A 57671-nucleotide genomic window follows, 5' to 3' on the forward strand; every position below is an offset into this window, starting at 1 on the left:
GGTTGTGAGTCGTCCGGTAAGCCATCCATAATGTGGACGGCTCGGGGTGAGTTTCGTCGAACCTTGAGTAGATGACCAATTTCGGGTCGAGAGTGGGCATCTACTCAAGGTTCGGTCTGAGAGTCGGTCATCGCCAACCTCAGTAAGACCGTGGAAACTCCAGGGTGTTATAGCACCCCGGAAGCTCCACGATCTGAGCTGGCCAGGCTCCCAGAATGAGGCAATGCGTACAGCAACGAATAGGCCTCGGTCGGGCTCGGGGATCGCTCACTATGCGAGCCGCTCGTCGAGGTCGTCGTCACTTGTTGGAGGAACGTCGGCAAAGAAGGCGACAATCCTCCAACAAGTCCCCAAGCCCGTGGCGCCAGCCGCAGAGGCCGCGCGGACAGCCCTGTCCGCGCGGCCGCCTATTCCCAGCGGAAGACCTTCGCGGCGATGCCGCTGGCGAGGACGGTACAGATGGCTAGGGCGGCGAGGTGGGCAAGGTTTGGTGCGTTCCCTTGCCAGCCAGCGCTCAATGCCTCGACGGCCGAGCCGTAGGGCACGTACTCGCCGATCGTCGCGAGCACACCCGGCAGGTTGTCCCGCCCGCCGAGGCCACCCCCGAGCGCCATGGTGGCGAAGAACGTCACCAGACCGATGGCCACCGAGGAGTTCGCGGTGGGTGCGACGGCCGCGATCAGCATGCCGAGGGCGTACATCGCGGCCACCGTGAGCACCATCGCGAGGGCGGTGCCGGCCAGGTTGCCGGGCGCCACCACGCCGAGGGCACTGGCACCGATCACGAGCGCAAGGGCGGTGCCGACGATCGTCTGGATCAGGCTCACGACCACCTGCGCGACGAGCACCATCGACGGCGCGGCCGGCGTGACGGCCAGCCGGCGCAGAACCCCCGTCGTGCGGTAGCTGGCAAGGAACGACGGCATGTTCACGATGCCGATCAGGGCGACCATCATCGTCAGCGTCGACGGGATGACGAACGCGTTCATGGCGGAGACGCCGCCGAGTTCCGGGATGCGTTCGGTGCCGCCGGCCAGGCCACTCATCACCATGAGCAGCGTCGGCAGACCGAGCGGGATCACCAACCCGCCGGTGTCGCGTACGACCATCCGCAGCTCGTGCAGGATCAGCTGACCCCAGGCGGCCAGGCCGGGCCGGTCGCTCGCGATCGGGACGGACGTGGTGCTGGTCATCGGGAGGCCTCCAGGTCGGTCCGAGAGTCTTCGTACGGGTCGCCGGGGAAATGGCCGCCTGGAGCTTCGTCGAGCGATCGCCCGGTCAGTGTGAGGAACGCGTCGTCCAGCGTCACCTGGCGTACCCGCGCGTCCGTCACCACGACGTCCTGACTGAGCAGGGCACGCGTCACGGTGTGGAGCAGGTTGCCCCTTCCCCTGATCACGACATGCTCGCCGTCGATCCGTAGGCCGGTGACTTCCGGTAGGCCATTCAGCGCGGCCTGGTCGACAGCGCCCTGCGTACGAACCCGGACCTCCTGCTCGCCCTGCGCCCTCGCGATCAGCCCCTCCGGCGTGTCGAGGGCGACGATCTGGCCGCGATCGAGGACGGCGATGCGGTCACACAGGCGCTCGGCCTCCTCCATGACGTGGGTGACGAGCACGATCGTCACGCCGCCGCGACGGATGCGGTCGATCAACTGCCAGGTCTCCCGCCGGGCCGCGGGGTCGAGACCGGTCGTGAGCTCGTCCAGGATCGCGATCCGTGGCCGGCCGACAAGAGCCAGCGCGATCGACAGGCGCTGCTGTTGGCCTCCGGACAGATCGTCGTAGAACGCCCGCCGCTTGTCGTGCAGGCCCAGATCGGCGAGCAGGCGGTCGGGATCGGCGCCCGTACGGTAAAAGCTGCGGTAGAGCTTGACGGCCTCACCGACCCGCACCTTTCCGGGCAGGGCGCCTTCCTGGAGCTGGCTGCCGAGCACCTGCCGGACCTTCACGCGGTCGCGCCACGGATCCAGGCCCATAACCCGCACCTGCCCGCTGTCGGGGCGGCGAAGGCCGGCGAGACATTCGACGGTGGTGGTCTTTCCGGCGCCGTTGCGGCCGAGAATGCCGAGGATCTCGCCCTTTTCCACGGCGAAGCTGACGCCGTCCACGGCCACGTGTTCGCCGTACCGCTTGCGGAGGTTCTCCACGGAGATGACGGGCATGCGGTCCCTTTCCGTGCGCGAGCACAGGTATTCGCTCGCCAACTAATGCGCTTCTTCTACCGTGCGGACTGCTCAACGGTATGAAGGGACGTCGCCGCGCGTCGCGTGCCAGAGGTCACGGTTTACGACCATGACTTCCGGCATATCCACCGTTGTTTAGGCGATCTCTTAGACTCCTGCGATGACGACGAAGTCGCGGCTGGAGAATTGGGCCGCAGTCGCCGGCCTGGGTGTATGCCTACTCGTCGGGGTTCCCGTCTGGGTTGGACACCTGAACTCCGTGAGAGTCACGAGCGGACCGTTCTGGCTGTGGAACGCACTCCACGTCGTCACCCTCGCCGCCATGATCGGGGTGTGGTGGGCCCTCGACAACAATCGGCGGGTCCTCCAACGCGTTTTCCTCGCGGTGCAGTTCGTCGCGGCGGCGACACTCGTCCTTCTCGACCGACAGCAGAGCCTCACCCCGACGCTGATGATCTTCACGGTCGCCAACGCGGCGATGTTCCTGGCCCACAGGACCACTGTCGCCCTGACCGCCGCCAACGTCGCGATCATTGCCGTCGCGGCACTCCTGCGGGAAGCCAACCTGACCAGCTTCCTCCTCGTCCCCTCTCTCTACGGCATGCTGCAGGTGATGATCGTGCTGTCGACGTGGAGCGAACAGCGGGAAAAACACGCCACCGCGCAGTTGGCGCTCGCCCACACCAGGTTGCGCAGCGCGAGTGTCCTGCTGGCCGAATCCAGTCAGGCTCGGGAACGGCTCCGGATCGCCCGGGAGCTGCACGACCTGCTCGGCCACAAGCTGACCGCGCTCGCCCTGGAACTGGAGACCGCCACGCACCAGAGCACACCGCCGGCCACCGAACACGTCACCAGGGCGCGACAACTCGCCAAGGAACTCCTCACCGACGTCCGCGCGACGGTGAGCGAACTCCGGTCGAGACCACCCGAGCTTCGGGCGGCCCTCGACACGCTCGTGGCCGACATTCCCCGCCCTCGGGTGCACGTCCGCGTCCACGATGCCGTCGAACTCGATGAGCAAGCGATCACGACCCTGATCCGCTGCGCACAGGAGGTCATCACCAACGCGATCCGGCATTCGGAGGCGGAGAACCTCTGGATCGACATCGACGAGTCGCCCGACCACCAGATCGTCCTGAACGCCCGAGACGACGGGTGCGGTGCGTCGCTCTTGAAGCTCGGCAACGGGCTGACCGGACTCCGTGAGCGGATCGAGCAGCTTGGCGGCACCGTGGCGTTCGACACCCGGGAGGGGTTCGCCGTCCGCGCACAGATCCCGTCCGCTCGGGTGGTCGCCTCATGATCCGCGTGTGTGTCACCGACGACCAGACGTTGGTACGCCAGGGGATCCTCAGCCTGCTGCGACTCGCCGACGACGTGATGGTCGTGGCCGAGGCCAGCGACGGAGACGAGTCGCTGGCGGCGATCGGCCGCCACCAGGTGGACGTGCTGCTCCTCGACCTGCGAATGCCGGGCCGGGACGGGATCGCGACGCTGGAGGCGCTCCAGGAACGCGGCATCGAGGTGCCGACGCTGGTGCTGACGACGTTCGACGACGACGAGCTGGTCCTTCGGGCGCTGCGGGCCGGGGCACGGGGCTACCTACTGAAGGACGTCACCCTCGGCCAACTTGTCGGGGCAATCCGGACGCTGGCGGGCGGCGGCACGCTCGTCCAGCCCGCGCTGACCGAACGCCTGCTTCGGGCGGTGAACGCGCTCCCCGGTGGTTACCCGGCATGGGCTACCCCGACGGGGACCGACCCGGCCATCGCCCACCCGATCGACGACCTCCCGCCTCCGGTACCACTGACCAGCCGGGAGCTGGAGATCCTGCGCCTGCTCGCCGGCGGCTTCAACAACCGCGAGATCGCCGACGCGATGTACCTCGCCGAAGGGACGGTGAAGAACCACGTCTCCAGCGTGCTGGCGAAGCTGCACGTCCGCGATCGCACCCGCGCGGTGCTGCGCGCCCTCCACCTCGGGCTGCTGACGGAGCGACCACCGGGCAGGTAGCCTCCCTCGCGTCTGAGCTAGCGTCTTCCGGACAACAGAAGCGATGCTTGACGCCAGCGCGGTGGAAACGTTGCCACGCAGCCCGGCGCCAGGTGACTGCTACCGGTTCCTCGGAGGATCGATCTATGCACGACGACCACCGCCTGGTAGAGGCACGGTTGGAACGCGCTCTCCGGCAGCGCCTCCGCCCCGCCGTCTACGGCGACACCGTCCCGCTCGACATCGAGGTGTGGCACGCGCCGGGTGAGCCGGTGCCGGTCAGCGAGGCACTCGCTGCCGACTACAAGCCGGCATCCCTGGGTGACAAGTGGGGTCCGCCGTGGGGCACCAGCTGGTTCCGCCTGACCGGGCAGGTCCCGCAGGAGTGGGACGGCAAGCGGGTGGAGGCCGTCCTCGACCTGGGCTTCGGCGGTGGGCCCGGCTTCTCTGCCGAGGGCCTCGCCTACACCCCCGACGGTGAGCCCATCAAGGGCCTCAACCCCGACAACATCTACGTACCCCTCGCGGGGCTCGTGTCCGGTGGTGCCTCCCAGTCGGATGGCGCGAAGGCCACGGGCGGCTCGGCGTTCCAGATCTACCTCGAGGCGGCGGCCAACCCGACGGTGATCGAGTGGCCGTCGTTCGAGCCTTCCGACCTCGGCGACAAGGACACCGCCGGCACCGACCCGATCTACGAGATCAGGCGGGCCGAGCTCGCGGTCTTCCACCTCGACGTCTGGAACCTCCTCCTCGACATCGAGGTCATCGGCGGCCTGATGAAGGAGCTGCCCGAGGACCTGCCGCGGCGTTCGGAGATTCTGCGCGCGCTGGAGCGGTCCCTCGACGCGCTCGACTACGACGACATCCCTGGCACCGCCGCCGCTGCCCGCGCGCAGCTCGCGACGGTGCTCGCCAAGCCGGCGTACGCCAGCGCACACCAGATCTCGGCGGTTGGTCACGCGCACATCGACTCGGCCTGGCTGTGGCCGCTGCGCGAAACCGTCCGCAAGGTGGCCCGTACCATCTCCAACGTCACGACGCTGGCGGCCGACCACCCCGACTTCCGGTTCGCGTTCTCGCAGGCCCAGCAGCACGCGTGGATGAAGGAACACCACCCGAAGGTCTGGACGCGCCTTAAGGACGCGGTGGCCACGGGGCAGATCATCCCGATCGGCGGCATGTGGGTCGAGTCCGACAGCAACATGCCGGGCGGTGAGGCGATGGCCCGGCAGTTCATCCACGGCAAGCGGTTCTTCCTCGACGAGTACGGCATCGAGACCGAGGTCGTCTGGCTGCCCGACTCCTTCGGGTATTCCGCCGCGATGCCGCAGCTGGTGAAGCTGTCGGGGTCGAAGTGGTTCCTCACCCAGAAGATCTCCTGGAACCAGACGAACAAGTTCCCCCACCACACCTTCTGGTGGGAGGGCATCGACGGGACCCGGGTCTTCACCCACTTCCCGCCGGCCGACACCTACAACGGCCAGCTGGTCGCGCCGGAGCTCTCCCGGGCCGAGCGCAACTACCAGGACAAGGGCGGCGGCACGATCTCGCTGCTGCCGTTCGGTCACGGCGACGGTGGTGGCGGCCCCACCCGCGAGATGCTCGCACGCGCGGAGCGGTTGGCCGACCTCGAGTCCTCCCCGCAGGTGCGGATCGAGCACCCGGTGAAGTTCTTCGAGGACGCGCACGCCGAGTACACCAACGCGCCGGTGTGGGTCGGTGAGCTGTACCTCGAGCTGCACCGTGCGACGTTCACCTCGCAGGCCAAGACCAAGCAGGGCAACCGCCGCAGCGAGCATCTGCTGCGCGAGGCCGAGCTGTGGTCGGCGGCGGCCGCACTGGCGGGCACGCTGGAGTACCCATACGCCGACCTTGACCGGATCTGGAAGGCCGTCCTGCTCAACCAGTTCCACGACATCCTGCCGGGCAGCTCGATCCGGTGGGTGCACCGTGAGGCGGAGGAGACGTACGCCCGACTCGCGGTCGAACTCGAGGCGATCATCGGCCGGGCGCAGGCGGCGCTGGCCGGTGAGGGCAGCGAGACCGTGGTCTTCAACGCGGCCCCGCACGACCGGGCCGGCGTACCCGCTCTTGGTGCGGCGGTCCAGGGCCGCTCGCACGCGCCGGAGGTCAAGGTCAGCCAGGACGGCTCGAACGTCGTCCTCGACAACGGCCTGCTCCGCGTCACGATCGACGAGCGCGGCCTGCTCACCTCGGTCTACGAGGTCGAGTCGGAGCGGGAGGCGATCGCGCCGGGCGCCGCGGGCAACCTGCTGCAACTCCACGTTGACACCCCGAACGTCTGGGACGCCTGGGACGTCGACCCCTTCTACCGCAACAAGGTCAAGGACCTGACGGACGTCGACAGCATCGACGTGGTCAGCGCGACGCCGGAGGAGGTCGTGGTCGCGATCACGCGGTCGTTCGGCTCGTCGCGGATCGTGCAGACCATCCGGGTACGCGCCGGCGAGTGCCAAGTCAACATTGACAACGAGATCGACTGGCACGAGAAGGAGAAGTTCCTCAAGGCCGCGTTCCCGCTCGACGTCCGTGCCGACCAGTCGGCGTCTGAGACGCAGTTCGGGCACCTCTTCCGGGCAACCCACACCAACACCTCGTGGGAGAACGCGAAGTTCGAGATCTGCGCGCACCGGTGGATCCACGTCGGTGAGCCGGGGTACGGGCACGCGGTCGTCAACAACTCCACGTACGGCCACGACGTGACCCGTACCGTCCGCGAGGACGGCGGCACCACGACGACCGTGCGGCTGTCGCTGCTGCGGGCGCCGCGGGTGCCCGACCCGGTGACCGACCAGGGCATCCACCACCTGTCGTACGCCCTGGTGCCGGGTGCTGGCATTCCCGAGGCGGTCGAGGAGGGCTACCGGATCAACCTGCCGGCACGGACCGTGACCGGTGCGGCCGGAGTCGCCCCGCTCGTCGAGGTCGACAACCCCGCCGTCGTGGTCGAGGCCGTCAAGCTGGCCGACGACCAGTCCGGCGATGTCGTCGTACGCCTGTACGAAGCGCACGGCGGCCGGGCGAAGGCGCGGCTCACCACGTCGTTCGAGCTTGCCTCCGCGCAGGAGACCGACCTGCTCGAGCGGGCCCTGGCAGACCGCGAGGTCTCTGACGGTGGGGTCGCCCTGGCCCTGCGGCCGTTCCAGGTCCTCACCCTGAGGTTGAAGCGCGCCTGACGGGCCTTGCTTCGGGCCGCGCGGGCAGCAACGAGAGTTTGCCCGCGCGGCCCTCGGGGTTTGAAGGGCTGCGCGCGCCCTGGGCGTAATGATCACGTTTACGTGGTCATTACCCGCTTCACATGGCACTGGTGCCGCGCGAGGTGGGTAATGACCACGTAAACGTGATCATTCCGGGCCCCTTTCCGACAGCGGACGCGAAGGACTGAGTCCGCCCAAGGTTGTGACACAATCCCGCCATGCATGCGGCGAACCAGGCGATCTCTGAGCAGGTGGCGGAGGCGCTGCGTGCCGAGCTGCTCGACGGCGCGCTGGCGCCGGGTTCGCACCTTTCGGAGGAGCAGCTGGCCGAGCGGTTCGGTGTCGGGCGCTACACCGTCCGGTCCGCGCTGCGCAGCCTGGTGACCGCCGGCCTGCTCGTCCACGAACGCCATCGCGGCGCGTTCGTCCCCGAGCTCTCCCGAGCGCGCATTGATGAGCTGTTCACCTACCGTTCCGTCGTCGAGCTGGGTAGTCTCCGCCTCGCGCTCGAACGCGGACATGATCTCCGCCCAGTCGAGCGGGCCGTCATCGAGCTCGAACGCGTCGACCCGGCGGGCGAGGCTCACCGCCACGTCGCCTGGCACGAGGTGACGGCGGCTCACCGGGCAGTTCACCACGCGATCGTGGCAGCGGCCGGTAACCCTCGCCTGGTCGCCGCGTACGCCGCGTGTGAGGACGAGCTGCAGTTCCTGCTGGCGTTCATCCGTCCGGAGTTCAGGGCGGGGCGGCTCGCCCGGCTGCACCGTGACCTGCTGAACCGCCTTGGTTCGGGCATCGCGGGGGCACAGGCCGCGCTCGCCGCCGACCTGGAGGTGGGCCGGCAGGGTTTGGTACGCGCACTCGACCGTTCGACGCTCGTACGCCCGACTCCGCACCCGCGGCCGGTGGACGGACACAGCCGCCCGCCGCTTGGCACCAAGAAGCTGGAACATCCTTCTGTACAAGGGAGATCCGTCAGATGACCGAACGCCCTGCCGTCCAGCGCAGGATGCCTCGCTGGTCAGAGCTGAAGCCGTTGCTCCGCACCCGGCGGATCGAGTTGGACGCCACCAAACGGCGTCTCGACCGCGCCCTCACGATCGCCGACCTGCGGGCCATCGCCAAACGGCGTACGCCACGCGCGCCGTTCGACTACACCGACGGCGCGGCTGAGCAGGAGGTCAGCCTGCGCCGGGCCCGGGCGTTGTTCCGGCGCCTGCAGTTCAACCCGAGCGTCCTGCGCGACGTGTCGAAGGTCGACCCGAGCACCACGATCCTGGGCCGGCCCTCGGCGTACCCCTTCGCGCTCGCGCCCACCGGCTTCACCCGGATGATGCAGCACGAGGGCGAGCCCGCGGTGGTGCGCGTCGCCGAGCGGGCCGGTATCCCGTACGCGCTCTCGACGATGGGCACCACCTCGATCGAGGACGTCGCGGCCGCCGCGCCCAACGCCGACAAGTGGTTCCAGCTCTACATCTGGACCGACCGTGCGGCCGGCAAGGACCTCGTCGACCGCGCGCACGCCGCCGGCTACACCACGCTGGTGCTCACGGTGGACGTGCCCGTGGCCGGTGCGCGCCTGCGCGACGTCCGCAACGGCATGACCATCCCGCCGTCGTTGACGCCGAAGACGATCCTCGACATGGGGCTGCACCCGGCCTGGTGGATCAACATGCTCACCACCAAGCCGCTGTCGTTCGCCTCCCTGTCCGACTGGCCGGGCACGGTCGCCGAGCTCATCAACCACATGTTCGACCCGTCCGTGACCTTCGACGACCTCGCCTGGATGCGGGAGATCTGGCCGGGATCGCTGGTGGTCAAGGGCATCCAGAACGTCGAGGACGCCCGGAAGGTGGTCGACCTCGGCGCCGACGGTCTGGTGATCTCCAACCACGGTGGCCGGCAGCTCGACCGCGCGCCGATCCCGCTCCAGCTGGTGCCGAAGGTCGCCGACGCGGTGGGCGACCGGGCCGAGGTGTACGTCGACACGGGCGTGATGACGGGCGCGGACATCGTTGCCGCGGTGGCGCTCGGCGCCCGGGCCGTCCTGGTGGGGCGGGCGTACCTCTACGGGCTGATGGCCGGGGGAGAGCGCGGGGTGCAGCGGGCGGTCGACATCCTCGGGAACGAGGTACGCCGTACCCTGCAGCTGCTCGGCGTCCAGAATCCCGGCGAGCTGAACCGCTCCCACGTGACCCTGCCGGAGGTGGCGTTCTAGGCTGCGGTTCGACGTGGGGTTCTGGACGGGCCTGGCAGGACCACCCTCGTCCGCCGGACTGCTCGCAAGCTCCCTTGACGTCTCGCCGGACGAGGGTGGTCCTGCCAGGCCCGATCTGGCGGCGTTCCTCGCCCGGTGATCTTGGACTGCGCGACGATCTCAGGCCCGACTCAGGGGTCGCCCGGGTCGACCCAAGGGATCACCCTCGTGCATCCGCGCGGGTGGCGAGGCAGGATGGACGACGTACGCGGCAAGAGCGACGGAGGGGCATGCCTTATGTACGACAACGCCACCTGGTTTCCGATCTGTGCCGGGCTGTCTGCCGTCGGTGTGGTGGCGGCATTCTTCGCCTTCCGCCGGAAGGGGGTCGCCTCCGGGCTCCGGCTGCTCGGCTGGGCCGTGTTGCCGATGGCGATCTACCTGACCGGCATGGTGCGCCTGTTGTGGACGATCGGCCAGGCCCTGGTGCAGTGGGTGTCCGGATTCGTCTTCAGCCCGTTCGTCTGGACCGGCCTCGCGTTGTTCGCGTTCGCGGCGCTCGTGTTCCCGGTGGCTGCCCGGCTCCGGCGGCGGCAGGCGGGTGCGGCCGGAGCGTCGGCGTCCGGTGACGGCGCGACGACGCCGCTGCCCAAACAGGGGGAGACGGCGACCGCGGCGGGCAAGACACGCGGCGGAGACAAGGCAAAGGCCAACCCGAAGGCGGTTGGAAAGGGTACGCAGCAGGCCGCCAACCCCATGGAGGGCATGGAAGACATCGAGGAGATCCTCAAGCGGCGCGGGATCTCCTGAGGACGCCGGCCGAGCCACGACAATCCGCCATCGTGTTCGTCGCCGCTGCGATCTGTCCTCATCCGCCCGTCCTGGTGCCCGCGCTCGCGTCCGGGGCCGCAGTTGGGTTGGATGCCGTCCGCTCGGCATGTGACGACGCCGTGGGAAGGCTGCTCGCGGCCCGGCCCGACGCGATCGTCTGTGTGGGGGATGCCCCCACCGAAGCAACCTGGGATGGCTCGGCTGTTGGTTCCTTCGCGGCGTACGGCGTCGATGCTCGGGCCGGGGGTCGGCACGCCGGGACGGCTGCCGGCGTACGGAATGCCGTCGACGCGGGCGCAGGGGAGGCGGGCGTACGAGATGCGGGTCGGCCGGTGCTCCCGCTCGCGTTGACGATGGGTGCTTGGTTGCTCGACCGTGCGGGATATGCCGGCGATCGGGAGTACACCGGCGTTCCCCGCTCATGGTCTCCCACCCGCTGCGAGGAACTCGGCCGCCGGCTCGCGGCGCGCCCCCGCCGGATGGGGTTCCTTGTCCTCGGCGACGGCTCGGCCCGGCGGTCAAAGTGGGCCCCCGGAGACTTCGACCCCCGCGCCCAAGGCTTGGACGCGGGTTTGGGCGCTTCGCTGGGGTCAGGCGACCTGGACGGTCTCCGGGGGCTCCAGCCCGACCGTGCGAACGAGTTGCTCGTCGCGGGTCGGGCGGCCTGGCAGGTACTCACGGGAGCCGCGGCCGGCTCCACTGTCGAGGCGGTTCTCCTCGCTGACGAGGCGCCCTACGGTGTGGGCTACTTCGTCGCGTCCTGGCGGGCGAGACTGGACTAACCGGCCGGCAACGACCGCGCCGGGCTACCCAGGGACCTACCCCGATCCTCCATGCTCACACCTGCGCGGATGGAAAGGTCAGGTTGACAGGAAGAAAGGAATGGCGTGGCAGTCGACGAGGTGCTGGCGGTGGTCGGCCCGACAGCGGCGGGAAAGTCTGACCTCGCGGTCGAACTCGCGCGCCGCGTCGGCGGTGAGGTGGTCAACGCCGACTCGATGCAGCTGTACCGCGGCATGGACATCGGTACGGCGAAACTCCCGCCCGAGGAGTGGCGCGGCGTGCCGCACCACGTCATTGATGTGCTGGACATTCACGAAACCTCAACGGTGGCGGAGTTCCAGGACCAGGCCCGGGCGGCCATCGCGGACTGCCAGGCACGCGGCGTCCTGCCGATCGTCGTCGGCGGCTCGGCGCTCTATATCCGTGCGGTGCTTGACCGATTCGAGTTCCCGGGCACGGATCCGGTCGTACGCCGGCGCCTCGAGGTGGAGGCGGAACGGCTGGGTTCCGAACGGCTGCACCAGCGGCTCGCCGAGGTCGACCCGTCCGCGGCCAACCAGATCCTGCCGACGAACACCCGGCGGGTGGTGCGGGCGCTGGAGGTCATCGAGATCACCGGCCGCCCGTTCGCGGCGAACCTTCCCAGCCACACGTACGCCTATCCTGACGTGTGTCAAGTTGGCCTTGACGTACCCCGGGAGCTCCTTGACGAGCGGATCCGGTTGCGGGTGGACCGGATGTGGGATGCCGGGTTCGTCGACGAGGTACGCCGGCTCGAAGCGGCCGGATTGCGGGACGGCGTGACCGCGAGCCGGGCGCTGGGCTACGCGCAGGTCCTGTCGCACCTCTCGGGCGAGTGCTCCGAGGACGAGGCGAAGGACGCGACCGTACGCGCGACCCGGCGGTTCGCCCGCCGCCAGGACTCGTGGTTCCGGCGTGACCCGAGGATTCTGTGGCTGCCGTACGCCGCGCCGGACCTGGCCGAGCAGGCGCTGGCCATCGTGGAGCGGTTTCGTTCGGCCAGTCATCACGGCCCCTGAGGAGCGGAGCCGCCGCGGACGGGTGCGTCGCAGGCCGTGTTGGCTCGGGCGCGGTGTTGGGTCAGGGCACGGTATTGAGTCGGGGGCGGCCTCGTCCAATAAAGCTGAACAAGGGTGCCCCCGACCAGGGAGCCGTACAGGGATCCGCAGGCGCTCTTTCGGCTCACGGCTTGTACGCGCAGGCGTCCTCGAGCGGGTCGGTAAAGTCCGAGCCCGTCGAGTCAGGTTTGGCGATCAGCGCGTTCTGGACCATCGAATGGATGAGCGGGTAGTCGGGGTTCGAGGTCTTGATGACCTTCCGCGTGAACACGATGCTGGTGAGGCTGCCCGTATCCTTGATCTTGAGTGCCAAGTCCACGAACGCCGGCAGCACGGACGCCGGAATGTCGGTGTAGAGAATGTCCTTGGAGCTTCGGGCCAGAGCTTCGTATCGGGTGAGGACGGTGAATGGATCGGCCTGGTAGATGATCGCCTTGATCACGCATCGTTGGCGTTCCATCCGATCCCAGTCGCTGGCACCATAGCGGCCGCGGGCGAACCACAGGGCGTTGAACCCGTCGAGGTGCTGGTCGGGACCCTTCTTGAGCCAGCCGTGAGGTTTGAGGCCCGCGTCAGCCTCGCCGCCAATCGCGACCGGGTAGTTGATGTTGACGATGATGCCGCCGAGGGCGTCGATGAGTTGTTCGAATCCTCGAAGATTGACCAGCATGTAATAGTCGATGGGAATGCCGAGCGCTCCGGCGGCGGCCATCTTCATCGCTTCGGCACCGGGGTTGTCGGTGGTGAAGAGCCTCGGATGTTGGGCAGGGACGTTCTCATAGATCGCGGTGAGCATCCATTCCAGTTGGTCGCCGCGGCCGGCGAACACCCCGTCGGGGTACGCGTTCGCGAGGACGGAGCCGGGCTGGAAAGGCACCTTCTGCAAGTTTCGAGGAAGGCTGAACAACACCGTGTTTCCCGTACGCGTATCGATGCTCGCGACAATGACCGTATCGGTGCGTACTCCCACCCGGTCGGGTCCGCCGTCACCGCCGAGCAACAAGATGTTGACGCGATCCCGTCCAGCCCACGCGTCTGGTTGGCTCGCGTGAGCGACGGCGTTCGCGCCTGGTGATGCCGACGGGGAGGTTCCTGGCGGCGTGGACGGGGATGCCGTGGACGAAGATGCCGCGGCGGCCGCACGCTCTGGTGACACGTGTTGGTTATCTGCTCTGGCAAAGACCTGTTCGATCACGCTTCGCTGCACAAGCGCGTACTTGCTGCCGATGCCGAGGGGTGTCGTCACGGCCAGGACCAGTGCGGCGACCACGACAACACCCGTGAGCCGCGAATACCATCGGGCCGAGCGCGGGCGTAGTGATCGGTAGGTCGTCACAATGACGACGAACCACCCTAACGCGAGAAGCGCGAAGAACACCGCGATCAGGAGGAGAGCGTCGGGTTGAACGGCCCACCGAAGTGCCATCCGGCGACCGGCGATGGCGAGATACGCGGTCCCGGCAAGGAGTAACAAGAACGCGAGAAGCGCCGCGGCGCCCAGTCGTCGGCGACGGGCGACCAACAGGCCGAGGCCGGGAATGATCGTACCGACAATCGTGAGAGCGATCGTCTTCGGGAAAGATCGCGTCGGTGGGGATACCCGACTCAGGGACTCCTGAACTGTCGTGCCTATTTCAGTGTCGGCTCGCATCTCAAAAATCACCTTCCGCTGGGAATGTGTACGGTCAATCCTTCCCAAGTGAATTCGAATTCTTTGAGGGTTCGAGGAATCTTTACGTAGGAGTTGGATTCGCTTGGTGACGGCGATTTCGAGCAACACAAAGCCTCGCTGGGCCTCCTCCACGCCAGTCCGGCACAGAGGACGGTTATCCACAGGCGTCACCGGCTGCGTGGTTGCGATTCCGCTAGCCTTTCCGCCCTACACGGGTCGACGACAGGTCGCCTTGTGTCGTACCCAGCGCCACCCGGACGGGGAGGAAGTGTGTGTGGCCAAAGGTTCGAGGCCTCCGACGCGACGGGATGCGTTCGGGTGGCGATGGATGGCAACGGCGAGGTCGTCGATGTCGGCATCTCCTCTCTCTGGCGGGAGCGGGTGGGCGGCGAGTGCCTGGCCGCTGCCCTGTTCGAGGCCACCACCCGGGCCGCCTTCCAGGTGCGAACGTCTTCAGCGGCGGCGCAGGCGTCAGCGCTGCCGCCAAGCCTTTCTGAGCAAGTGGCGGCCGCCTATGCCGCGATGCCGCCGGAGCAAGGTCGCGAGGCGATGTACCGCACCGCAGACCTCGTGCGCAAGGTCATGACGGAGACCACGGAGCGCCTGGAACGCCTCCGTGCGATGAATGAAAGCCAGTACGCGGGCACTGATGAGCGCCGCCGCGTCACGGTGGTGGTCCTACCTTCCCGTGTCGTTCGCTCCATCACTGTCGACGAGACGTGGCAGGTGTCGGTGACAACGGAACGGCTGGTGAATGCGGTGCGCGAGGCGTTCCGGTCGGCCTACTCCAAGCTCGAGGCGGCACGTGCCGACGTCGCCGGCGAGGGAGCGGCAACGGTCCAACTTCGCACGATCATCTCGGGATCTGATGGTCTGCGCCGATGGCTTCGAGAGGAGCGGTAATGACTACTGAGTCAGAGGTGACGATCTCCCTCGACCAGATGCTGAAGGACGCCGAGTGGTGGCGGCTCGCTGCTGGCGGTCTTGGTGAGGTGCAGGTCCTCGTGGAGAGGCTCGAACTCACCGCGCACAGCTTCTCGAAGCTCGCGGACGAGCAAGGGGCAACGGAGGTGTACGGCAAGGTCAGGGAGAAGGTGGCGCGCCTCCTCGGAGAGGGCAGTGCCTGCTTTGACGACGTCGCCGAGCGGCTCGAACTCGTCGTCCGCCGCTATGAGCGCTCGGAGGCCGAGCACCGTGAACGCATCGCCTGGGTCCAGCGACTGGTCGACGAGGAGGAGTGAACGCGTGAACATTGAAGAACAGGCGGGGACCCGATCTCCCGAGTTCGAGGCCGCCAGGCAGATCTCGGCGACCTATCAGCGGATCTGCGATCTCTTCCGGGACATGATCGAACGTGCCGTCGACTGGTTGATGCCCTCGTGGTTGGAGGCGCTCTGGAAAGATCGCGATGCGATCATCAAGGAGTTCCGCGAGGGAATGGAAGCTGCCCAGCGCAAGCTGAAAGAAGTGTGGGCGAAGATCGAGCCGTGGTTGACCGAAGCGGGTAACTCCAGCGTGCTGGACATCGTCGCTGATCGTTGGACGACTGGGGTTGGCGGAGGCCTTGGTGGATTCGCCGTGTGGTTCACCGAAGACAAGATGAGTATTGATAACTACTGGTCGGGGCCGGCCGGAAAGGCATATGTCGATTCCCTGTCGAACCAGAAGGAAGCGATCATCGCTGTCACGACGATTGCGGCAGGCATCAGTCCGGCGTTGCGCGATTTCGCCAAGGCTCTGCGAAGCTTCTGGTCCAGTGTGAACATCGCGCTCACTGGCATGTGGATCGATATTGTGAGTATCGGCATCGGATGGTACGCCGTCAATACCGGTGAAAGAATAGGTGCGATCGTCATCGCCCTCAAGGATGCGGTGATGGACATAATTAAGAGCTTTACGGAAGCGCGCAACACCTTCTCCAAGGCTGTCGATGACCTCTTCGGTCAGGTCGAGTCGAACACATACTTCATGCGGAAACGAAATTCGGGTGAGGTGGGCTGGCCTCTGGTAGGGCAACTCTCTACGAGCCCGGATGACTGGGTGCCAGGCAAGGTGGGCTGATGTCTTCTTCGGGTATCCCTGACTTTCAAGCGGGGCGTCGAGGCCTCGGCGGTCGGCGTCCCTTGACCAAGCGTGGCGTCCTGGCTTCGTGCTGCGGTGCCGCTGTTGTCCTGGCTGGCCTTGCGGTGTGGATCGGCGGTATTCGTGGTGGATCGCCGGCGGTAGAGCCATCTGCTTCGCAGGGCGCGCAGGAAACTCCTCCGCCCTTGGCGAAGAACGCTTGTGTATTGATAGGTAGAGAAATCTTCCAGAAGTTCGTTCCTTATCCAGACATCGAGATAGAGCCCACAACGCAACTCTTTGACAGCTCGAGCGTCGCCTGCCTTGCTAAGACGCAAGGTGGCAGCGGCGTTTATGTGCGCGCAAGTGTTCAGCTCACCCGCCATCTGCCGGCGGATGGATCGTCGGCACGGGAGAAGGCGCGGTATTCCTTCGACACTCAGTGCAAGCGCATTACTGAGGCGGAGCCAAAACGCAGCGAGGTGAGATCTCCTCTTCCAGGCGTCGGTGAGCTCGGTGGTGGAAGCTGTGGGGTCCTGAGTAAAGATAAGAACATGCCCTTCGTCAGCGTTCGGATGACAGTTCTCCAGGGCTTCGATGTCGTCGATATCTGGTACACGCAGCGAGATGGAGACTTCACGAAGACTCCGAATGACGCGGCCGGGCTGGCGCGTGAGGTGCTCGCCAAGCTGTGATCAGGTGATTGAGCCGCCGCGGGTGACTGGGTGCGGACTTCACGGTTCTCCTCGACCCGCTCGCGCCTATATGGTCGGTGCCTTGCTGTAGATCGTCGTGAACCACGCAGAGGGAGGGAGCGGGTCGATGCGTCGTACGTACGTTGTCACGGCGGTGGTAGCTGTCGCGGCCACGGCGTTGATCGGGCCATCCGCGCAGGCGAAGGAACGTGGCGGGCCCCAGACGACCGGGAAGGTCCCCGTCGCGCAGGGGTACGGCGGTGCGGTGTCGACCGTCGATCTCGACGCGACCCGGGTGGGAATTGACGTGCTTCGGCGGGGCGGCAACGCCGTCGACGCGGCGGTGGCGGCGGCCGCGACCCTCGGGATCACCGAGCCCTTCTCGGCCGGCATCGGCGGTGGGGGCTTCTTCGTCTACTACAACGCACGCACTCGCAAGGTCCACACGATCGACGGCCGGGAGACCGCGCCCGCAACGGCGACCGACCAGCTGTTCATCGACCCCGCGACCAAGGCTCCTCTGGCATTCGAGGAGGCAAGGGTCAGTGGCCTGTCGGTCGGCGTTCCCGGCACTCCCGCCACCTGGCAGCGGGCCCTGGACACGTGGGGGACCTGGCCGCTCGCGCGGGCACTCGCGCCGGCGACGAAGGTGGCCGAGCGTGGTTTCACGGTCGACGAGACGTTCCGTTCCCAGATCAACGAGAACGCCCACATCTTCGACGACTTCACCTCCACCCGCGACCTCTACCTACCAGGCGGTGAGCTGCCCAAGGCGGGTTCGACGTTCCGCAACCCCGATCTCGCGGACACCTACGACCTGCTTGCCCGCAAGGGCGTCGACGCGCTCTATACGGGAGCGCTGGGTGGAGAGATCGCGGCCGCCGTGCAGAGCCCACCGGCCGCGCCCGACACCGACCGGGTGGTGCGGCCGGGTGCGTTGACGCCCAAGGATCTGGCCAACTATCAGACGGTGTCCCGCGCGCCCACGCACGTTGAGTACAGAGGGCTCGACGTCTTCGGCATGGGCCCGCCGTCCTCGGGTGGGTCGACTGTCGGTGAGGCGCTCAACATCCTCGAAACCGCGCTTCCCTCGCAGCCAGAGTCGTCGGGCGAGTTCTCCGTTGACGACCGGGTCGGCGTGCTGCACACCTACCTCGAAGCGTCCGCGCTGTCGTTCGCTGACCGCAACCGCTATGTGGGTGACCCCGACCAGGTCGACGTCCCGCTCGACGAACTTCTGTCGCAGGGCTTCGCCGACGAGCGCGCCTGCCAGATCAAGCCCGATGCCGCCCTGCCGAAGCCGGTGGCGCCCGGCGTTCCGGACGGCGACTACGCGGCCTGCGGCGACCTCGCCCAGGTCGCACCGGAAGACCCGGCCGAGGGACTGTCGACGACCCACCTCACCGTGTCTGACCGGTGGGGCAACGTGGTCGCCTACACCCTCACGATCGAGGCCACCGGTGGCAGCGGCATCGTCGTACCCGGTCGGGGGTTCCTGCTCAACAACGAACTCACCGACTTCAACTTCGTCCCCACCCAGGGCGACGCCTTCGACCCGAACCTCCCGGGCCCTGGCAAGCGCCCCCGCTCGTCCATGGCGCCGACGATCGTGCTCAAGGACGGCAGACCGTTCCTCGCTCTCGGAAGCCCTGGTGGAGCGACGATCATCACGACCGTCCTGCAGACCCTGGTCAACCGCCTCGAACTCGGCATGAGCCTGCCCGAGGCGCTCGCGGCGCCACGCGCATCCTCGCGCAACACCGCATTGCAGGCGGAGCCGGCATTCGTGACGTCTCCGGAAGGCAAGGCGTTGGCGGAGATGAAGCACAAGTTCGCCGAAGTCGCCGAGATCGGTGCGGAGACAGCGCTGGAGTTCGGCCGGCACGGCTACGTCCAGGCAGCGGCGGAGCCCACCCGCCGAGGGGGCGGTTCGGCCATGGTGATGCTGCCGGTACCCCGACGTTGAGACGGGGTACCGGGTGCCGGGCCAGTCCCGACCGGCCCGGCACCTCGGTCCATGCGGTCTCCTGATGCAATAGGTTCGTCCAAGGGACCCGGGGACGGCGGCACCGGGCCGCAGTTACCGCAGGGTCCCGTCACCTGGCGCGACAGAAGGTGGAGTACCCCCGTGGGCACGGTGCACTGGGTCAAGGGCCACGGCACGGAGAACGACTTCGTGCTGCTGTACGACCCCGACGGCACCGCCTACCCCGACCTCGACGCCGCCACGGTGCGGTTCCTGTGCGACCGCCGTCGCGGCGTGGGCGCTGACGGCGTGCTTCGAGTCGTTCGTACGCACGCGATCGAGGACGGTCGGGCCTACGCCGGCGTGGCCGAGTGGTTCATGGACTTCCGCAACGCAGACGGGTCCACCGGCGAGATGTGCGGCAACGGCGTCCGCGTCTTCGCCCACTTCCTTCGCGACCGCGGCCTGGCCGACCCCGGCGTGGACCTGCCGGTCGTGACCCGGGCCGGTCTCAAGCCGGTGCGGTTCGAAGCCGACGGTCAGCTCACGGTCGACATGGGACCCGCCGGGTTCCCCGCCTCCGATGGTCTCGTCCTGACGGCCGGCGGTAGAAGCTGGCCGGGGGTCGCCGTCGACATGGGCAACCCGCACGGGGTCGCGTTCGTCGACGACCTGTCCGATCCGGGTGCCCTGGTCGAGCAGCCGACGTGGACGCCGTACGACGTCTTCCCGAAGGGCGTGAACGTCGAGTTCGCGGTACGCCGAGGCGAGCGGCACCTCGCCATGCGGGTCCACGAACGCGGCGTGGGGGAGACCCGCTCGTGCGGCACCGGTGCGTGTGCGGTGGCCGCGACCGTCGCCCGCGTGGACGGTGTTGGCGCCCCCGCGACGTACCTCATCGACGTCCCTGGTGGCACGCTCACCATCACCCTGCGCTCCGACGGGCATCTGGAGCTGACCGGCCCCGCGGTCCTCACCGCCCGCGGCGAGATCGACGTCTGACAAACGCTCCGCGCTCCGCGGTTCGCCCTTCGTCAGCAAACGTCCACGGACCCTGGACCAGCTCAGGGTTTCTCCCCGGGGTGCTCCCTGACCTGGCGATCTCTGGCGATCCTCCTTAAGACGTAGCCGAATCGCGACGTACGACGGAGGGCTTTGTCGGTGGTCGGAGCTACTGTCGGGAGCATGTCGATGAGCATCCCTCCGGAGCAGGACCTCGAGGTGCTGCGGGCGCAGCGCCGCCGGGTCCTGCTCCGTCAGGTGCGCGCCCGCCGGGCCTCGTCATTCGCTCGAAGGTCCGCCATGGTCCGCACCGGTGTCCTTCTGCGTTCCATCGGTTACCACGACGACCGCTGAGGCGGTCACGGCCGCTGCACGGTGCCGTCCGGCAGGCGGGTCCGTGTCCAGGCGTCCTTGACAAGTGGCCCGACGGGCGGAAACCTCTCCGCCAGCTTCTCGTCCAGGTCGACCCCGAGTCCGGGCGCGTCACTTGGCCAGAGATGCCCGTCCCGCACCTCCGGGCAGCCAGGAAAGACCTCAGCCGCGGCGTCGTTGAAGACGTGCTGTTCCTGGATGCCGAAGTTCGGTGCGGCCAGGTCGAGCGCGAGGTTGGCGGCGTGGCCGATCGGCGACACGTCACCCGGTCCATGCCACGCGGTCCGTACGCCGAACAACTCCGCCGCGGACGCGAGCCGCCAGGCCGGAGTGAGGCCACCGATGGCGGAGACATGGCAGCGGACGAAATCGATCAAGCGGTCCTTGACGAGCGGCACGTACTCCGCCGGGTTCGTGAACAGCTCACCGATCGCGAGTGGGGTCGCCGTCTGCGCGCGTACCGTCGGCAGCCAGCCGAGGTCCTCCGGAGCGAGCAGGTCCTCGAGGAAGAAGAGATGGAACGGCTCGAGTTCCTTGGCCAGCCGGACCGCCTGAGTCGGGTGCAGGCGTTCGTGAACGTCGTGCAGCAGGTGCACGTCTTCGCCGAGCGTGTTCCGCAGATGTCCGAAGAGTTCCGGCACCACCCGCAGGTACGAATCGGGCTCCCACGCGTTCGCCGGAAGGCCCGGACGCGGTGCGGCGGCCGAGGCGCCACCGGCGGCGGGTGCGCCGTACGTCAGCGCGCCGGGGATCCCCACCTGGCAGCGGACGTGTCGGTAGCCGGCCTCGACGTACCCGCGGACCGCGTCCTCCACCTCGACCGCATCCCGTCCGGACGCGTGGGCGTAGACCGGCACCGCACCCCGGCACCGCCCGCCGAGCAGTTGCCAGACCGGGAGGCCAGCCTGCTTGCCCTTCAGGTCCCACAGCGCCATGTCGACACCCGACAGGGCGTTGTTGAGCACCGGGCCGAACCTCCAGTACGAACTCACCAGCAGCGAGGACGCGATGTCGGTGATGTCGGCCGGGTCGCGCCCGATCAGCTGCGGGGCGAGGTAGGAGTCAACGGCCTCCGCGACCGCCTGCGCCCGCTGGGTGAAGGTCGCACATCCCAGGCCGTAGAGCCCCGGCTCGGAGGTGTCGATCCTGACGACCACCAGGGTGATGTTCTCGGGGGCGGTCAGGATCGCGCGGACGCCGGTGATCCGCGTCCCGCTACCAGCCTCGTGCCACGGTGGAGCGGCGAGTGGCTGCGGTGCGTCGACAGAGGTGTTCACGGAGGCGATCCCTTCGAAAGGCGCGGGTGCGGGCGACACAGCACCCTAGGCACGGCGATCGGGATGGTCCCACCTCGTCCACGCGATCGGGCAGGTATCGGTCATCCTTCGCGCCAACCGTCGGGTTCGTGCCCAAGACCCGGGCATATCCACGTGCGTATTCAGTGCCGCGCGTGCCACGATGGGGAAGCTACGGCCATTCCGTAGCGTTGACTGGAGTTGTATGACACTACGACCTCATGAACGCACCAACGTCTTCGCCGACGACTCGACGAAGCGGGGTAGCGATGTCGACATCGAGCTGCGGTATTCCAACCTGACGCTCGGGGCAGACGATCCGGCGACGGGCGAACTCGATCTGGAGGATCGCCAGGCGCTGCGCCGGGTGGCGGGCTTCTCCACCGAACTCACAGACATCACCGAAGTGGAGTACCGCCGGCTCCAGCTCGAGCGGGTGGTGCTCGTCGGCGTCTGGACCGACGGCAGCGTCGAGGACGCCGAGAACTCCCTGCGCGAGCTGAAGCTGCTGTCCGAGACCGCCGGTGCTGAGGTGCTCGAAGGGCTCATCCAGCGGCGTAGCCGGCCCGACCAGGCGACATATATCGGACGCGGCAAGGTCGACGAACTCCGCTCCGACGTCGTGGCGACCGGCGCTGACACGGTGATCTGCGACGGCGAGCTGAGTCCGGCCCAGCTCCGTAACCTCGAAGACCGGGTCAAGGTCAAGGTCATTGACCGCACCGCCCTGATCCTCGACATCTTCGCCCAGCACGCCAAGAGCAAGGAGGGCAAGGCGCAGGTCGAACTCGCCCAGCTCTCGTACTTCCTCCCGCGGCTTCGAGGATGGGGTGGCAACCTGTCCCGCCAGGCCGGTGGTCGGGCCGGCGGCGCGACCGGCGGTGTCGGTCTGCGTGGTCCTGGTGAGACGAAGCTCGAGATCGACCGGCGGCGGATCCGCACCCGCATGGCGAAGCTGCGCCGCGAGATCGCCGCGATGGGCACGAGCCGCGGGACCAAGCGGCAGAGGCGTCGCCGAAACGCCGTCCCGTCCGTGGCGATTGCCGGTTACACCAACGCCGGCAAATCCTCGCTGCTCAACCGCCTGACGGGTGCTGGGGTGCTGGTCGAGGATGCGTTGTTCGCGACGCTCGACCCGACGACGCGGCGCGCGGCCACGCCTGATGGCAGGTTGTTCACGCTGACAGACACGGTCGGCTTCGTTCGCCACCTTCCGCACCAGCTCGTGGAGGCGTTCCGGTCGACCCTTGAGGAAGTCGCCGAGTCCGACCTGGTGGTGCACGTCATCGACGGGTCGCACCCCGACCCGGAAGGCCAGATCAGCGCGGTCCGCGAGGTGCTGACCGAGGCTGGCGCGGCGGACCTTCCCGAGATCCTCGCGATCAACAAGGCCGACCTCGCCGACCCGATCGAGGTGGCCCGGCTGCAGACGCTGTTCCCGCGTTCGGTCGTCGTCTCCGCGCGCACCGGTCTGGGCATCGACAAGCTCCTCGAGGAGATCGGTGGCGCCCTGCCGCGGCCCGAGATCGAGGTGAACGCTCTCGTGCCGTACGCCAGGGGCGACGTCGTGGCGCGGGTCCACGAGCACGGCGAGGTCCTCGAGATCGAGCACACCGCGGACGGCACCCGGCTGCGGGCTCGCGTCGATCCAGCCCTGGCCGCGGCGCTGGACGGCTTCGTCACCAGCTGATCTGTTTCGCACGCTGTTTGCCGGGGGCGACCCCGGCAAACAGCGTGCCCGAGTTCTGGCATTTCCGGGTGATCCAGGTCGAACGACTAGGATCGCCCGGGTTTTTGCTGGAACGACGAAGGGGTCTGCTGGATGATCGTCGCGGGTGTCGTCGCCTTGGTTGTCGCAGCCGTGTGCGGATACTTCGCCTGGAGGGCGCGGGCCAGGCAGCACGCCATGATCACCACCGAAACCCTGAGCGCACAGGAGTTGGGCGCCCTCCACCAGGCGGCCGCGCAGGCCGCGGGTCCGGGGGCCTTCCTCCACAAGGTGGAGGTGACGGGCCAGGTCCAGCCTGGTCAGTCGGGGCTCCTGAAGTCTGAGCTCGCGAGCGTCGACAGCGTGTGGCATCGGCACGTGGTGACGCGGAAGTACTGGGAGACCCGGCGCGACAGCAAGGGCAACACCCGGCGGGTCAACCGTTCGGAGCGCGTCGCCGAACGCACCTCTGACCTGCCGTTCGTCGTTCAGGACGCGACTGGGGTGGTGCCCGTCTATCCGGGAGCCGTCCAGGCGGACGGGGCGCAGAAGGTGCTCGATCGGTTCGACAGGGACTCGGACGGGGGCAGGACCAACATCCAGCTCGGGGGGTTCCGCCTGAGTCTCCCGAGAAGCGGTCGTTCGGGCACCTACGGCTATCAGTACAAAGAGTGGGTCCTGCGCCCGGGCCAGCGGGTCTTCGTCCTGGGCGAGGCGAGTGACGGAAACGGCGAACTCGCGATCACCGAGCCGTCGATCATCAGTACGCGAAGCGAAGCCGAGCTGATCCAGAGCGCACGCTCCCAGCAGACGCTGTTCACGATCGCGACCGTCGCCGGTGCCATCGCCGGGCCTGTACTCCTCGTGCTCGGTCTGTTCAGCTAGCCGCCCGAGTTTCCGGCGCTCCGCGCAGCAGGTGGTCGCCGAGTTCGGTCCGCTGATAGAGCACCGACCGCCCGTCGCGCTGCGACGCCACGACGCCGGCCGCTGCCAGGATGCGCAGGTGCACGCTCAGCGTGGGCGGCGAGAGGTCCAGTTGGCAGGCCAGCTGGGTGGTCGACATCGGTAGGTCGAGCTGGGCGACGATGGCAGACCTGGTCCGTCCCACGAGTTCGGCGAGGGGAGTGCCGTGGGTGGTGGCCGGGGATTCCCAGATCAGGCCCATGCCCCGCGGGGAGTACGTCACGGTCGGCACATGCGGTGCCGCGGTGAGGACGAGAATGCTCGGCCAGGCGAACACGCACGGCACGAGCAGGAGTCCGCGGCCGGCGAGCGGTGCCTTGTCCTCGCAGGCATACTTCACGATGCTGAGCGTGCCGCGGCTGAAACTCACCAAGGGGTGGAGCGTACGAAACAGTTGGTCGACGCCGCCTGAGGCGAGTTCGTTCATGCGGTACGCCAGATCCGCCTGCAGCAGCGCGCGGATCCGCGACCAGTGCGGCTCGATGGCGGCGCGCCAGTAGCGCTCGAGTTCGACGACGATGCGGTCCAGGCCGGCCGCCGGATCAGCGAGGAGGTCGTCAAGCACGGGATTTCGGTGGCTCCCGCGGAGCGACTCGAGATCGCTCGCGACAGTCGGAATCGGCGTGCTGGCGATGGCCGCGAGGCCCGACTCGAAACTCGACGAACGCCGGGCGGGCGCCGGGGTGAGGAAGTCGGGGATATAGCCGTCGGACGGGACGAGCGCGCTGAGCAGCGGCAGGTCGATTCCTTCCAGCCGGCTGCGCACCTGCCTGAGCCAGGACGCGTGGAGGCCGTTCGGTGAACTGGTCAACGCACGCACGCTGGTGACGGTCTCCCAGACGGGGGAGATCGCGAAGCGGATCCGGCTGAGGTCCTCGGGCCCGAGGTCGAGCATCATCACGGACTGAAGCGTACCCACCCCTCGATTAGGCTCTCGCCAAATCGTCGACAGCGGAGGGCCGTCGCCCGCAGGCTGTCCACCGTGCTTGACACCATGACTTCCACGCGAGCGGTATCCACGTTGCCCCGAGCGTTCTGGGCGCTCTGGGCTGGCCAGTTGATCAACCGGCTGGGTGGGTTCGTCCAGCCGTTCCTCGTGCTCTACCTCACCCAGGAACAACGGCTCAGCGCGTCGACGGCGGGCGCGGTGGTGGCGGCGGTCGGGGCCGGCACGATTGCCGCGCAGTTGCTCGGTGGCTGGCTCGCCGACCGCGTCGGGCGCCGCCGGACCATGCTCGCGGGTTTCCTCGGCACGGCTGTCGCGCTGGTCACTCTTGGCGCCGCCTCGAGCTTCACCCTGATCTGGGTCTCCGCGCTCGCGGTTGGAGTGACGTCTGAGCTGTTCCGGCCCGCGGCCTCCGCCACGGTGGCCGACCTGCTCGGACCCGAGGCCCGGGTGCGGGCGTACGGCCTGCTGTTCTGGGCAGTGAACCTCGGCTTCTCGATCTCCGCGGTGAGCGCGGGGGTGTTGGCGAGCCGTGGCTTCGGGTTGCTCTTCTGGATCAACGCGAGTACCTGCGTGATCGCGGCGCTCGTCATCTGGCGGGCGGTGCCCGAGACCCGGCCGGCCGCTGTCGAGGTCAACCGGCGGTCCGTCCTTCGAGTCGCCGGAGCCGACAGGCCACTTCTTGGCATCGTCGCCATCACCACGGTGTATGCGGCGATCTACTTTCAGGCGTACTCAACGCTGCCGCTGGCGATGGCCGCCGACGGTCTGTCGCCGTCGACGTACGGTCTCGTGATCGGCGCGAACGGCCTGGTGATCGTGGTCGCCCAACCGCTGCTCATACGCGTGCTGGGCCGCTACGACCGGAGCACACTGCTGGCGGTTTCCATGCTGGTCGTCGGACTCGGCTTCGGTGCCGGGGTGTTCGCCCATGGCATCGTCGGATACACCGGCTCGGTGGTGGTCTGGACACTCGGGGAGATCGGGCTCAGCACCGTATTGAGCGCGATCTTCGCCGACCTCGCACCGCTTGATCTCCGGGGCCGATACATGGGGATCGCGGGAGTCGCGTGGGCCATGGGCTCGACTGTCGGGCCGCTCGCGGGCACGGCGGTGTTCGAGGCGGCCGGGTCCACCGTTCTGTGGGTCGGATGTGCTGTCATCGGTGTGCTCCTGTGCCTTGCCCAGCTGGCTCTGGCTCCGGCGCTCCGAGCCCGGGCGGCGGCCGCCGATCAGGAAGCTGAATCCTCTCGGCTTGCCGAGTTGTCATAGGTTTCTCGGTCTCTTGGCCGAGAAACCTATGACAACCCGGCGTTGCCTTCGGCTCGGATGCTGAGCTACACCGCAAGTCGGGCCGTTACGTGAGACAACTGGCCAGCCACGGCGAAGGATCGCGGACTTGTCCGAAGAATCGACACCCCTCCACGCGGAGAACCTTCGGACAAGTCGCGGACGCACGACCGTCAGGTGTGGTTCAGCCGTAGCGATCGCTCGACGGCAGGGCTCGGCGATTTTCACCGCCAAGGATCCACGCGGTGACGATGCCGCCCACGGCACCGAACAGATGTCCCTGCCAGGAGATCCCGTCCTGTGGGAGCAGCCCACCGAGGAGGGCGCCACCCCACACGATGACGACCAGGGCGCCGATCAGCAGCTGACCAATACTGCGGTTGAAGAGGCCGCGGACGATGAGGTACGTGGCGTACCCGAAGACGAGACCGCTCGCCCCGATCGTGATCGACATCGGAGGGGACGTCAGCCAGGTGCCGACGCCGCTCACCAGCCCCACGACGGCGGTGACGACGAGCAGCCGGACCGCCCCGGCGACCGCGATGATCGCGCCGAGCATGAGCAGCGGGATGGTGTTGGAGAGAAGGTGACCGAATCCCGCGTGGAGGAACGGCGCGGTCAGGATGCCGATCAGGCCGTCGGCGTCCCTGGCCTCGATGCCGTACGAGTCGAGCCGGTGGCCGAGGAACGTGTCGACGAATTCGGCGACCCACATCAACCCGACCAGGAGGATGAGAACCTTCAGGCCGCTGACGCCGGAGTCGGTGGACCGGCCGAGGGCCCCCCGCTGGCCGGGTGGGCGAGAGTACCCATACGTCATGAGTCCACCATGCCTGATCGTTGCAAGTCGTACCCCCGATCGACGGCGATTCTCGGCAGGTTCTTACCCTTCCAAGTGGCCGGCGCGCTGATCGCCGGGCGCCCAGATTCGGGGGCGCCGATGGCCGGCACGCCGATGGCCGGCACGCCGGCCACCTCAGGATTCCGTACGTCCACCCAGGTGTTCGGCGAGGAAGCGCTCCGCGGCGGCGTAGTAGATCTCGCGGTTCTCCGGGCGGGCGAGTCCGTGCCCCTCGTCGGGGAACAGCAGGTATTCGTGTGGTAGGCCCTTGTCCTTGAGGGCGGCCACGATTTGTTCCGCCTCGGCCTGTTTGACCCTCGGGTCGTTGGCCCCCTGCGCCACCAGCACCGGAATCTGGATGTCGTCGACCCGGGAGAGCGGCGAGCGCTCCCAGAGCATGTCCTTCTCCGCCTCGGGGTCGCCGACCTTCGCGTGCATCATCGCGACCAGCGGCTTCCAGTAGTCAGGGAGCGAGGTCAGCAGGGTGAGCAGGTTGGACGGTCCGCACAGATCGACCGCACACCGGAACGCCTCAGGAGTGAACGCCGCACCGGCGAGCGCGGCGTACCCGCCGTACGACCCGCCCATGATGCCCACCCGGTCACGGTCGATGACCCCCTTGCCGGCCAGGTGCTCGATCGCGTCGAGCAGGTCGGTGTGCATGGTCCGGCCCCACTGCTTGTCCGCGGCATTACCGAACGCCTTGCCGTAGCCGGTCGACCCGCGGTAGTTGACCTGGACGCAGGCGTACCCGCGGTTGGTGAGCCACTGCGCCTCCGGGTGGTAGCCCCAGGTGTCCCGGGCCCATGGGCCGCCGTGCACGTTGAGGACCGCGGGAAGGTTGCGGCGTTCGGCCTCGGGCGGAAAGGTGATGTAGCCGTGGATCTCGAGCCCGTCCCTTGCCGTGAAGGAGAACGCCTCCATCGAGGCCAGGACGTATCCGGCGAGGTCGGGCTTGTGCGAGAAGAGGAACCGCAGCGCACTGGTGGACCGGTCGTACAGGTAGTAGCGGACCGGCCCGTCGGAGGGTACGACGGACACCAGCCACAGCCGGTCGGTGCGCTCGGAGCGGTTGATGCCCAGCTCGCCGTCGATGCCAAGCGAGGAACGCAGCTCCTCGACCGCCTGGCGGTAGCCGTCGTCGAGGTACTCCCAGACTTCACGGTCTTTGTCGAAGATCACCGCTTGCGGCTTGCGGGTCTCAGGCTCGAGTTCGACACCGCCGATGTCGTACGCCTCGTCGGCCGCCAGCACCGTCTCCTCACCGGTCTCGAGGTCGACGCTCACCAGCCGGGCGGCGTTCGCGCCCAAGGAGGAGACCAGGTAGAGCGTGTCGCCGTCGCGGGAGAACCCCACCGGATTGGTGGTGTTGACGTCATCGGCCGGCACCTCCAGCCACGGGTGGTACTCCCCGGACTCATCGGTCAGGAAGTAGACCGCCCCGCCGTCCTCGGTGATCGTGGCCGCGCCCTGGATGGTCAGGTCGGTGTCGACGAGCCACCCGACGAAGCCGGGGTTGTCGAGCACCTTCTCCAACTCGCCCGTGGTGAGGTCCAGCTCGTAGACGTCGTGCAGTTCCGGGGTGTCCTTGTTGATGCCGAGCAGCATCCGGGTCGGGTGCCAGCGGTTGTGGCCGAGGACCCGCACCTGGACGTTGTCGTACGGCGTGACGCAACGCTCGGCCCCCGTGACGAGGTCGAGAAGGTGGAGCCGCCAGTTTTCGTCGCCGCCCTGGTCCTGCAGGTAGAACAACGTGCGGTCGTCGTGGCAGAAGCCGAACACGCGGATACCCCGGCCGCGGTCGTGCGTCACCGGGCGCGCGTCATCCGGCCGGTCGACCGGACCGACCCAGACGTTGAGGACGCCCTCGTCGGGCGCCAGGAAACCCAGCCGGGTGCCGTCAGGGGAGACGGTCGGGCTGGCGAACGTCGGATTGCCGAAGAGGACCGCGCGAGGGATCAGCGGGACCGCGTCATAGGTCATGGGGAGATCTCATCACACCCGTCGGGCTGGGGACGATCGGTTAGCGCCCGTACGTCATGGATTCGCCGGAAACGTGTAGCCCCTCGGACTCTCTGCCGTCTACCGGTCACGGAACGGCCGTGCCGCGACGCCGGCGCCGACGACCGCAGGTATAGCCTCGCGGGATGGCCGAACCAGCGCGGGATTCCTCGGACCAACGCCGCCCCGACCCCCGCGTGGGCGAGCTGCTGCACGACGCGGTCGACGCGCTCGCCGGCTCCGAACGCCCCGGGCAGCTGGTGATGGCGAACGCCGTCGCCCACGCGATGCAGGACGGCGAACACCTTGTCGTGCAAGCCGGAACGGGTACCGGCAAGTCGCTCGCCTATCTCGTGCCGGCGTTCCTCAATCCGGGTGGATCTGACGAGCCGGTGGTCATCGCGACCGCGACTCTGGCGCTCCAGGCGCAGCTCGTCGGCCGGGACCTGCCGCAGCTGGTCGACGCGATCGAGAAACGCCTCGGCCGGCGACCGTCGTACGCCATCCTCAAGGGTCGGCACAACTACGCCTGCCTGCACCGCGTCCGCGACGGGGTGCCCGACGACCAGGGCGCGCTCGTCGAGATGGTGCCCACCGGGCCGCTCGGTCGTCAGGTGATGGCGTTACGTAACTGGGCGACCGAGCAGGCCGACTCCGGCGGCGACGGTGACCGCGACGCGGCGCCGACCCACCAGGACCGCGCGTGGGCGCAGGTCTCGGTCTCGTCCCGGGAGTGCCTGGGCGCGCAGCGCTGTCCGTACGGCGAGGAATGCTTCGCCGAGCGGGCCCGTGAACGCGCCATGGCCGCCGATGTGATCGTCACCAACCACGCGCTGCTGGCCATCGACGCGCTCGAGAACGTTCCCGTGCTGCCCGACTACGACGTGGTCGTCATCGACGAGGCGCACGAACTGGCCGCGCGGGTGACCGGCGCGGCGTCGGCCGAGCTATCCCCCGGAATGGTCGAACGCTCCGCCCGCCGGGCCCGGTCGTTCTGCGAGGGCGGCGAGTCCGACCCGCTGGACGACGCGGAGGAGGCGCTGCGGATGGCGCTGGCCTCGGCCCCGCTCGGCCGGGTCGAAACCTTCGGCGCCGAGTTGGGGGACGCGGTGGCGTCGGTGCGTGACGCGGCTCGGGCGGCCTGGTCGGCGTTCCCGAGCGAGAAGAAGGACGCCGACGCCGAGTCTGGTCGGCGGCAGGCACGGGCGTACGTCGAACAGGTCCGCGACGTGGCCGACCGGATCGCCACCCGGTCGCCGTACGACGTGGTCTGGGTGGCCGAACGGGAACGCGGCGGGCCGGAGCTTCGGGTCGCTCCCCTGTCGGTGTCGGGGCTGCTGCGTGAACGCCTGCTGGCCGAGCGGACCTGCGTCCTCGCCTCGGCGACCCTGAAGCTGGGCGGTGACTTCGACGCCGCCGCGCGGTCGGTCGGCCTCCGTCCGGTTGACCGGATCCGGGACGACGGCGCGGCCGGCGACACGCCGGGTGCTGCGGCGGAAGAGCCGCGGGGTGCCGCGGCCGAGGAGTCGCGGTCGGATGCGGACGAGCTCGCGGGCAAGGACGTCGTGGAGCCGTTGCCGTGGCGGGCGCTCGACGTCGGCTCGCCGTTCGACTACGGCCAGCAGGCGATCCTCTATGTCGCGCGCAGGATGCCCCCGCCCGGGCGCGGCGGGATCTCCGACCGCGTGCTCGACGAGCTGTGCGCCCTGGTCGAGGCGTCCGGTGGCGGGACGCTCGGGTTGTTCTCGTCACGGCGCGCCGCCGAGGACGCGTCGGCCGCTGTCCGCGAGCGGTTGGGTATCGAGGTCCTGTGCCAGGGGGACGGCCAGCTTTCCGAACTCCACAAGCGGTTCGTCGCCGAACCCGCCACGTCGCTGTTCGGGACGCTCTCGCTGTGGCAGGGCCTCGACGTCCCGGGGGACACCTGTCAGCTGGTCGTCATCGACCGGGTCCCGTTCCCTCGACCGGACGATCCGCTCGCGTCCGCACGGCAGCGGGCGGTGGACGAGGCGGGCGGTAACGGGTTCATGGCCGTGGCCGCCACCCATGCGGCGCTGCTCTTGGCCCAGGGAGTGGGACGGCTGATCCGGCGTTCGAGCGATCGCGGAGTGGTCGCCGTACTCGATCCGAGGCTGGTGACGGCGAGGTACGGCGGATTCCTGCGAGCCTCGCTGCCACCGATGTGGTTCACGCCTGACCGCGAGACCGCGCTGGGTGCGCTTCGTCGCCTGCGGGCGGCAAGGGAAGGTTGACGGCCTCGGTCAGCGGGGATCTGGACGCTGAAAAAGGATCGAGCTCCGGCCGGGTAGACCGGAGCCCGATCCTTTTCCACACTGCTCGGATCGCGAGCGTTCGTTCCCGTCGGCCAGTCGTGGTCCTCGCGTGGGTTGAGGACGAGCCTGCGCCGGTGGGCCCTGCTCTGTTGCCTTCTACGGAGTCGGGATCGGCAGCGCAGGCAGCTGGATGAGCCCCAGTGATGCCAGGACCTGCATGATCAGCGCGACCACCGTGTCGAGGAGGCCGATGTCCGGCAGATCCGCGGTTGGCACCGGCAGGTCGGGGAGGTCGATGAGCCCCAGCGACGCCAGGAGCTGCGTGACCAGTGCGAGCAGCGCGTCGAGGATGCCGAGTCCGCCGAGGCTCTGCGTGCTCTGTGTCGAGAAGTCCGGGACGCTGACTCCATCGAGGCGGAGCTTGTCGACGGCACCGCGCAGGTCGCTCAGCACGGCGGGATCGACCACGTCCACCTTCGCCAGCGACCGGTCGGTGCCGAACTTCTGCACGTCGGATCGTTCCGCTTCGAGCGCCTGCCTGGCCTGCAGGAGTTGCTGCTGAATCTGGAGGAGTTCATTCCCTGCCTCGGCGACCTGGCGTGAGTCGGCCGGAGGGCGGGCCACCGCCGCGTGGGCGGGTGCCGCGACCGCTGCGGCCATCGCGACGCCCAGCGTGATGGCGGCTGCCTTGGTCAGAATCTTCGACATGCGGACGTAAACCTCCAACGCTTGATGACCTGGACTTGCGCGGGCCCGGATGCTGACGCGGGCCCGGGTACCTCCCGATCTCCTTCCCGATGGGGCGCGGCTCGGCGACTTGCGACCGGCCAGCTGGTTCATCCCCAAACGGACATAGGACGCAAACGCCTCAAATGAGAAAAAAACACACCCGGCAGTCTGGGAGGCCTCTTCGAGGCGCCTCATGCCGACTGACCGCGGCTTCGCGGAGGGAGGGGAGGGAGTGGGAGCCGACATGGTGGAGGAAGTCGCGGACGCGTTCGCGGCGCGGGTTGTCCCACGGACTGGACTGCTGGCGGCCTGGTGGGGGGCCATCACTCGGGCGTCTGCGGCGCCATAAATGATTCAATTCAGGATTAAAAAATATTGTTAGACAGTACCTTTAACCCAAATGCAATCCGTGCGACATTTCGCTTAGGCGCGGGGGCTCTTATGCACCGATTAGCTTCCGTCCTTTGCCTGCTGGCGTTGCCAACCTTCGCGGCGCCTTCAAGTGTCTGCACAGCGCCGACGTACGGCGATCATTCGGGGAGAAGCACATGTTGAGTAATGGCATCGGCATCACCGCCAGCCGCGGCACTCGCCGTGGTGGCCCGGTTGGGTTCTCCATCCGCGAGCGCGCGGCCGCCCTACGAGGGCGAGGTCACGTCCTACTAAGGAACCGCGCTGTCGGCGGGACCGTCGTCGCGGCCGCGACGACGATCCTGCTTCCGGCGGTCCTGCTGGCCGTCGCCCCGCAGGCTCACGCTGCGACGAGCTACCAGGGCAGGGTCACCACGGCGGCGCTCAACGTCCGGAGTGCCCCGACGTCAGCAGCCCCAGACGTCGGCACGCTCCGGAATGGGACGACGATCAGCATCCAGTGCAAGGTGTTCGGGCCGTCCGTGGGCGGTAACACGCTCTGGTACAAGCTGTCCACCGGAAGGTGGGTGACCGCGCGTTACGTCGCCAACATCGGGACGGCGCCGCGGTTCTGCGGCGACGGACGGGAGTACGAGGGACGGGCCGTGTCGTTCCTGAATGTCCGCAGCGGTCCGCACACGGCGAACGCTACGGTGTCGTCGGCACCGCAGGGCACGTTCTTGCCCCTGGTCTGCAAGGTCGACAGCCAGGTGATCGACGGCAACTCCCGCTGGTACCAGCTCACCAGCGACGGTGGTGGTCAGTGGGTCGCCGCACGGTACGTGTCGAACGTCGGCTCGGCGCCGCCGTCCTGCTGACAGGCGCCGGGTCGTCGCCCGAGGACTGGAGACTTTTCCGTGCGCCAACACGGAAAAGTCTCCACTGCCTATCGGGTGAACCGGCCGGACTGCCTATCGGGTGAACCGGCCGGCGACAGGTCCGGAGTTCCTCGCTTGGCGTCGTGATGAGGGCGGTCAGAGTGGAAGGCGGACGCACACCGCGACCGGAGTCTGCTGCCGACCCTGTCCGAACGGGTTGTCGCGGAAGAGTTCGCAGAAGAAGCTGGGCAGCCGGTCGGTGTCGTGGCCGAGGACGTCGCGGCCCAGGTCGTTGGAGTCGATGATCACCGTGCCGGCCAACGTCTGGGCGGGGCCGGGCGGAAGTGCGGACCTGAGCGTCGCGGTGATGTCGGCCGCGACCTTGTCGGGATCCTTCGGCGGCAGCTTGGCGGAGACGTTCGACGGGAACGCGGAATAGGACGTCGGGCCGTCGATCGCGTTGACGCGGTGGCCGGCGACGACGTAAAACCAGCCGCGCCGGCCGATCGCCTTGCCGACGACGCTGGCTGCCGCGGCCAGGAGGATCCGCGGCAGGCCGGCTTCGTTGATGGCCAGTTGCATGGTCCACGGGCTGCCGAGCCCGATCCCGTGCGGCGTCCTCTGCACCAGGCGGGAGAGAAATCGAGCGGAGGCGCCCGGATTGATCTCCCAGGTGAAGTAGGAGCGGCCCTGCGAGATCGCGACGATCTTTTCGCTCACCACGACATACCACGGCTCGATGAACGCGCCGGCGAACTCCGCGCTGGCCCCCGCGCACTCAACGGTCTGCGTCGCGTAGGCGACGACCTTCTCGACGATCTGGTCACCTCGGGCGAACAACGCGGTCTGGATGGGGACGCGTGCCCATCGCGTCCCCTCCACCTCGATCGTGAGGCTTTTGCCCGCATTGGGTGCCAGCGGTCCCTTCGGCGGAGGGGCGACCTCGCCATCATCCGCTGGCGTGGGGTCAGCTGCGGACGTGGCGTTGGCGCCCGCCGTGGGCTTGGACATGCTGCTCCTGCTCGTCGCGTCAAACCTCGCACCGGATCATGGCATCAGATCCGGCGCAGGACGGCGACGACCTTACCGAGGATGACCGCGTCGTCTCCAGGGATGGGTTCGTATGCGGGATTGTGGGGGAGCAGCCAGACCCGCCCGTCACGGCGCCGGTAGGTCTTGACCGTGGCCTCACCATCGATCATCGCGGACACGATCTCACCCGACTCGGCGGTGGGCTGCTGGCGTACGACAACCCAGTCGCCGTCGCAGATCGCGGCCTCGACCATCGAGTCGCCCCTGACCTTGAGGAGGAACAACTCGCCCTCGCCGACGAGCTGGCGGGGCAGGGGCATGACCTCCTCGATCGACTGCTCGGCAAGGATCGGGCCACCGGCGGCGATCCGGCCGACGAGGGGGACGAAAGCGGGCGCGGGGTAGGCCTCGTCGCTGTCGGTCTCGTCGTACGCGGCGACCAGCGACCGCCGAGGCCCGTCGAGCGGTGCGAGCACCTCGAGTGCGCGCGGACGGTTGGGGTCGCGACGGATGAAGCCCTTGGCCTCGAGGACCTTGAGCTGGTGTGCGACGGACGACGAGGAGGTCAGCCCGACGAGCTCACCGATCTCCCGCATCGCGGGTGGGTAGCCGCGGTTCTCGACGGACTCGCGGATCACCTCGAGGATGCGGCGCTGCCGCGGCGTGAGGCCGCTGGCGTCGGGCGGGCCGTCCGGAAGCTCGCGCACGGTGGCGGTCGCGGAGTGCTGAACGGGATTCTTCCGCTTGGGCATAGCGGGTGTTCTCCTTCTCGAGAAAATCGTAGGGACGGTGTGGAGCGTGGTCCGAGGCTTCGACACAGAGCGTAGGCCCTAGAGCACGCACGTTCAAACATCTGTTCGACCTCGTGTCGCGGCGCGTCGCAGCCGGCACGCATCGTCCCACCTCGAACAGATTTTCGACCCACCCTGGCGGCTTGTCGGTGGGGTGGTGTAGAAAATCTGCCAGGCATCTGGTCGAACAATCGTTCGACGTTCTCGATCGTAGCTTCCACTTGCATTGGGGGTCGACAGATGAGCGGTAGCGCACCGGTGATCTACATCGAGGACTTCGTGGCGCGTCGAGCCCATCCCGAGCGCGCGCGACCGGGGGGGGATCGAGCGGCCACCCATGCGTCCATTCCGCGTCAGACGTCGCCGGACGTGCGTGCCACTCGTCCGGCGAGCGTGCGGAGGGTGCCCCGCCCGCGAGTCGTCCGGTCGTGTGCTCGGCCGGTCGCCGCTGGCCCGTCGGCCCGTCGGGGTGTCCGGTTGACTCCACGGGGTCGGGTCGTGCTGGCCACGTTCCTGTTGCTGCTCGCGCTCGTCACGATGGCCGGCATCGACGCGACGACACGGTGGCTCGCCGGCAGTGATGCGGACGCCGGGCGGGAGGTGTCGGTCCAGACAAGGACCGTCACGGTGGAGCCGGGGCAGACGCTGTGGGGCATCGCGGCCCGGGTCGCGCCCGGTGCCGACGTTCGCGCGACCGTGGATCACATCCTGGAGCTCAACGGCCTGGCGCGCGCCGGAGATCTGGCGGCCGGCCAGAGCCTCGTGGTTCCTGTGAGTGGGCGGGGCTAAACAACCCGTAGGCGGCTGTGATTGGCGACGACACGCAGGGGGAATGTCCGGTTTGTCGGGGTCGCAAGGCCCTGACCTGGGAGGACGTCGCAGGGCTCGCGAGGGACACGCGGAGAGCTTGCGTGCCCCCGCGAGCCGACGTACGGTACCCCTAGATGTGGTAGTTACACAGCTGTAAGTCGTCCACAGGTTGTGATTCGAAGCTCACAGGTTCGTCCCCAGGGAAGGCCGGTGATCCCGGTGGTGGACGTCATCGCTCCGTATTCACCACCGAGACCCAGAGGGGAGGCGTGACGCGATGCATTGCCCCTTCTGCCGGCACCCCGACAGTCGCGTCGTCGACAGTCGTACGACCGACGACGGCACCGCGATCCGCCGCCGCCGGCAATGTCCCGACTGCGAGCGGCGGTTCACCACGGTCGAGCAGGTCACCCTGGCGGTCGTCAAGCGCAGCGGAGTCACTGAGCCGTTCATCCGCGACAAGGTGGTCACGGGTGTCCGCGAGGCATGTAAGGGCCGACCCGTCGGCGATGACGCCCTGGCGGTCCTCGCCCAGCGCGTCGAGGAGGACATCCGTGCGACCGGCGCGGCCGAGGTGCCGTCCCACGAGGTGGGCCTGGCGATCCTCGGTCCGCTGCGCGAGCTCGACGAGGTCGCCTACATGCGTTTCGCCAGCGTCTATCGCAGCTTCGGAAGCCTCGAAGACTTCGAAGCCGAGATCGCTGTGCTTCGCGCGGAGCACGCCGAGACCGTGCCCGAGCCCGCCGAACGCGAGTCCTCACCCCAACGATGACCAGGCGCGAGGCCCATCGAGCCCGCGCGACTGGTCCTGCACACGACCCATGGCGCCGGGTCGGCGAAGGGACGTCCCTGGCTGGACGTGCCCGGCCCGGAGTACCACCCACAAGTAGGGAGCAAGGAGAGGCACCATGACGGAGACGGTGAGCGGTCCCGCTCGCGGGGGCGCGAAGGGGCGTTCGAGTAAAGGCCTGAAGGTCGGCCGGATCTTCACAACGCCTGGTATGCACCCCTACGACGAGGTGACCTGGGAACGCCGGGACGTCGTACAGCAGAACTGGAAGACCGGCGAGACCGTCTTCGAGCAGAAGGGCGTCGAGTTCCCTGACTTCTGGTCGGTGAACGCGTCGACGATCGTTACCACAAAGTACTTCCGCGGTGCGGTGGGCACGCCGCAGCGTGAGACGAGCCTCAAGCAGCTCATCGACCGGGTGGTCAAGACCTACCGCCGGGCCGGCGAGGAGCACGGCTACTTCGCCACCCCCGCTGACGCCGAGGTCTTCGAGCACGAGCTGGCGTGGATGCTGCTGCGGCAGTACTTCAGCTTCAACAGCCCCGTGTGGTTCAACGTCGGTACGCCGGCCCCACAGCAGGTCTCGGCCTGCTTCATCCTGGCCGTCGACGACTCCATGGACTCGATCCTCAACTGGTACAAAGAAGAGGGCCTGATCTTCAAGGGTGGCTCGGGAGCCGGGGTCAACCTCTCCCGCATCCGGTCGAGCCGGGAGCTCCTGTCGTCCGGCGGCACCGCCTCCGGGCCCGTGTCGTTCATGCGCGGCGCCGACGCCTCGGCCGGCACCATCAAGTCGGGAGGCGCGACCCGGCGGGCCGCGAAGATGGTGATCCTCGACGTCGACCACCCCGACGTGGAGGAGTTCATCGAGACCAAGGCGCGCGAGGAAGAAAAGATCCGGTCGCTGCGCGACGCCGGGTTCGACATGGACCTTGGTGGCAAGGACATCGTCTCGGTTCAGTACCAGAACGCCAACAACTCCGTGCGGGTTTCCGACGAGTTCATGCGTGCGGTTGAGGATGGCGCGCCCTTCGCCCTCCGGGCCCGGCAGACGGGCGAGACGGTCGACAAGGTCGACGCCAAGGCGCTCTTCCGTAGGATCGCCGACGCCGCGTGGGCCTGCGCCGACCCGGGTCTTCAGTACGACGACACCATCAACGACTGGCACACCTGCCCCGAGACCGGGCGGATCACGGCATCCAACCCGTGCTCGGAGTACATGCACCTCGACAACTCCTCCTGCAACCTCGCCTCGCTCAACCTCCTGAAGTTCCTCGCCGACGACGGGAAGTTCGACGTCGACAACTTCGCCAAGGCGGTCGAGATCATCATCACGGCGATGGACATCTCGATCTGCTTCGCCGACTTCCCGACGGAGGCGATCGGCGACACCACCCGGGCGTACCGCCAGCTCGGCATCGGCTACGCCAACCTGGGTGCGTTGTTGATGGCCACCGGCCACGGCTACGACTCCGAGGGCGGCCGCGCGCTCGCGGCGGCGATCTCCTCACTGATGACCGGCACTGCGTACAAGCGGTCGGCCGAGTTGGCCGGCATCGTCGGAGCGTACGACGGGTACGCCCGCAACGCCGAGCCGCACAAGCGGGTCATCCGTAAGCACGCCGCGGCCAACGACGCGGTCCGGTCGATCGACGCCATGGACCGGTCGATCCTCAAGGCGGCCGGCGCCGCCTGGGACGCCGCGGTCAAGGTCGGCGACAAGAACGGCTTCCGCAACGCGCAGGCCACGGTGATCGCGCCGACGGGCACCATCGGCCTCGCGATGGACTGCGACACGACCGGGATCGAGCCCGACCTGGCCCTGGTGAAGTTCAAGAAGCTGGTCGGCGGCGGGTCGCTGCAGATCGTCAACAACACCGTCCCTCGCGCCCTCACCAGGCTCGGCTACCAGCAGGAGCAGATCGAGGCGATCGTCGAGTACATCTCCGGGCACGGGCACGTGGTGGACGCCCCCGGACTCAGGCCGGAGCACTACGAGGTCTTCGCCTGCGCCATGGGCGAGCGGGCGATCAAGCCCATGGGCCACGTGAAGATGATGGCGGCCGTGCAGCCGTTCGTGTCCGGCGCGATCTCCAAGACGGTCAACATGCCCGAGTCGGCGACCGTCGAAGAGGTGGAGGAGATCTACTTCCAGGGCTGGAAGCTCGGTCTGAAGGCGCTCGCGATCTACCGCGACAACTGCAAGGTCGGCCAGCCGCTCTCCGACGCCCGGGCCAAGAAGGCCGAGGCATCCGCGGAGAAGGCGCAGGAGAAGGAGGTGGTCGTCGAGTACCGCCCCAACCGCCGCCGCCTTCCGAAGTCACGGCCGTCCCGCACCACGTCGTTCACCGTCGGTGGTGCCGAGGGGTACATGACGGCGGGCTCGTATCCCGACGACGGGCTGGGCGAGGTCTTCCTCAAGCTCGGCAAGCAGGGATCGACGCTGGCCGGCGTGATGGACGCGTTCTCGATCGCGATCTCGATCGCCCTGCAGTACGGCGTTCCGCTGGAGACCTTCGTCCAGAAGTTCACCAACCTCCGATTCGAGCCCGCCGGGATGACCGACGACCCGGATGTCCGGATGGCGCAGTCGATGATGGACTACATCTTCCGGCGTCTGGCGCTTGACTACCTGTCGTTCGAGAAGCGGTCCGCCCTTGGCATCTACTCCGCGGAGGAGCGGCAGCGCCAGCTCGAGACCGGTTCGTACGAACCGATCTCCGAGACGGAGGCGGCGAACGACACCGGCGACGCGTCGTCGCTCAAGCAGGGCGAGGTTGGCCAGGACGCGGCGTCGACCCCGAGCGGGGCCGAGGCAACCCGGGCAACCACCCAGGCACACACCTCGACCGAGCTGCTCGAGGCGATCCAGGGCACCACGGCTGACGCACCACTGTGCTTCACGTGTGGCACCAAGATGCGTCCGGCCGGATCATGCTTCGTCTGCGAGGGCTGCGGGAGCACGAGCGGCTGCAGCTGAGCCGCGGGTAGCCCTGAAACCACGGGGTTTGGGCGGGTGAAACGAGGGGCGTCGGCTTGCGGCCGGCGCCCCTCGTCATCCTCCTGGGCCACGTCACGCGGGGAAGTCGCGGTGGCGCCACCCAGGACACTCTTAGAGGTCGCGCGGATAGGGCCCCTATCCGCGCGACCTCTTAGTCCTGCAGGTCGGCCAGCGCTCGCTGGGCCGCTTCGAGCTCTGCCTGGAGCTGCTCGACTCGCAGCCGCTGCTGCTCTCGCGCCGCGCTGAGCACAGTCTCGATGGCCTCGGCGATGTCGGGATGAAGGTCCTTGGCGGCGGCGGCCACCGCGGATGCTGGGACGGCCAGTGCCGTTACGACCCGCTTGCTTCCATGGGTGACCTCGGCCCGCCAGTCGGTCCCGTCCGAATTCCCTGTGACAGTGAGGACCAGCTCGATACCTTGCGACTTCGCCGCGGCGGCCTTGCGCGGCCGTCCCCGCTTGGGCCGGGCATCCGCGGCGTCCGCGGGTGACGACTCGAACTTCGGGTCGTCCTGCCCGGTCTCGGAACTCGCCTGCTCGCTGGCCGCGGTCTCGTCGTGTGCCGGTGCCGCCGCGTCATCGGTCTCGTCAGGTGCGGTGGTCACATCCGCCATCTCTCACTCCTGGATGTCTGGCTGGTGGTGGTGTCTCGCGCGGCGATCACTTTAGCAGTGGGTAGAACGTGTGTTCGACGAGGTGAGACGGCGTGTCGCGGCCCGGGCGGTCTCCGTAGGCTCTGAAAGATGTTGGATGGTCGAGAGAGATGACGGCGGAGAGGACAGCTTGTGCGAGTCGTGATCGCTGGTGCTCATGGCAAGGTCGGACTGCGGTTGGGTCGGCTCCTCTCCGGCCGCGGTGAAGAGGTGCTCGGCATCATCCGCAATCCCGATCAGATACCAGACCTCGCCGGCGCGGGCGTCTCACCGGTCGTCCTCGACCTCGAGCGGGCGACAGCGGACGCGGTGGCGGAGGCCATCGCAGGATCGGATGCGGCCGTCTTCGCGGCCGGTGCGGGTCCGGGAAGCGGCGCGGCGCGTAAGGCCACGGTGGATCGCGGAGCTGCGGTCCTCCTCGCCGAGGCCGCCGAGCGGACCGGCGTTCGACGTTATCTCCAGGTGTCTTCGATGGGCGTCGAGAGCGTGCGCGGGGACGTCACGCCTGCGGGCGTCGACGAGGTCTTCATCGCCTACCTACGAGCGAAGCTCGCGGCCGAGGACGACCTGCGCAGCCGTGATCTTGACTGGACGATCCTGCGGCCAGGCCACCTCACTGACTCTCCCGGAACCAGCCTGGTGCGGCTTGCTCCGCAGGTCGAACGCGGCGAGGTGACGCGTGACGATGTGGCGGGCGTCCTGCTTGCCCTGCTCGACGCTCCGGCGTCGGCCGGGATGGTGCTGGAGCTGATCAACGGAACGGCACCGATCGAGGAGGCCGTCGCGGCGGTCGCGGCTGGACGGTGACAGCGGTCCCAGACCCGCACCATCCGGTCACGGAGCGAGCAGCTCGGCTGGGGCGATCGCGACAGGGAATGGTGTGGTGGCGTGGAAGGTCTCCTTGCCCTCGACGTACGCGATGTCGGCGTAACAGCCGTCGCGAAGCTCCCGCACCCACAGGGCGGGGACGTCGGGATCGACGGTCCAGTACGCCGGGCAGCCGGCCGCCTCGAGCCGGGACGGCTTGAGGAGCTGGTCGACCCGGCGGGTACTGGCGGACAGCACCTCGACCGCGAGCAGTGGTGCGGCCGAAAGGTCTCGATCGGTGAAATCGGCTGCGCGAGCGACCAGAACGTCGGGCTGGAGCACGGTGTCGTCGGCGAGGACGACGTCCAGCGGCGAGGTGAGAACCTCGAACTCGGGACCCGGACGGGCCGCTCGAAGAGCGACCAGCAGATTGGCCACAACACGTTGGTGGACAGGGCGGGGCGCGGGACTCACGATCAGCACCCCGTCGATGAGCTCGTAACGGTGCCCGTCATCGGGCATCGTCTCGAGGTCTGCTCGGGTGAGCGGCCGGCCGTACGGCAGCGTGGTCACGGAACTCATCGTGCCTCCTTTTGCTCATGGCCGCCAAGCATGACCGGTTTCGGGCCGGGGCGACCTTGGTTGTCCACAGGTGGATAACGAGCCTGACGGCGACCATGGGAGTGTGCGCACGATCGGTGTGGACCTTGCGGCGAGTCCGAAAACGACCGCGCTCTCGACGGTGCTCTGGCGCGGGGGTGTGGCGTACGTCGACCCGCCCCACCTTCGATGCACCGACGACCAACTGCTGGCTCTCTTCTCGGGACTGGAGCCCGGAGATCGGGTGGGCGTGGACTGCCCGTTCGGGTGGCCGGTGGCGTTCATGGAGGCGGTCCGCGCGCATGCGGGCGGAGCACCCTGGCCGGGCCGTGAGCTCCCGAGCGAGGAACACCGGCGAACCCTGTGGTTTCGGGAGACAGACCGCTGGGTTCGGCGCGAAACGGGACGGAACCCCCTGTCCGTGTCGTTCGACCGGTTGGGTGCGGTGACGGCTCGTTGGGCATACCTCGCAGACGCGCTGGCAGAGGCGGGCATCGTCATCGACCGCGCTGGGGCGGGGGCATTCATCGAGGTCTATCCGGCCGCTACTCGCCGGCGGTGGGGGCTTGGTGCCGTTCGTTCGCTGCCCGATCTTGAGGCGGCGGCGCCGTGGTTGCGCATGGGGGAGGAGGCGTCGGCGGTGTACGCCGTGCACGAGCACGCCTTCGACGCACTGATCGCGAGCCTCGCCGCCCGGTCCGCCGCACTCGGGCTCACCACGCCACCGCCTGCCGAGCTTGGTGATCAGGCCCGTGTCGAGGGGTGGATCCACCTGCCCGAGCCCGATGCGCTCGGCCGGCTCGCGGCGCCTTCACCGCGTGCCGATCTGTAAACCAGACGTGAATTCTTCCGCGCCGAGAACCGGTCTGAGCGTGGCCGGCGGCATCTGTGAGGTGGCTCACTTCGACGAGCTGGAATGGACCGGGTATCGATGAAAGCTGAAGGCATCGGGCAACGTCGCCCGTCGGATCCTTCCCCCATGATCACCGCGTTCCGTCGGTTCACTGTGCCCGCGCGCTGATGCACCCTCACCGGTGCCGGCGCATCCGCTCGGACGTACCCCGTACCACCCCGCACCAACCAACGCTTCGGAGACCACTGTGCGCACCTCGGCCGGTTCCGCCGGCGTGTCCCGGCTGCCCTTACTCGTCCTACTCCTCGGCTCGATCACCGCGATCGGACCGATGTCGATCGACCTCTACCTGCCCGCCTTCCCTGAGCTGACGCGTTCGCTCCACACCACGGAGCCGATGGTGCAGCTCACCCTGACCGCCTGCCTGGTCGGCCTCGCGATCGGTCAGGCCGTGGTCGGCCCCCTCTCAGACGCGATCGGGCGGCGCCGTCCGCTGCTCGTCGGCATGGCGGGGTACGCCGTCGCGTCCGTGCTGTGTGCGCTGGCGCCGAGCATCGAGGCGCTCACGATCGGCCGCTTCCTCCAGGGGTTCGCGGGCTCGGCGGGCGCGGTGCTCGCCCAGGCACTGGTCCGTGACCTGGTGGACGGCCCCATGGTCGCGCGGATCCTGAGCCGCCTGATGCTCGTGATGGGTGTCGCCCCGGTGCTCGCACCGACACTGGGCGGACAGCTGCTGCGGCTGACCGGATGGCGTGGCGTTTTCTGGGTGCTCGCTGTCTTCGGCGTGATCATGACCGGTGTCGTCGCGGCGTTCGTGAAGGAGACGCTCCCTGAGGAACGCCGGCGCCGCGGCGGCGTGGCCGCGACGTTCCGGACATACCGCCGGATCGTCGCGGACCGGCGTTACGTCGGCTACGCCGCGGTGTCCGCGCTGGGATTCCTGGCGATCTTCGGTTATGTGTCCGGCTCGCCGTTCGCCTACCAGGAGGTCCACAACGTCTCGCCGCAGGCGTTCGGCCTGCTGTTCGGGATCAACTCGATCGGTCTGGTCGCCGCGAGCCAGCTGAACGCCCGGCTGGTGCTGCGGATGCCGTCGTTCAAGATCCTGCGGCGAGCCGTGCCCGTCACGGTGGCCGGCGCGCTCGCCCTCGTGTTCACCACCATCACGGGTGCCTTCGGCCTGGTCGGCCTGTCCGTGCCGCTCTTCGTCGTGGTGGCGAGCCTCGGGCTCGTGCTGCCGAACTCCGGCGCGCTCGCCCTCAACCGCCACCCCGAGTCGGCGGGAACGGCCGCGGCTCTGGTGGGGATGACGCAGTTCGTGGTCGGAGCCTTCGCCGGTCCGTTCATCGGGTCGATGGGCGTGGGTACGGCCGTACCCATGGCCGGCGTGATCGGTGCGGGCGCGCTCGGCATGCTCGTCATCGCTCTGGTGCTGACTCCGGGGGAGCGGCGGATGGCGCGCGGCACCCTGCCGGAGCAGAGCCAGCAGCCGGAACGCGAGCGGGTCGCCGAGGAGGCGATGCTCCACTGAGCCGGCCGGGTGGGCCGATTGTTGGCTGTCCCGCCGCCCGAAACGTCGGGGGCCACGCGTTGGGGTAGGCGGTGGGGCAGACTGGCAGGCGTGGATGCGCCACGGTGGGTTCTCCATGTTGACCTCGACCAGTTCATCGCGGCGGTCGAGGTGCTCCGGCGACCGGAGTTGCGCGGCCTGCCGGTGGTTGTTGGTGGCTCGGGTGACCCCACCCAGCGGGGTGTGGTGGCGACCGCCTCCTACGAGGCGCGGGAGTTCGGTGTCCAGTCCGGAATGCCGTTGCGGACGGCGGCCCGGCGCTGTCCCCAGGCCGTCTTCCTGCCATCAGATGCTCCGGCGTACGAAGCCGTCTCTGAGCGGGTGATGGAGACGCTGCGGGAGTTCCCGGCGGTCGTCGAGGTCATGGGCTGGGATGAGGCGTTCCTCGAGGTCCACACGGATGACCCGGAGACGCTGGCGAACGACGTCCGACAGGCGGTGCAGGAACGCACGCGGTTGGCGTCGTCAGTGGGCATTGGCGACAACAAACTCCGAGCCAAACTGGCGACGGGATTCGCCAAACCGGCCGGCGTCTTCCGGCTCACCGAGGCCAACTGGTGGCAGGTCATGGCGGATCGCCCGACCGACGCCTTGTGGGGGATCGGCAGCAAGACCGCCCGCAAACTGGCTGAGCTCGACGTGCGCACGGTGGCGGAGTTGGCCGCGGCCGATCCGTACGTCCTCGCCGATCGGCTCGGGCCGACCATGGGTCCGTGGTTTCGGCGGATCGCGCGTGGTGAGGATCGCTCACCGATCGTGGGTACGCCGTACGTCTCGAAGTCGCGCAGCCGGGAGACGACGTTCCAGCACAACCTCACGGACTGGGCGCTCGTCCGCGAGGAGATCGTGGCCCTGGCCCGCCGGGTGGCTGACGACGTCGTGGCGGAGGGGCGTCCGGCTGTGCGGGTCGCTGTCAAGGTGCGGTTGGCGCCGTTCCAGACGTACACGCGGAGTGTAGGTTTGGCCGAACCCACCAGTGAGGCCGCGGCGATCGAGGCCGGCGCACTGGCGGCACTGGAGAAGTTCGAACCCGGCCGCGCGGTGCGTCTGCTCGGCGTCCGCGCAGACTTCGAAACGCACTAAAGGGCCGTGCCGATGTCGAACTCTCCAAGGGGAGTGGAGACTTTCCGTGTCCTGACCTGGAAGACTTTCCACTCCTCTCCCTCTTGTCGAGTTGGGTCCTGAAACTGTAGACCGCGCGGCCCTTCGGTCTACAGTTTCAGGACCCAACTCAAAGCTGGCTCCGTCAAGAAATGGCTGGCGGTCAATTCACGAAACCCGAGGTTCGTCAACGGGACCCTCCACCTATCGCTTTACGGCCTTCGTACTGCTCGGGCCTGATACGGATCTTCGCGGATGTCGCGGGGTTGTCAACCACTCGTTGCGCGGTGGACCGGATGTCTGCCTAGCCTTCGACGAGGAGGGCGAAACCGTCGAGGTGGCGTGCCAGGCCGTACTCGAACAGCCCGTCCAGATCGATCGCGACCTCGGCCGAGAGGCGTTCCAGTACAGGGAATCGCTCGACCAGCTCGGCGGTCTGGCGTTCCTGGGACAGCCACCACCGGTCGAACGAAAGCCCGCTCTCCGCACGAGCCTCCACTTCGGCGGCCTTCGTCATCGCCACGGTCATGACGTACGCCGCCAGCGTGATTGCCTCCTGCATCATGGTCTCAGGCGGCAGTCCGAGACCATCCAGAGCGCGCAGCGTCCACCCGGTGTGTGCCGCGGCGTTCGGCATCATCAGCGGCCGGGTGAAAGAGATTACCCGGGGCAGCCACAGATGCTGTTGACACAGCTCCCACTGCACCCGCGAAACCAGCTCCAGCTTGGCCCGCCAGCCGTCAGGCCCCGGCTCGGGTAACGGGCGTCGGCCGAACACCTCGTCCGCCATCTGCCTCACCAGGTCGTCCTTGCCGTCGACGTACCGGTAGAGCGTCATCGGTCCGGCACCGAGCTCGGCGGCGACCCGGCGCATCGACACCGCGTCCAGGCCCTCGGCGTCCGCGATCGCGATCGCGGCAGTGAGCACCTGGTCGCGGCCGAGCGTCGGCTGGACGGCCGCCCGTGAGCGTACGGTCCGGTGTCCCGCACGGGCGCTGACCACGGTGCCCGCGCCCACTCTCGCCTCGACCAGGCCCTCGTCGCGCAGGCTCGCCATCGCCCGGGTGGCGGTGGCCATCGCCACGCCGTGGTCCTCGGCGATCCGCCGGATCGAGGGAACGCGGTCACCTGGTCGTAGCTCGCCAGCGGCGATCCGGTCGCGGAGCTCGGCGGCGATGCGAAGGTACGGAGCTGACATGCGGCAAAGTGTACTAGCTCATTAGCGCCACGTACTAGTACGCCGTCAGGGTTATCCCGGAGATAACCCGCCTTAGATCGTTAGGTTCTTGCTCGCAATGTACTAACGCAAATACGGTGTACGCATGTCGATAACGATGTACGACGAAGGGCGCGGTCCGGAGCGCTCGGTCGTGCTGGACCTGCTCGCTGCGGCCTTCCAGGACGATCCGGTCGTCGCCTGGTTGTTCCCCGATCCCGTCGAGCGCCGGCGCCTGCAGCCGGCCTACTACGCCGGGCTGCTCGCCCAGCCGACTGCCGAGGCGTACCTGACTACTGCGGGAGACGGCGTCGCGGTCTGGTTGGAGCTGTCCGCCGGCCAGGTGCCGTTCGGTGATCCACCCGGCGGCGACGCCGGACCCGACCCGCTCGCGGTGTTCGGGCCGCATGCCGAACGCCTGCGGCACCTGGGTGGCCTCCTCGCCGAGCGGCACTCGCATGCCGAGCAGCACCTCTACCTCGCCTGCATCGGCGTACGCCCGGACCGGCGGGGCAGCGGCCTGGGGTCGGCGCTGCTCCGCCATCGCCTCGCTCAACCCGACGCCGAGAACCTGCCGGCGTACCTCGAGGCCAGTTCGGCCCGCAGCCGCGACCTCTACCTCCAGCACGGTTTCGAGGACCTCGGCACCCCAGTCCAGCTGCCGGACGGCCCGCTCCTCTGGCCGATGTGGCGCAGCGCAACATCAACCCGGTAAGGAGAAACGCCCATGACGACAATGCATCGCGAAACGGTGGCCGGTGGCCCGGGTGCGTTCATGACCGTCGACCACCTGACAGTCAGCGGCAGCCAGGCCGCGATCGGCCGAAGGCTCGCCGAGGAGGCCAGGAGCCGTTACGGGTGGCGCCCCGTGCCCGCCGACCCGGTGGTGAGCCGCGCCCGGCGCGCCTGGTTCGAACGCAACTGGCCGCAGCATTACGCCCGCATGGCCGGCGCCGCGCAGGCCATGGGTGTCGACCTGCGCGACGACCTGGTGCACCTCGACGCCCTCTCGGGAGTGCCGGACGGCTCAGGTTGCTCGGCCACCTGGTCCGCACCGTCGGCGACGGTTGAAGGGCGCGCGTTGCTTGGCCGCAACTACGACTTCTTCACCGTTGGTTGGCGGCAGTTGTTCGCGTTGTTGGGTGGGGAGACGCCGCCCGCGCACGAGACGCCGATGGCCGCCCGCCCGTACGTCATCACCAGCCGCCCGGACGACGGTCCCGCCACGACGGTCATCACGATGAGTGACCTGGACGGGTGCACCGAGGGCATCAACGAACACGGCCTCGCGGTGGTGCTTCTGCTCGCCGACACTGAGTCGACAAGCGGGTCACCGGTCGACGCGGGCCCGCAGGTCGGGCTGAGCTCCATGCAGTTGCCGCGGTTCGTCCTCGACACCTGCGAGAACGTCGAGCAGGCAAAGCAGGCGTTGCTCGGCGCCAAGCAGTATGACCTCGGAATCCCTCTGCACTATCTGATCGCGGACCGGACCGGGCGGGCGTTTGTCTGGGAGCACAGCAACGGGGGAGTGGACCACATCATCGAGGCTGACGGTGAGGCCTTGTGCGTGACGAACCATCCGTTGCATCGGCCGATCGACCCGGCGAATCCGCCGCGAGACAACGCGGAGACCATGTTGACCTACCAGCGGCACGAGCACCTGCGGGAGCAGGTCAAGGACGGACCGATGTCGGCGGCCCGGCTGCGTGAGGTACTCGACGAGGTGCGGTTCGACGCACGGAAGGCAGACGCGCTTCCGGTGCGTACGTTGTGGCGCACGGTCTTTGACCTGGACGAGCTGACGATGGCGGCGCACTTCTATCTCGGCGACGCGCCCGACGGGGATCTGGTCTACAGCCCGGAGGTCACGTTCAGCCCGGTCGTGCAGCGACACAGGGTCGGTTGATGGCGTAAACGGATCAGTCGCAGACGACCCCGTCGCGATTGCGGTCGGGATACCAGAAGTATTCCGGGTCCTTGCCGATGTAGTAGGGCCCGTATCCGTGGGCTCGGACCTGGGCGCAGGTGCGATACCTCGGGTCGAGGTCGCCCTCCCGGGGCCACCTCGGCCGGGGGTACTCGCGGTCACGGTCACGATCGCGGCCGTCGCCGCGGTCGCGCGTGTGGTCGCCGTTGTCGGGCGTCGATGACGGCGTGGTTGACCGGGCGGGTGGCCGCGGGCGCGGCGCCCCGGAGGCGTCGGAGGAGCCGCTGGACGTGGTCGGGGTCGGCGATGGGGACGCGGTGTACGGCGCCGGATCCTGCTGGGGCACCGAGTCGGAGGAGCCAGCACCGGACTTCGGCCCGGGCCGCGAAGTCCCGGGGACGGTCGAGACGTCCGGGTCAGAAGTGACGATCGTCATCTCGTCGGGCGGCGCGGAGAAGGCGTTGACGTAGATCAGGATGGCGCTGATGCCCGCGACGAAGCCGAGCCCAACGGCGAGGCGCCGACGCACGATCGGCGCCTTCGACGGAGCGTCATCGATCCACAGCGTCCAGCCGTACGGCGGCGGCCCCCAGGAAGGGTCGGGCTCCCAGTTGGAGGGTGGCGTCCAGCCCGCGGGCGGCTCCGGCCAGTTGGGCGGCGGGTTGAATCGAGCGGGCATAGCGATCTCCACGGATGAGGCCGGAGGTGATCTTAGGGCCAGCGCTCGTGATCCGCAGTCACGTACCCACATGCTGGAAACCACGGCCACGCATTTCTGCGATGGAACTCGCCGGTCAGGGGTTGGTACGCCGCGCACGCGCCAGCAACTCGTAGCGGTCACCCCGATACAGCGAGCGCTCAGACTCCAGCACGACGCCGGCCTGGTCCCGGGTCACGGCCTCGATCAGCAGGCATGGTTGTCCAGGATCGATCTCGAGTAGCTCCGCGTCGTGCGCGTCGGCGACGACCGCGAGGACGCGCGCGCCGCTGGTGGCAGGCCGGACCCCCCAGCGTTCGTCCAGCGTGTCGAACAGCGAGCGCCGGCTCCACCGCAGCCGGGCCAGCCCGGGGAAGCGCTGGAGAGAGACGTCCGCGCGTTCGAGTGCCATCGGAGCCTCGTCGGCGGTCCGCAGTCGGACAAGATGCAGGACGGGGGAGCCGACCTCGATCTCGAGCCGGCTGGCGACCCGCGAGGTCGCCGGCTCCACCGTGGCCGACAGGACCCGCGACCCGGGAACCAGCCCGCGCGCCCGCATGTCCCGGCTGAACGACGTGAGCAGGTCGGCGCGGGCCGGGCGGGGTTCGGCGACGACGGTGCCGTGACCGTGCCGGCGGAACAGCACGCCGTCGGCTACCATGCGTTCGATCTCCTGGCGGACCGTCGTACGCGACACCCCGAAATGGTCGGCGAGCACCCGCTCGGACGGCATCAGGGCACCCGGCCCGCTGCGCTCGGCCAACTCCTCGAGGATCCGTCGTAGCTGGTGACCCTTGGGTTGGTCGGCGGTGAGCGAGGTGGTCGTCAGGATGCTCAGGTCGATCTCGTGGCGCGTACGAGGCATGGTTCAGTATCGACGCCCCGAAGGGGTGGCGTACGTGCGCAGGTGCCCCATATGCGCCACGATGTGTGATCCTTGAGGGTGATCTCGGACGCGGCGAACGCGTCCGAGGATACGTTCGACGGGAAAGGAAGTCCGGCTCATGGGTCGCCATGACCCCCTCCTCGCCCGGGTCCCCCCAGACCTTGCTGGTCATGCCCGCGCGGTGGTCGACTGGTTGGTCGGCGACGTCATGGAGTTCACCGAACTCGGGCTCGCTGACGTCCGGCGGATGCTGTGGATCGACCTACCGAACCGCTGGGCGGTCCCGGAGCCACAGTGGCCGCAGGTCGTCGAGGCCGGCGCGCAGGTGTTCGACCTCGCCGGGCGCCCGAGCCTTGCCGCGCTCGCGCGCTCCGACGAGACCCGCGAGATCCTTGCGGCGTATGCGCGCTCGCGCGAGGAAGGCGTGCTCGCCGCGAACGCCGCGTTCGACCGGACCGGCACGAAGCCGCCCGACACTGACGTCCTCACGTGGGGCCGGATCATGGGCGGCGCCGAGGCCAACGCGTACGACGAACTCCAGCGGGTGCTCGAGGCGGCCGTGATCGCCGGCGAGTACATCCCCGGCACGCGCGGCTGGCAGCAGCGCCAGAAGGCGCTCGCCGTCCGCTGGCTCACCTCACCCTCGCACTACTTCGACGGCTGGCGCCCCGTCGACGTGATCCACACCGTCCGGCGGGAGGAGTGGGTGGACACGGGTACGCCCGCGCGGACCGTCATCCTGGGCGACGTGGCGCCGCTCCTGCGCGAGCCGGTGCCGGCGCCCGAGGGCGAGCCCGCACCGCTGGACTGGTTCCTCCGGCGGATCGGCACGAGCATCCGCCTGACCGAGCGTGGCTACCTTCCACCAGACATGGTGCGGGAGGGCGACGAGCGGTTCGAATGGAGCGCGCCGCCCTACCTCGCCAGCCGCGAGGTCAACCTGCCGCCGCTGACGAAGCTTCGCGAAGTCGCCCGGCAGCACAAGCTGGTCATCAAGCGGAAGGACGAGTTGCGGCTGTCACCATTGGGACGCACGGTGGTGGCCGATCCCGCGCGGATGTGGGAGGTGGGCGCGGTCGCGTGGCTGGGCGAGCACATCTTCGACATCCGGGTTTCTGAACTCGCCGCGGCGTTGTTGTTCCGCGAACCAAAAAAGGCCGAGACCATAGCCGCGACGATTCATGACGCGGTTGCCCCCGACTTCCGGGTGAAGGGCGGCGGCCAGGTGTCCCTGTCGGCGACCACGGAAGCGGTCTGGGACTGGATTCGCCGCGGCCTGGCGTTGGGTCTGATCGACGACCGCTGGCGTGGGCCCGAATACGCGCTCACCGAGGTGGGGCGCAAGGCCGCGTTGACAGCGTGGCAGGCCCGCGCGCACGGCCCCCAACACTGAGCAGCCTTCGGCTGAGCGGTTGTGAAGGCTCCGCTTGAGTGTTGCCCGGCTAGGACAGGTTGCTGGATCTTGGGGGCGGGAACCAGGCCGTCGGCGGTCCGGCGCCCACCCAGGTTGCGATGACTTGGCGGAGGAGTGTCGGCATAGAAGCCGAGACACCTCCGCCAAGTCGCCTCCCGCCACCTTCACGATGCCGCGCGGCGCCTTGGGCGAAGGTTCTTCTGGGTCCGTCGGGTTCGCGGATGCGTAGGGCCACGTTTCGCCGCAGCCCGGGAGTGGTCTCACCTGACTTCTGGATCAGTTCTTGCGGGCCCAGCCCCACCCGTTCTCATCGCGGAACGCGCCGTAGGCGGGGTTCTGCCTGACCAGGAGTTCGTACACCTTGCGTACCTGCGGGGTCGACCGTTGCTCGGCGGGCAGCTGGCGCACCCACGTCATGTTCTTGAGGGTCGGTGAGCTATCGAGCGTCCAGTCCAGGTCGTCGAAAAGAACCCAGCCACCCGGCCGCAGCATCTGGTCGGCGAGCAGGAATGCGAACCCGTCCACGTCCCACGTGTGCGCACCATCGATGAAGACGAAGTCGAACGCCGGAACCGGATCCCGCTCGAGGAGGCGCTGCAACTCCCAGGTATAGGAGGTGTCGGCGAAGATCGGTGTCACGCGGTGTGTCAAGCCGCACTTGCCGAGCAGCTCGTCGATGGTCGGAGACCGGTCCCGCGCGTTCTTCCGATCAATCGTCAGGACGTGGCCGTCCGTGCCCAGCTCGTCCAGGGCCGCCGCCAGGTAACAACTGGAGACTCCACTGGCGAAGCCGAGTTCGAGGATTCGGCGAGGGCGGGTCTCCCTGATGAACTCATAGAGCACCTGGCCCTGTGAGCGGGTCATGTGCGGAACGCCGCGTACGGCTGCGGCCACCTCGTCGAAAAGCACCCGCGTCACCGTAGTTGAGGACCTGCGAACGCCTGCCCGCGTACGGAGAAGCGCTCGGTGAACTCCTGGTGGAGTCATGGCAGACAAGGCGACGCGGGAGGTGGCGGAGACACTCACTCGACGAGACGTCAAGGGAGCTTGCGAGCAGTCCGGCGAGGGCGTGTCCCTGCCACCTCCCGGCCCAGTCAGGTCCGCCGGGCGGGGCGTACGACGTCGGCGAACTCCAGCACGGTCTTCACCCACTGCTCGGGTACGTCCCGGTGGAGGTGATGGCCCCCGTCGAGGACCGCGAACCGCTCGGCCCTGACCCGCCGCTCGAACGTCAACCGGTCCAGACCACGAAGCGTGCTGAGCCGGCCCCGACCGGACGGATCGGGCTCGTCTGGAGCGACGACGAAGAGCGCCGGCGTGCGGAGGGTGCCGAGCATCGCGGGAAGATCCCAGGGGCGCGGCGCGCGCAGGCCGGCGACGAGCGCTGGAACGTCCGCGGCCTCGATGCCCTCGACGGCGTACTGGATGTCTTCGGGCGCCCAGCGCGGATGGTCCGCGCCCAGTCGCTCGACGAACCGCTCGCGACCCGAACGCACCATCGAGGACTCGGCCACGACGGCGTCGACGATGGCGGCGCGCTCGTCGGCGCCGGAGCTCAACGGATCTTCGAGAACCACCGCGTGGGCGAGGTTGACGTAGCGGCTGGCGAGAGCGAGGGAGACGACCGCGCCGAGTCCGTGCCCGACGAGGAGGTCAAGCTGGCCGGGCAGGCGTTCGGTGACCCCCTGGACCAGCGTCGGCAGGTGGAGCGGCCGGTCGATCCGTGGTGACGTGCCGTGGCCGGGCAGGTCGAGCGCGACCACGTGCCAGCCGTGTTCGGCGAGTTCGGGGCCGATCCGCCACCACGTCGAGGCCCGGGATACCTCGCCGTGAAGGAGCACCAACCGGCCGCGCACGGGCCCGAGTGGCTCCCACCGAAGAGTCATCCGCATATCAAAGCGGACAGCCCGGGGCAACCACGAGCCGTCTCCCGCATTCTGGCCACAACTTGTGTCCTGAGTCAGAAGTGACTTGACGCCGAACTCCGGTCGGAGGCATAGTGCCGACGCGCGTGCGAATAGCGCAACGGCGTTGTGTTTATCACAACAGTTTCCGGAATGTTACACAGGAGCCTCGAATGGGTGTGGAAGATGTGGGCGTGCCGAACGCCGGGACGACCGCGCCCCGACGGGATTCCGGCGTACTCCAGACCGCGGACCGGGCGCTGCAGGTTCTCCTTGCGTTCCGTGACCGTCCTGAGTGGGGTGTCACCGAGCTGGCGAGGGAACTCGCGCTCGACAAGTCGGTGACGCAACGGCTCCTGGCGACGCTCGCGCGGCGCGGCTTCGTGCTCGCCGATCCCGAGACCCGCCGCTACCGTCTCGGTGCGAGCGTGGGCGTGCTCGCCCGCGCGGCCGAACGCGGCGGCACCCTCGAAGCCACCGCCCGGCCCGTGCTCGCCGAGCTCTCCCGCCGGATCGGGGAGAGCACCATCCTCAACGTCCCGCACGGTGCGGCATACCGCTGTGCGGTGGCCGTCGACGCCGACGGTCCCGTGCGCTACTCGGGCACCGTGGGGGCGACGATCCCCGCCCACGGTGGCGCGGCCGGTCACGCGATCTTCGCCTTCTACCCCCAGGACGAGGTACGCCGGCTGCTGGGCGACGCTCCGCTGGCTCGTTACAACGAGCTGACGCTCACGGACTGGGACACCCTTGCCAGGACGTACGCCAAGGTTCGCGCCGAGGGCGTCGCGATCTCCCACGGCGAGTACGACGCCAACGTCACCTCCGTGGCGGCGCCCTGCTTCGCCCTCGACCAGATCATCGGATCGATCGTCATCATCGGCCCGCACGACCGTATGGCAACCAAGGTCGACACCGCCGTCGACCTCGTCCGCGGCGCCGCCCAGCGCCTCGGCGACCTGCTGAGCGGATCCGGCTGACGCACGCACAACGTCCGGCTGACTCCCTGTCGTGGTGAGCCGGCCGCGAGGAGCACCATGTCCACCACCTCCCCCCTCAAGGGCGCCGACCTCAAGGGTGCGGACTCACACCCCCGAGCGGTCGAGCCCGTCGTTCTCGGCCTGACCGTCGTTCTGTCCGTACTCGGGGCCTTCATCGGGCTCCACCTCGTCACCACGCTCGGCGTCACCGCCAACACCTCGGTCATCGGAGCGCTGGTGGCGATGCTGGTCGGGCGGATCCCGCTCTGGCGGCTGCGCGACATGCGCTCGATCCACCGGCAGAACCTCGTGCAGAGCGCGATCTCCGGTGCGACGTTCGCGGCGGCGAACTCCCTCCTCGTGCCGATCGCGGTGCCGTTCGCCCTCGGCCGTCCGGATCTCGTCTGGCCGATGCTGGCGGGTGCGGCGATCGGACTCTTCGTCGACGCGTTCGTGCTCTACCGGATCTTCGACTCCAAGCTCTTTCCCGGCCGCGAGGCGTGGCCGCCCGGAGTGGCCGCCGCCGAGACGCTCATCGCCGGTGACGAAGGTGGTCGGCGCGCCGTGGTCCTCGGCCTCGGTGGCCTGGTCGGGCTGGTCGGCTCGATCCTCAAACTGCCCATGTCGGCGGCCGGCGTCGCCCTGATCGGCAACATCTGGGCGCTTCTGATGTTCGGCGTCGGACTCGGGCTACGGCAGTACAGCGAACCGTGGTTCGGAATCGACATCAACGGGCTCTACATCCCGCACGGTGTGATGGTGGGCGCGGGGCTGGTCGCGCTCGGGCAGGCGATCGTCTTGCTGGTACGGCGCGAACGCACCGGCCGGGAGCACGAGGCGGAGCGCGCGGGTGCCCATGCCCGGCACGTCGAGGAGCAGGGTGCCACCGTCGACGAGGCCCGGCTGCGGCGTGCCCTGAGCGAGGGCTACGTGCTGTTCACGCTGGGCGCGTTGGTGGTCGCCGTCCTGGGCGGTGTGCTCGGGCACCTCTCCCCGCTGCAGATGGTCGGGTGGTGCCTGCTCGCGGGGTTCGCCGCACTGGTGCACGAGTTGATCGTCGGGCTGGCGGCCATGCACTCGGGGTGGTTCCCCGCCTTCGCGGTCACCCTTATTTTCCTGGTGCTCGGGCTGGTCATCGGGATCCCGACGATTCCGCTGGCGTTGTTCGTCTCGTACGTCGCCGCGACCGGTCCGGCGTTCGCTGACATGGGCTACGACTTCAAGGCCGGGTGGATCGTCCGCAAGGGTGGAACGCCGTACCGCCTGGTGGAGCGGGCCGGCCGAAAGCAGCAGTACATCGCGCAGCTCGTCGGATTCGGTGTCGCGCTCGTCATCGTCGCGGTGACCTGGCAGTCGTACTTCGCCGACAACCTGATCCCGCCGGTGTCGAAGGTGTACGCCGACACGGTCGCCGCGGGTCTCGGAGAGTCCTCGACGCTGATCAACATCCTTCTGTGGGCCATCCCGGGTGCGATCGTGCAGCTACTCGGGGGACCCTCACGCCAGATGGGCGTGATGCTCGCGACGGGTCTGCTGATCCTGACGCCGTGGGCCTGCTGGCTGGTGTTCGCCGCGCTGATCCTGCGGGTCGTATGGCGGAAGGTCAAGGGACCGAAGGCCGAGAGCGACCTCAACCTCATCGGCGCGGGAATCATCGCGGGTAACTCGCTGTCCGACGTGAGCCGCGTGATCCGATGAACGACGTTCGCCGTCAGCCCGGTTCGTGTGAGGAGGAAGCGTGAGTGAGCGAGCCAATCAACACAGCGCCCTGAGTGCCTCATGGGCGCCCGGAGCGAAGCGAGGACGCGCATGAGCATTGAGTCGAGGCCGGAGTATCTCGCTTACGAGGCGGCGGTTGGCGCCCGCAAGCTGGTCGAGCAGATCATGCTCGTCAAGCCTGGCGAGGATGTCGTCCTCACCGCCGACACCTCGACCGACGCGCGGGTCGTCGAGCTCACCGCCCAGGCGGTCGCGGCGGCCGGCGCGACACCGACGGTTGTGTGGTACGAAACCCGGCCGACCTCGGCGATGGAGCCACCCGGACCGGTCGCGGGGGCGATCGCCCGCTCCGACGTGTGGATCGAGTTCGCGCTGGCGTACATCATGCATTCCGACGCGTTCCGCGCGGCGATGGCGAGCGGGACGCGGTACGCCAACCTCACCGGTATGGACGTCCAGATGCTCGTCAACACGATCGCGCGGGTGGACTTTCCGGGCGTGATGGAGCTTGGGCGGGCGTTGTGTGGCCTGCTGGAGAAGGCCGACGAGGTACGGATCACCACGCCCGCCGGGACGGACCTGCGGGCACGCAACGGCGGACGTCCGATCAACCTGCGTGGCAAGCCGGCCGAGAAGCCCGGTGAGACGGTGATGCTGGCCGGCCAGATCTCCTGGAATCCGTTGGAGGAAACGCAGGAAGGTGTCCTCGTCTTCGACGGAGCGGTGTGGCCGCCGGCCGAGCTTGGCCTGCTGCGCGCACCGATCCGGATGGAGGTCGCGGGTGGCGTGGTGACGTCGATCGACGGGGACGCGGACGCCACGACGTTCCAGCGTTGGATGGAGAGCCACGACGACCCGAACATGTTCCGCATCGCCCACTGGTCGTTGGGTTTCAACCCCGGCGTCACCCAGCCGACCGGCCGGATCGTCGAGGACGAGCGGGTCTTCGGATGTGTCGAGCTGGGCCTTGGCACCAAGGGCGCGTGGATCGGTGGTGAGCCGTGGGTGGCGGCGGCACACACCGACGGAAGCCTGCTCAACCCGTCGATCTATCTTGACGGCAAGGCGATCGAGATCGACGGACGGTACGTACATCCGGAGCTGGTCGAGATCTGCCGGAACCTCGGTGTCGCCGGCTACTGAGAGGGTCCCGCATGCGCACTCGCACCTATCGTCAACGCGGCCTTGCCTGCACGGAGTACACGCTCGACGTACCCCTGGATCACACGGATCCGGAAGGTGAGCGGATCGAGATCTACGCCCGCGAGGTCGTGGACGCGGCCAAGGCGGACGCGGACCTCCCGCGCCTGCTCTTCCTGCAGGGCGGTCCCGGTGGGAAGGGCCTGCGGCCGACCAGCCGGAGTGGGTGGCTCGGTCGGGCGCTGAAGGACTGCCGCGTCGTCATCCTCGACCAGCGTGGCACCGGGCTCTCCACGCCGGCCAACCGCCAGACGCTGGCCAAGCGAGGCGGGCCGGAGAGCCAGGCGGACTACCTCACGCACTTTCGGGCGGACGCGATCGTGGCCGACTCCGAATGCCTTCGCAAGGAACTCCAGGGTGACGAACCCTGGAGCGTCCTCGGCCAAAGCTACG

Annotated in this window: 51 protein-coding genes (1 of these 51 running past the window's edge); 34 read left to right on the top strand and 17 right to left on the bottom strand. The window is 68.4% G+C overall.

The features are described 5' to 3' along the window. Positions 1-407: 407 nt before the first annotated feature. Positions 408-1193, bottom strand: coding sequence for an ABC transporter permease (locus B141_RS0100005; RefSeq protein WP_020573103.1), 786 nt, complete (start codon positions 1191-1193; stop codon positions 408-410). Continuing rightward, complete coding sequence (locus B141_RS0100010; RefSeq protein ID WP_020573104.1) at positions 1190-2164, bottom strand: ABC transporter ATP-binding protein; 975 nt, start codon at positions 2162-2164, stop codon at positions 1190-1192. Before B141_RS0100010 ends, B141_RS0100005 begins: the two co-directional genes overlap by 4 nt. Positions 2165-2345: 181 nt before the next feature. Here B141_RS0100010 and B141_RS0100015 point away from each other — a divergent pair, with 181 nt between their 5' ends. The 8 genes from B141_RS0100015 to miaA all read left to right on the top strand — a co-directional run bounded on the left by B141_RS0100015 (position 2346) and on the right by miaA (position 12246). Further along, positions 2346-3488, top strand: coding sequence for a sensor histidine kinase (locus B141_RS0100015; protein ID WP_020573105.1), 1143 nt, complete (start codon positions 2346-2348; stop codon positions 3486-3488). Further along, positions 3485-4198 (top strand): response regulator, encoded by a 714-nt coding sequence (locus B141_RS0100020; RefSeq protein WP_020573106.1) that lies wholly within the window; start codon positions 3485-3487, stop codon positions 4196-4198. Before B141_RS0100015 ends, B141_RS0100020 begins: the two co-directional genes overlap by 4 nt. A 125-nt stretch (positions 4199-4323) precedes the next feature. Beyond that, positions 4324-7374, top strand: coding sequence for an alpha-mannosidase (locus tag B141_RS0100025; RefSeq protein WP_020573107.1), 3051 nt, complete (start codon positions 4324-4326; stop codon positions 7372-7374). Positions 7375-7613: 239 nt separating this feature from the next. Continuing rightward, on the top strand, positions 7614-8378 hold the full coding sequence (locus B141_RS45155) for a GntR family transcriptional regulator (RefSeq protein ID WP_020573108.1): 765 nt from the start codon (positions 7614-7616) through the stop codon (positions 8376-8378). Beyond that, positions 8375-9613 (top strand): alpha-hydroxy acid oxidase, encoded by a 1239-nt coding sequence (locus B141_RS0100035; RefSeq protein WP_020573109.1) that lies wholly within the window; start codon positions 8375-8377, stop codon positions 9611-9613. The genes B141_RS45155 and B141_RS0100035 overlap by 4 nt, the downstream gene beginning before the upstream one ends. 234 nt (positions 9614-9847) lie before the next feature. Further along, positions 9848-10402 carry a hypothetical protein gene (locus B141_RS0100040; protein ID WP_063828548.1) on the top strand — a complete coding sequence of 185 codons (555 nt, stop codon included), beginning with the start codon at positions 9848-9850 and terminating at the stop codon, positions 10400-10402. A gap of 32 nt (positions 10403-10434) precedes the next feature. Then, positions 10435-11205, top strand: coding sequence for a class III extradiol dioxygenase subunit B-like domain-containing protein (locus tag B141_RS0100045; RefSeq protein ID WP_020573111.1), 771 nt, complete (start codon positions 10435-10437; stop codon positions 11203-11205). Positions 11206-11310: 105 nt separating this feature from the next. Further along, a complete protein-coding gene (gene miaA, locus B141_RS0100050; protein ID WP_020573112.1) occupies positions 11311-12246 on the top strand; it encodes a tRNA (adenosine(37)-N6)-dimethylallyltransferase MiaA in 936 nt (311 codons plus the stop codon). A 163-nt stretch (positions 12247-12409) separates the two neighbouring features. Here miaA and B141_RS38175 read toward each other — a convergent pair whose 3' ends face one another. Beyond that, positions 12410-13936, bottom strand: a complete 1527-nt coding sequence (locus tag B141_RS38175) for an LCP family protein (protein ID WP_020573113.1) — start codon at positions 13934-13936, stop codon at positions 12410-12412. Between the two features lie 339 nt (positions 13937-14275). Between B141_RS38175 and B141_RS0100060 the strand changes: the two genes are divergently transcribed. The 7 genes from B141_RS0100060 (at position 14276) to B141_RS48885 (ending at position 20035) form a co-directional block, all read left to right on the top strand. Further along, positions 14276-14860, top strand: a complete 585-nt coding sequence (locus B141_RS0100060) for a hypothetical protein (RefSeq protein WP_020573114.1) — start codon at positions 14276-14278, stop codon at positions 14858-14860. Next, a complete protein-coding gene (locus tag B141_RS0100065) occupies positions 14860-15198 on the top strand; it encodes a hypothetical protein (protein ID WP_020573115.1) in 339 nt (112 codons plus the stop codon). The genes B141_RS0100060 and B141_RS0100065 overlap by 1 nt, the downstream gene beginning before the upstream one ends. Positions 15199-15202: 4 nt before the next feature. Continuing rightward, positions 15203-16018 (top strand): hypothetical protein, encoded by an 816-nt coding sequence (locus B141_RS0100070; RefSeq protein ID WP_020573116.1) that lies wholly within the window; start codon positions 15203-15205, stop codon positions 16016-16018. A 62-nt stretch (positions 16019-16080) separates the two neighbouring features. Continuing rightward, positions 16081-16713 (top strand): hypothetical protein, encoded by a 633-nt coding sequence (locus B141_RS48880; protein ID WP_169512889.1) that lies wholly within the window; start codon positions 16081-16083, stop codon positions 16711-16713. Positions 16714-16840: 127 nt separating this feature from the next. Further along, positions 16841-18679, top strand: coding sequence for a gamma-glutamyltransferase (gene ggt / locus B141_RS0100080; RefSeq protein ID WP_020573118.1), 1839 nt, complete (start codon positions 16841-16843; stop codon positions 18677-18679). Between the two features lie 162 nt (positions 18680-18841). After that, the gene (gene dapF / locus B141_RS0100085; RefSeq protein ID WP_020573119.1) at positions 18842-19681 is read left to right on the top strand and encodes a diaminopimelate epimerase; all 840 of its coding nucleotides are present in this window, start codon (positions 18842-18844) and stop codon (positions 19679-19681) included. Positions 19682-19864: 183 nt separating this feature from the next. Beyond that, positions 19865-20035 carry a hypothetical protein gene (locus B141_RS48885; RefSeq protein ID WP_020573120.1) on the top strand — a complete coding sequence of 57 codons (171 nt, stop codon included), beginning with the start codon at positions 19865-19867 and terminating at the stop codon, positions 20033-20035. Positions 20036-20040: 5 nt separating this feature from the next. Here B141_RS48885 and B141_RS0100095 read toward each other — a convergent pair whose 3' ends face one another. After that, complete coding sequence (locus B141_RS0100095) at positions 20041-21330, bottom strand: enolase C-terminal domain-like protein (RefSeq protein WP_020573121.1); 1290 nt, start codon at positions 21328-21330, stop codon at positions 20041-20043. Between the two features lie 223 nt (positions 21331-21553). Here B141_RS0100095 and hflX point away from each other — a divergent pair, with 223 nt between their 5' ends. Both hflX and B141_RS0100105 read left to right on the top strand, forming a co-directional pair. Continuing rightward, the gene (gene hflX / locus B141_RS0100100) at positions 21554-23038 is read left to right on the top strand and encodes a GTPase HflX (RefSeq protein WP_020573122.1); all 1485 of its coding nucleotides are present in this window, start codon (positions 21554-21556) and stop codon (positions 23036-23038) included. A 132-nt stretch (positions 23039-23170) separates the two neighbouring features. Beyond that, the gene (locus B141_RS0100105) at positions 23171-23941 is read left to right on the top strand and encodes an E3 ubiquitin ligase family protein (protein WP_020573123.1); all 771 of its coding nucleotides are present in this window, start codon (positions 23171-23173) and stop codon (positions 23939-23941) included. Here the strand turns inward: B141_RS0100105 and B141_RS0100110 are convergent. Beyond that, positions 23934-24917: an ArsR/SmtB family transcription factor gene (locus tag B141_RS0100110; RefSeq protein ID WP_040420285.1), complete on the bottom strand. Its 984-nt coding sequence runs from the start codon at positions 24915-24917 to the stop codon at positions 23934-23936. The genes B141_RS0100105 and B141_RS0100110 overlap by 8 nt on opposite strands. 96 nt (positions 24918-25013) lie before the next feature. Between B141_RS0100110 and B141_RS38180 the strand changes: the two genes are divergently transcribed. Continuing rightward, positions 25014-26237 carry an MDR family MFS transporter gene (locus tag B141_RS38180; protein WP_040420286.1) on the top strand — a complete coding sequence of 408 codons (1224 nt, stop codon included), beginning with the start codon at positions 25014-25016 and terminating at the stop codon, positions 26235-26237. 202 nt (positions 26238-26439) lie between these two features. Here the strand turns inward: B141_RS38180 and B141_RS0100120 are convergent, their stop codons facing one another. Both B141_RS0100120 and B141_RS0100125 read right to left on the bottom strand, forming a co-directional pair. After that, on the bottom strand, positions 26440-27075 hold the full coding sequence (locus B141_RS0100120) for a rhomboid family intramembrane serine protease (RefSeq protein ID WP_020573126.1): 636 nt from the start codon (positions 27073-27075) through the stop codon (positions 26440-26442). Positions 27076-27231: 156 nt separating this feature from the next. Further along, entirely contained in the window at positions 27232-29079 is a 1848-nt protein-coding gene (locus tag B141_RS0100125) for a S9 family peptidase (RefSeq protein WP_020573128.1), read from the bottom strand. A gap of 164 nt (positions 29080-29243) precedes the next feature. Here B141_RS0100125 and B141_RS0100130 point away from each other — a divergent pair, with 164 nt between their 5' ends. Then, a complete protein-coding gene (locus B141_RS0100130; RefSeq protein ID WP_020573129.1) occupies positions 29244-31349 on the top strand; it encodes an ATP-dependent DNA helicase in 2106 nt (701 codons plus the stop codon). 177 nt (positions 31350-31526) lie between these two features. Here the strand turns inward: B141_RS0100130 and B141_RS0100135 are convergent, their stop codons facing one another. Beyond that, a complete protein-coding gene (locus tag B141_RS0100135; protein ID WP_020573130.1) occupies positions 31527-32078 on the bottom strand; it encodes a hypothetical protein in 552 nt (183 codons plus the stop codon). A 569-nt stretch (positions 32079-32647) separates the two neighbouring features. Here B141_RS0100135 and B141_RS0100140 point away from each other — a divergent pair. After that, entirely contained in the window at positions 32648-33328 is a 681-nt protein-coding gene (locus tag B141_RS0100140; protein ID WP_020573132.1) for an SH3 domain-containing protein, read from the top strand. A gap of 156 nt (positions 33329-33484) precedes the next feature. On the opposite strand, the gene B141_RS38185 is transcribed toward B141_RS0100140, so the two are convergent. Both B141_RS38185 and lexA read right to left on the bottom strand, forming a co-directional pair. Next, complete coding sequence (locus B141_RS38185; RefSeq protein ID WP_020573133.1) at positions 33485-34339, bottom strand: coenzyme F420-0:L-glutamate ligase; 855 nt, start codon at positions 34337-34339, stop codon at positions 33485-33487. 44 nt (positions 34340-34383) lie between these two features. Next, positions 34384-35112, bottom strand: a complete 729-nt coding sequence (gene lexA, locus B141_RS0100150; protein ID WP_020573134.1) for a transcriptional repressor LexA — start codon at positions 35110-35112, stop codon at positions 34384-34386. Between the two features lie 516 nt (positions 35113-35628). Between lexA and B141_RS48890 the strand changes: the two genes are divergently transcribed. The 3 genes from B141_RS48890 (at position 35629) to B141_RS0100165 (ending at position 39731) form a co-directional block, all read left to right on the top strand. Beyond that, entirely contained in the window at positions 35629-35940 is a 312-nt protein-coding gene (locus B141_RS48890) for a LysM peptidoglycan-binding domain-containing protein (protein ID WP_157180710.1), read from the top strand. Positions 35941-36238: 298 nt separating this feature from the next. After that, positions 36239-36733: a transcriptional regulator NrdR gene (gene nrdR / locus B141_RS38195; RefSeq protein ID WP_020573136.1), complete on the top strand. Its 495-nt coding sequence runs from the start codon at positions 36239-36241 to the stop codon at positions 36731-36733. Positions 36734-36869: 136 nt separating this feature from the next. Next, a complete protein-coding gene (locus B141_RS0100165) occupies positions 36870-39731 on the top strand; it encodes a vitamin B12-dependent ribonucleotide reductase (protein ID WP_020573137.1) in 2862 nt (953 codons plus the stop codon). 172 nt (positions 39732-39903) lie between these two features. Here B141_RS0100165 and B141_RS0100170 read toward each other — a convergent pair whose 3' ends face one another. Continuing rightward, on the bottom strand, positions 39904-40365 hold the full coding sequence (locus B141_RS0100170) for a DUF6319 family protein (protein WP_020573138.1): 462 nt from the start codon (positions 40363-40365) through the stop codon (positions 39904-39906). A 171-nt stretch (positions 40366-40536) separates the two neighbouring features. Between B141_RS0100170 and B141_RS0100175 the strand changes: the two genes are divergently transcribed. Beyond that, positions 40537-41211, top strand: coding sequence for an SDR family oxidoreductase (locus B141_RS0100175; protein ID WP_020573139.1), 675 nt, complete (start codon positions 40537-40539; stop codon positions 41209-41211). Between the two features lie 27 nt (positions 41212-41238). Here B141_RS0100175 and B141_RS0100180 read toward each other — a convergent pair whose 3' ends face one another. Next, positions 41239-41793, bottom strand: coding sequence for a Uma2 family endonuclease (locus B141_RS0100180; RefSeq protein WP_020573140.1), 555 nt, complete (start codon positions 41791-41793; stop codon positions 41239-41241). Between the two features lie 103 nt (positions 41794-41896). On the opposite strand from B141_RS0100180, the gene B141_RS0100185 reads away from it, so the two are divergent. The 3 genes from B141_RS0100185 (at position 41897) to B141_RS0100195 (ending at position 45317) form a co-directional block, all read left to right on the top strand. Then, complete coding sequence (locus B141_RS0100185) at positions 41897-42643, top strand: DUF429 domain-containing protein (protein WP_020573141.1); 747 nt, start codon at positions 41897-41899, stop codon at positions 42641-42643. 268 nt (positions 42644-42911) lie between these two features. Next, on the top strand, positions 42912-44195 hold the full coding sequence (locus B141_RS38200) for a Bcr/CflA family multidrug efflux MFS transporter (protein ID WP_020573142.1): 1284 nt from the start codon (positions 42912-42914) through the stop codon (positions 44193-44195). 90 nt (positions 44196-44285) lie between these two features. Beyond that, on the top strand, positions 44286-45317 hold the full coding sequence (locus tag B141_RS0100195; protein WP_020573143.1) for a DNA polymerase IV: 1032 nt from the start codon (positions 44286-44288) through the stop codon (positions 45315-45317). A 322-nt stretch (positions 45318-45639) separates the two neighbouring features. On the opposite strand, the gene B141_RS0100200 is transcribed toward B141_RS0100195, so the two are convergent. Then, positions 45640-46533 carry a GntR family transcriptional regulator gene (locus B141_RS0100200; protein ID WP_020573144.1) on the bottom strand — a complete coding sequence of 298 codons (894 nt, stop codon included), beginning with the start codon at positions 46531-46533 and terminating at the stop codon, positions 45640-45642. A gap of 124 nt (positions 46534-46657) precedes the next feature. Between B141_RS0100200 and B141_RS0100205 the strand changes: the two genes are divergently transcribed. After that, on the top strand, positions 46658-47266 hold the full coding sequence (locus tag B141_RS0100205) for a GNAT family N-acetyltransferase (RefSeq protein ID WP_063828549.1): 609 nt from the start codon (positions 46658-46660) through the stop codon (positions 47264-47266). Between the two features lie 12 nt (positions 47267-47278). Next, on the top strand, positions 47279-48457 hold the full coding sequence (locus B141_RS0100210; RefSeq protein ID WP_020573146.1) for a C45 family autoproteolytic acyltransferase/hydrolase: 1179 nt from the start codon (positions 47279-47281) through the stop codon (positions 48455-48457). A 13-nt stretch (positions 48458-48470) separates the two neighbouring features. On the opposite strand, the gene B141_RS45160 is transcribed toward B141_RS0100210, so the two are convergent. After that, complete coding sequence (locus B141_RS45160) at positions 48471-49157, bottom strand: excalibur calcium-binding domain-containing protein (protein ID WP_026256759.1); 687 nt, start codon at positions 49155-49157, stop codon at positions 48471-48473. Positions 49158-49272: 115 nt separating this feature from the next. Beyond that, entirely contained in the window at positions 49273-50040 is a 768-nt protein-coding gene (locus B141_RS0100220; RefSeq protein WP_020573147.1) for a GntR family transcriptional regulator, read from the bottom strand. 139 nt (positions 50041-50179) lie between these two features. Here B141_RS0100220 and B141_RS0100225 point away from each other — a divergent pair, with 139 nt between their 5' ends. Continuing rightward, the gene (locus B141_RS0100225) at positions 50180-51454 is read left to right on the top strand and encodes a DUF2384 domain-containing protein (RefSeq protein WP_020573148.1); all 1275 of its coding nucleotides are present in this window, start codon (positions 50180-50182) and stop codon (positions 51452-51454) included. A gap of 297 nt (positions 51455-51751) precedes the next feature. Here B141_RS0100225 and B141_RS0100230 read toward each other — a convergent pair whose 3' ends face one another. Together B141_RS0100230 and B141_RS38210 are read right to left on the bottom strand one after the other, a co-directional pair. After that, complete coding sequence (locus B141_RS0100230) at positions 51752-52384, bottom strand: O-methyltransferase (protein ID WP_020573149.1); 633 nt, start codon at positions 52382-52384, stop codon at positions 51752-51754. Positions 52385-52569: 185 nt separating this feature from the next. Further along, the gene (locus B141_RS38210) at positions 52570-53361 is read right to left on the bottom strand and encodes an alpha/beta fold hydrolase (protein ID WP_157180711.1); all 792 of its coding nucleotides are present in this window, start codon (positions 53359-53361) and stop codon (positions 52570-52572) included. 191 nt (positions 53362-53552) lie between these two features. Here B141_RS38210 and B141_RS0100240 point away from each other — a divergent pair, with 191 nt between their 5' ends. From B141_RS0100240 to B141_RS0100255, 4 genes are all read left to right on the top strand, one after another. After that, positions 53553-54359: an IclR family transcriptional regulator gene (locus B141_RS0100240; protein ID WP_020573151.1), complete on the top strand. Its 807-nt coding sequence runs from the start codon at positions 53553-53555 to the stop codon at positions 54357-54359. 57 nt (positions 54360-54416) lie between these two features. Further along, positions 54417-56057 (top strand): OPT/YSL family transporter, encoded by a 1641-nt coding sequence (locus tag B141_RS0100245; RefSeq protein WP_020573152.1) that lies wholly within the window; start codon positions 54417-54419, stop codon positions 56055-56057. Between the two features lie 111 nt (positions 56058-56168). Further along, positions 56169-57221 carry a 2,5-dihydroxypyridine 5,6-dioxygenase NicX family protein gene (locus B141_RS0100250; RefSeq protein ID WP_020573153.1) on the top strand — a complete coding sequence of 351 codons (1053 nt, stop codon included), beginning with the start codon at positions 56169-56171 and terminating at the stop codon, positions 57219-57221. Between the two features lie 11 nt (positions 57222-57232). After that, a protein-coding gene (locus B141_RS0100255; protein WP_020573154.1) for an alpha/beta fold hydrolase crosses the window boundary here: on the top strand, positions 57233-57671 show its 5' portion. Its footprint extends 845 nt past the window's final position; the window shows 439 of its 1284 coding nt (coding positions 1-439); it begins with the start codon at positions 57233-57235; the stop codon falls past the right edge of the window.

The sequence above is a fragment of the Actinopolymorpha alba DSM 45243 genome (genome assembly GCF_000373925.1).
Taxonomy (GTDB): Bacteria; Actinomycetota; Actinomycetes; order Propionibacteriales; family Actinopolymorphaceae; genus Actinopolymorpha; species Actinopolymorpha alba.

Excerpts from the sequence above, each read along its gene's own strand:
- B141_RS0100005 (WP_020573103.1), bottom strand. The coding sequence starts at position 1,193 with ATGACCAGCACCACGTCCGTCCCGATCGCGAGCGACCGGCCCGGCCTG.
- B141_RS0100010 (WP_020573104.1), bottom strand. The coding sequence starts at position 2,164 with ATGCCCGTCATCTCCGTGGAGAACCTCCGCAAGCGGTACGGCGAACAC.
- B141_RS0100015 (WP_020573105.1), top strand. The coding sequence starts at position 2,346 with ATGACGACGAAGTCGCGGCTGGAGAATTGGGCCGCAGTCGCCGGCCTG.
- B141_RS0100020 (WP_020573106.1), top strand. The coding sequence starts at position 3,485 with ATGATCCGCGTGTGTGTCACCGACGACCAGACGTTGGTACGCCAGGGG.
- B141_RS0100025 (WP_020573107.1), top strand. The coding sequence starts at position 4,324 with ATGCACGACGACCACCGCCTGGTAGAGGCACGGTTGGAACGCGCTCTC.
- B141_RS45155 (WP_020573108.1), top strand. The coding sequence starts at position 7,614 with ATGCATGCGGCGAACCAGGCGATCTCTGAGCAGGTGGCGGAGGCGCTG.
- B141_RS0100035 (WP_020573109.1), top strand. The coding sequence starts at position 8,375 with ATGACCGAACGCCCTGCCGTCCAGCGCAGGATGCCTCGCTGGTCAGAG.
- B141_RS0100040 (WP_063828548.1), top strand. The coding sequence starts at position 9,848 with ATGGACGACGTACGCGGCAAGAGCGACGGAGGGGCATGCCTTATGTAC.
- B141_RS38175 (WP_020573113.1), bottom strand. The coding sequence starts at position 13,936 with ATGCGAGCCGACACTGAAATAGGCACGACAGTTCAGGAGTCCCTGAGT.
- B141_RS0100065 (WP_020573115.1), top strand. The coding sequence starts at position 14,860 with ATGACTACTGAGTCAGAGGTGACGATCTCCCTCGACCAGATGCTGAAG.
- ggt (WP_020573118.1), top strand. The coding sequence starts at position 16,841 with ATGCGTCGTACGTACGTTGTCACGGCGGTGGTAGCTGTCGCGGCCACG.
- B141_RS48885 (WP_020573120.1), top strand. The coding sequence starts at position 19,865 with ATGTCGATGAGCATCCCTCCGGAGCAGGACCTCGAGGTGCTGCGGGCG.
- hflX (WP_020573122.1), top strand. The coding sequence starts at position 21,554 with ATGACACTACGACCTCATGAACGCACCAACGTCTTCGCCGACGACTCG.
- B141_RS0100105 (WP_020573123.1), top strand. The coding sequence starts at position 23,171 with ATGATCGTCGCGGGTGTCGTCGCCTTGGTTGTCGCAGCCGTGTGCGGA.
- B141_RS0100110 (WP_040420285.1), bottom strand. The coding sequence starts at position 24,917 with ATGATGCTCGACCTCGGGCCCGAGGACCTCAGCCGGATCCGCTTCGCG.
- B141_RS38180 (WP_040420286.1), top strand. The coding sequence starts at position 25,014 with ATGACTTCCACGCGAGCGGTATCCACGTTGCCCCGAGCGTTCTGGGCG.
- B141_RS0100120 (WP_020573126.1), bottom strand. The coding sequence starts at position 27,075 with ATGACGTATGGGTACTCTCGCCCACCCGGCCAGCGGGGGGCCCTCGGC.
- B141_RS0100125 (WP_020573128.1), bottom strand. The coding sequence starts at position 29,079 with ATGACCTATGACGCGGTCCCGCTGATCCCTCGCGCGGTCCTCTTCGGC.
- B141_RS0100130 (WP_020573129.1), top strand. The coding sequence starts at position 29,244 with ATGGCCGAACCAGCGCGGGATTCCTCGGACCAACGCCGCCCCGACCCC.
- B141_RS0100135 (WP_020573130.1), bottom strand. The coding sequence starts at position 32,078 with ATGTCGAAGATTCTGACCAAGGCAGCCGCCATCACGCTGGGCGTCGCG.
- B141_RS0100140 (WP_020573132.1), top strand. The coding sequence starts at position 32,648 with ATGTTGAGTAATGGCATCGGCATCACCGCCAGCCGCGGCACTCGCCGT.
- B141_RS38185 (WP_020573133.1), bottom strand. The coding sequence starts at position 34,339 with ATGTCCAAGCCCACGGCGGGCGCCAACGCCACGTCCGCAGCTGACCCC.
- lexA (WP_020573134.1), bottom strand. The coding sequence starts at position 35,112 with ATGCCCAAGCGGAAGAATCCCGTTCAGCACTCCGCGACCGCCACCGTG.
- nrdR (WP_020573136.1), top strand. The coding sequence starts at position 36,239 with ATGCATTGCCCCTTCTGCCGGCACCCCGACAGTCGCGTCGTCGACAGT.
- B141_RS0100165 (WP_020573137.1), top strand. The coding sequence starts at position 36,870 with ATGACGGAGACGGTGAGCGGTCCCGCTCGCGGGGGCGCGAAGGGGCGT.
- B141_RS0100170 (WP_020573138.1), bottom strand. The coding sequence starts at position 40,365 with ATGGCGGATGTGACCACCGCACCTGACGAGACCGATGACGCGGCGGCA.
- B141_RS0100180 (WP_020573140.1), bottom strand. The coding sequence starts at position 41,793 with ATGAGTTCCGTGACCACGCTGCCGTACGGCCGGCCGCTCACCCGAGCA.
- B141_RS0100200 (WP_020573144.1), bottom strand. The coding sequence starts at position 46,533 with ATGTCAGCTCCGTACCTTCGCATCGCCGCCGAGCTCCGCGACCGGATC.
- B141_RS0100205 (WP_063828549.1), top strand. The coding sequence starts at position 46,658 with ATGTCGATAACGATGTACGACGAAGGGCGCGGTCCGGAGCGCTCGGTC.
- B141_RS0100210 (WP_020573146.1), top strand. The coding sequence starts at position 47,279 with ATGACGACAATGCATCGCGAAACGGTGGCCGGTGGCCCGGGTGCGTTC.
- B141_RS45160 (WP_026256759.1), bottom strand. The coding sequence starts at position 49,157 with ATGCCCGCTCGATTCAACCCGCCGCCCAACTGGCCGGAGCCGCCCGCG.
- B141_RS0100220 (WP_020573147.1), bottom strand. The coding sequence starts at position 50,040 with ATGCCTCGTACGCGCCACGAGATCGACCTGAGCATCCTGACGACCACC.
- B141_RS0100225 (WP_020573148.1), top strand. The coding sequence starts at position 50,180 with ATGGGTCGCCATGACCCCCTCCTCGCCCGGGTCCCCCCAGACCTTGCT.
- B141_RS38210 (WP_157180711.1), bottom strand. The coding sequence starts at position 53,361 with ATGACTCTTCGGTGGGAGCCACTCGGGCCCGTGCGCGGCCGGTTGGTG.
- B141_RS0100240 (WP_020573151.1), top strand. The coding sequence starts at position 53,553 with ATGGGTGTGGAAGATGTGGGCGTGCCGAACGCCGGGACGACCGCGCCC.
- B141_RS0100245 (WP_020573152.1), top strand. The coding sequence starts at position 54,417 with ATGTCCACCACCTCCCCCCTCAAGGGCGCCGACCTCAAGGGTGCGGAC.
- B141_RS0100250 (WP_020573153.1), top strand. The coding sequence starts at position 56,169 with ATGAGCATTGAGTCGAGGCCGGAGTATCTCGCTTACGAGGCGGCGGTT.